The following is a 57386-nucleotide window of genomic DNA, read 5'->3' as shown; positions in this document are numbered from 1 at the left end:
GTACGTGTGTGTGAGTAGCCCAGTGCACGGGTGGCTTCAACATATTCCAGTTCACGGATGGCGAGCACCTGGCCTCTTACCAGCCTGGCCACATTTACCCACATGGTTAAGCCTACGGCAATAAATACCTGCCAGAAGCCTTTGCCAAGGGCCAGTGTAATAGCAAATACCAGCAAGAGGGTTGGAATACTCCAGATCACATTGATCAGCCACATGATCACATCATCTACCCAGCCGCGGAAATAACCTGCCAATGCACCCAGCAGGATGCCGATGGTGAGTGAGATCAGTACCGCTACCAGGCCTACACTTAAACTGACCCTTACCCCGATCAGTAAACGACTGAGGATATCTCTTCCAAATTTATCGGTGCCGAGGTGATAGGTGACCGATATGACGGCAGGATCGCCGGCCAGCAGGCGGAGAACAGAAGCCCGTTCAGTTACCCCTTCATCCACGAACTTCTGGTAAACAATACTGTCACCGGCGAACTGGTAAGCGGTTACAGGAATATATTGATACTTTTCTTCGGTACCATTCAGCAGGCGATTGAAAAATCCGGCCTGATTTATGTGTTTATCTCTTTTAATGCGGAGTAACAAAGCAGTGAATCCTGGTTTTTTACTGCCAATCTCCGGAATCATGCGATTGGCATTGGGAGAACTGTCGGGGGCGATAAAATAACAGAACAAGGCAAGCAGCAAACTGCCTGCAATCAGTATCAAACCAAAGGAAGCACCTTTGTTCCTGAATAAACGCCGGGTAAAAGCAGAAGAAAATAAATTGGATTGCACCGGCGAAAATTAAGAAATAATGTGCTTCACCGAATTTTTGGCTTTTTCTACCGAAATAGTGGAATAGCCAGCAAACGTATGGTGAAAAAATGCGTCTATTGTTAAATCAATCTCTTTATGCGAAAACTATTTTCTTTTTTCTTATCCCTCGTTGCGTTGGTACCATTGATCGTATATGCATGGTGGCCCGAAAGCGAAGACTTAAAATAACCTTAAAACAGCTTACTTAACGTTTCTTCCCTTCCATTGATATGTACCGAATTTTCCCAGCCAACCTGCTACCACTGTGTAACAGATGTGAAAGGGTTGCATAATAAGGAACCAGTTTAATAAAGGCACGCGTTGATAAAACCTGGCTGCCGGAAGCATCAGACTTAATTCTACCAGCGTTTTGGTTATAACAAGCAGCAACCAGGCCAGCCATCCACCCTCTACCCAAAAACCCCAGAAAAACAGGACCAGCAGCAGTAGATTTAAAGCATACACCAGTGTTAAAGCACGAAAAATAGTTTTGTCCTGGTATTTATCTGCCTTGCTTGCCCAGCGGATCCGCTGGTTCAGAAAACTGCTCCAGTCGGGCATCGGCGCTGTAGTAACAATGGCTCCCCGATGAAAAAGATATCCCAAACGATGAGGGTACTGCTGTTTAATCTTATACATCAGCAGCATATCATCGCCACTGGCAATCTGGTCGATGCCACTGAACTGGCCCACTTCATAAAACACATCTTTCCGGTAAGCAATATTGGCGCCATTACACATGGTATGATAACCGGCCGATACGGCAGCGGCGGTAATACCCTGCAGACTGATAAAATCCAATAACTGAAAAGCAGACAGAAAAGAACCCGTATGCGTAAACATGACCGGTGCGGCAATAAATACCGGTTGCTGATTTTGTATATATTGATCGAACAAGGATAACCATTCCGGCTGTACCATACAGTCTGCATCTGTTGTAACGATCCAGTTACCTGAACTCTGCGCAATGGCCAGTTCGATCGCTTTTTTCTTGTAAGCGTTTACAGGTTTATCTTTTAAAACGTCTATGAGATTCAGTAGCTGCAGGTTGCTGTATTGTTGTTGTAAAGAACGAACAATGGCTTCTGTGTTATCAGTAGAATGATCATTGATCACAATTACTTCAAAAAGTTGAGCGGGGTATTGTTGCTGTAATACTGACTGCAAACAACCGGCAATATTGTTTTCTTCATTTCTGGCAGGGATAATGATAGAAAAGCGGGTGCTATACTCAGCTGATACAGGGGTAAACTCAGGCAACCGCAGAAACCATACACGGTATTGCCAGATCAGCAGGCTATAGCCCAGCAGCACAATTACAGTAAGAATCAGTAAAATCCAATACATCTGCAGCAAAGAACGCTAATATTATTTAACCAGGAACTTTGCGAGTGTAACCGCATATTTTTCCCGCAGTAACTGGTGGCCGGCCGGCAGTTCTGTTAAACGGATATGCCCTTCGCTGTTCTGGCTGAAAGCGGTTCCGTATCTCGTTAGTATTACCCTGTCGTAGCGGCCAAATACAAGGTTTACAGAAATTTTGTTTTGCCTGATCAGTTGTTTCAGCAGCTTTTTGTCGGGCCTGAATTTCCGCATAGTGGTCCAGCGCTGGTACAACATTTCTCTTGCTTCACTTTCATCGAGGTAATAATGCACAAATTTGAGAAGGTTAGGATTGTACAGCCCCAGCCGGGTAGCCAGGTCCAGCCCACCCAAGAGCCATCTGGGTTGATCCATCACCTGCCTGAACAATCGCTTCCCGATGAGTGAATGGGTAGCCAGTTTTTGCCAGATCTTTTTATGCAGTCCATCAGGAGCCACCAGTAACATCGATCGTACATCCTCCGGCACTAATTGCAATAACTGCAAAGCCACCCTGCCACCCATACTGTATCCCATCAGGTGAAAAGGCTGTCCGGGAGGCCTGAGCTGGTTTACCAGCGCTAACAGGTCGGCTGGTTCCAGCAACAAACCCTCGCGCCATTCCGTTTTTCCATGAAAGGGGAGGTCGATAGCGATCACTGTATAATCGGCCGCCACCTCCTTTTCGAGGCATGCAAAAGAGCGACTGTCTTCGCCGTAGCCATGAAAACAGAATAACCACTCCGGACCCTGTCCCCAGCGGAGATAATGCAGATCAGAGCTGCGAAAGGGGATATGGTGTGATTCTGCCGGCAAAAGGGAAAATTTAAGGGTTTATTCTTGGTGATGTCAAAGAAACGAACTTATTTTGAAATTAGTTGCATAACTAACTATATGTCAAACAACCAATTTAAGCGGGGCGAGTTGTACAGTGTGATTAATGGCATGGCTTCTACCGCTGTGGCAAGGAGATTGCAGAAGAATTTCAGGCAGGCCGGACTGGAGATCACGATTGAGCAATGGAGCGTTTTATATCATTTATGGAAGGAAGATTGTTTGAGTCAGCAGGAATTATGCAACCGCACTTTCCGCGATAAACCCAGTATCACCCGTTTGATCGATAACCTCGAAAAACAGAAACTGGTAAAAAGAATGCCTTCCAAAACAGACAGGCGTATTAACCTGGTTTGCCTTACGGAGGCAGCCAAACAACTCCAGAACCAGACCATCGACCTGGCTAACCTGACGATGAATGAGGCATTGGTGGGTGTGAGTAAGGAAGAGATCGAAACAGTGAAGCAGGTATTTCAGCGGGTGTACGATAATCTGACTTGATAATGAGTGAATGAGTGAATGGGAAAACCAATAAAACTAGTAAACGAATTAACTAATAAACCAATAAACTTTCCTATCATGGAAACTACTCAAAAAACCAATGCGCTGAAAGGCGGTGAATGGTTGATCAAAGAAAGTGCTGCTGCTGATACTTTTATCCCGGAGGATCTGAACGAGGAACAGAAGATGGTGATGGATATGTGTGTACAGTTTCTGGATACAGAGATCCTTCCTGTAATCGACAGGATCGATAAACTGGAGCCGGGGCTGATGCCTTCTTTGCTGGAGAAAGCCGGCGACCAGGGTTTGTTGTCAACCTCTTTTCCCGAACAGTATGGTGGCCTGGGAAAAGATTTTATCACATCAACCCTCGTAAATGAAGGGCTCGGTGGTGGGTATTCTTTCTCTGTTGCTGTTGCGGCACATACCGGTATCGGTTCTTTACCGATCCTGTATTTTGGAACAGAGGCGCAGAAAGAAAAATACATTCCCAAACTGGCTACCGGCGAGTGGAAGGGTGCTTATGGTTTAACAGAACCCAACAGCGGCAGCGATGCACTGGGCGCCAAAACCACCGCTAAGCTGAGTGAGGATGGAAAATATTATATCCTGAACGGACAGAAATGCTGGATCACCAACGGTGGTTTTGCGGACGTGTATACCGTGTTTGCCAAGATTGACGGGGATAAGTTCACCGGTTTTATTGTAGAGCGCGGTTTCGAAGGATTTACACAGGGGCCGGAAGAACATAAGATGGGGATCAAAGGATCTTCTACCGTTCAATTGTATTTCCAGGATTGTAAAGTACCGGTAGAGAACCTGCTGGGAGAGATCGGTAAGGGGCACCTGATTGCCTTTAATATCCTGAATATCGGTCGTTTGAAATTATGTGCCGCCGCTTTGGGTGGATCAAAAAGAGCGGCCACTACTTCAATCCAGTATGCGAAAACCCGCGAGCAGTTTAAACTGCCGATCGCCAAATTTGGTGCTATCAGTCATAAAATGGCAGAGATGGCCATCCGGATGTGGGTTTGCGAAACCGCATTGTATCGTACGGCTAAATGGATCGATAACCAGGAGCATGCATTGGCAGCCGAAGGAAAATCGTTTGCTGAAGCCTTGCTGGGTGGTGCCGAAGAATTTGCCATCGAATGTTCGATGCTGAAAGTGTATGGTAGTGAAGTGCTGGATTTTGTGGTGGATGAAGGCGTACAGATTCATGGTGGAAACGGGTTCAGTGATGAATACCTGATTTCCAAAGGCTATCGCGATAGCCGGATCAACCGGATCTATGAAGGTACTAACGAGATCAACCGTTTACTGACCGTGGATATGATGCTGAAACGTGCTATGAAGGGCAAACTGGACCTGATGACACCCGCCATGGCCGTACAGAAAGAACTGATGAGTATTCCTGATTTTGGTGCGGAAGAGGAAGGTGCATTTTCCAAAGAGCGTAAGTATATCGCTAATTTCAAAAAAGCCATCCTGATGGTAGCCGGAGCCGCTGTGCAGAAACTGATGATGCAGCTGGATAAGGAACAGGAGATCCTGATGAATATCGCCGATATGGCCATCGAAACCTATAACGCAGAAAGCGCTCTGTTACGGGTGATGAAACTGGCAGAAGCCAGGGGCGAAGCCGCTACCAGCCTGCAGGCAGACATGATGCGCACCTACCTGTACGATGCGGCCGACCGCATCAACAAAGCCGGTAAAGATGCCCTGAACAGTTTTGCAGACGGGGACGAACTGCGTATGATGCATATTGGCCTGAAGCGTTTTACCAAGGTAGAACCCTTCAATACCAAAGACGCCCGCAGGCGGATCTCAGATAGGCTGGTGGCCGACGATGGCTATCATTTATAAAAACAAAATAAATTATCATAATTCCCAAAGTTTTGTAATATTTGATTGTTGTTTTACGGTTGCTTGCTAAAACAAAGCCTCATTACCGTTACTGGTGGTGAGGTTTTTTTATGCCCTGCTCACATTAAAATCCGAACCGGTTTACCTGCCGGGACCATCTGTTTTCCTGAATTGACGTTATTGATCATCATCTGATTGTTAAGCCCGTTAACGTTTTGCCCGATTTGCCGATAGAAATGCCATGTTCGGGTGTTTTAACATTAAGTTAGTCTGCATGTTTCACAATTTGCGGTCTTACTAACGGCATAGGGGGAGTGAATGAGTACATCTTTATAACTGCTTAACATGAGGAAAATCGTCATTATTAATGACAATAACGAAGATGCGTTATTGTTACAGGAATTATTGCAAAATCATCCGGATGTATATGTTGCTGATATTTTTTCTTCTCTTGCAGAAGCGGCTCCATTACTCACTGCAGCGCATTACGATATCCTGATCTCCTCTATTTCTATTTTATCTATACTGATATCCACACAGAAAAATCTGCCCATATTGATTTGTATTGGTGTTGAGGAAGACGTCCCATCTGCTAGTGCCAAAAGAAGCATATTTGCCTGGCTGCATCTGCCATTTACATACGAAAGGGTACTGTCGCTGATTCAGAATGCTGAGCGGTATATGTTTCAATTATCAAGTAGCGTTGCAGAAAAAAGAGACTATGTATTTATTAAATCTGAGTATAAACTGATAAAGATCAATTTAGCAGATATTCTTTATCTCTCGGGGATGCGCGATTACACACAGGTTTTCCTTAAGGGGAAAACATCTCCTGTAACCACGCTTCAGAATCTTAAAGATTTCGAAATCAAACTTCCCGGTGCCAACTTTATCCGTGTTCACCGGTCTTATATTATTGCATTGAATCAGGTGGATTCGATTTGCCGGAATGAGATCCACATCGGTACCCATATCATTCCAATAGGCAATGCATACCGGTCTGTGCTGGATGAAATGATTGAAAAAAACTCCTGAGGCAAATCAGGAGTTTTTATTGTCAGCGGATATGGCAACTGTCCAGGTCTGATAAGAGAATCACAGGCAACCTGTTATCACTCATTTTACTTATTGCGAGTGTTCCTATCATCCTCGCTTCTTCCTCAGTAGAAAACCCTTTTCTGCCTGGCCTGGCAGGAATACAGGCCTGGTGGATATACACGGTATTGTTGATACAGATATCATATCCCCAGCCATCGGCTGTTTGAAAGGTCTTTACACTAACTTCCCTATCCGGCCCTTTACTTTTGGGTTTCCGTGTTAAGTAGGTAACTCCCCAACAAACTGCTGCAGAAACAAACAGGATGTAGGTCCAGTTTTTTTTAATCATTCGAATTATAGGTAATAGTGGGTTGAAATTCATCAATATCATCAAAATAATAGGTGCTGTTTCTTCCAGAAGCAACAAAGCCACGCCCTTTTAATGTAAATGCCACCGCCCCGGTTCTTTCGGCCCGTTCGTAGCTGGTTTTACGCGTCCATAGATCTGTAGTAAAACTATACTCCCATGTTTTTTTATTGTACGAGCCGCTCTCGCCAACTGTGATATATCCTTTGTCGCCAATCACAAAACCAACACCATTGGTTCGTATAATATCAGAATAATCATCATCGTAGGTTTCTGTACTGATATTGGCTATATCGCGTAATTGTGTCCAGCTGCCAGATCCAGATGGATCAAACATCCAGAAATCAGTAACATTGGTCCCGTTGTTGATGCCACAGGTTATATAAGCTTTACCATTGTAGATAAAAGCGATAGCACCGGATCTTTTGGCTCCGCCCAGGCTTACTTTCTGCGTCCAGCTTCCCATATTGTTACTTCCACCTGTTGGTGTAAACTCCCAGAGGTCTTTGGTATATCCTCCATCAAACCCTGTGGTGATATATCCCTTATCATTGATGCCAAAGCCAACAGCATCATACCGTGCTGTACCCCCAAAATTGCTTTTCTGTGCCCAACTGTTTGTAGCCGGATCATATTCCCAGGTATCATTCAAACGATTCAGGCCGTCAAATCCTGTAGTAATATATCCTTTATTACCCACAGTAAATCCTGTTGCAGAATTCCTGGCTACACCCGGAAACTGGGCGCGTTGTATCCAATAATTTTTTACAGGATCGTAAGCCCAGAAATCAGTGTAGCGGTTGGTTCCGTCATATCCGGTTCCCAAATAGGCAGTGTCGCCAATGGTAAAGCCTGCTGCTTCTGTTCGCGCATTACCTTCAAATTCAGAACGTTTTAACCAGTTTCCACTGGTATCTGATGAATCAGTGTCCCCGCTTTTTGAGCAGGAAAAGAAGATCATTAATAAACTTGCAGGCAGAAAGAAATAATACTGTAGTCGCTTCATGTATAAAATTTTGCCTGAAATTATCTGTCATCGCTTTCGCTAAATCGTTAAAATGGATTTTCGACAAGTATTCAAAGACGAATGCGCTGATTTTATCGGCAAATACTTTCTGCGTATTGATATTGCATGAAACTGTATCTTTTCGTATGAAGTCTGAACGAAGATTAATTTCCGGAGGCTATCATTATTCTCCCGCTATTCAAATTACTTGCAGATAAATATCACGCACTAATCGTCTGGATTCGGTAGTTAATCCATACTAACAATTCTCTAACAGGAGGGCTCTCTATTATTGTGCTCCTGTTATTTCTTTTCTCAGTAATACAATGATATCCCGATGTTGAAAATATGTTTTGCCGTTTTGTTTGTCTTGTTTTCTCTGGTCTGGATATCCTGCACAAAAGTTGATATTGCATTTGGCGAGCAATACCTCGATAATGGGTATACGCAGGTTGTGAAAGTTGATTCTTTTTCTGTGGAATTATCATCCATACTGGTGGATTCTTTTGTTACTTCCGGTAAAGGTGTTTCTATGATCGGTTCGCATACGGATCCGGTATTTGGAAAAATTGAGACGGAGAATTACCTCGAGTTGGCAGGACCGGTTTATACAGATGGCCTGGCAGATTCTTTCAGATCTGTCTTGTTTGATTCAATCGTATTGATCCTGAAACCTGATGGTTCTTATATCGGGGATACCTCGCAACCCTTAGAGATAAATGTTCACCGGCTATCAGAACCGATCCTTCCATATGCTAATGATATATTGTCAATTTATAATACCCGTAGATTCTCCGTTCAGCCGGATCTGCTCGGAAAAAAAACAATACTGTTTCGCCCGGGCGCTGGTAATGAAGTTACGGTGAGATTGCGTGATGATATGGGTAAAACCCTGTTAAGAAAATACCAGGATCCGAATGATCCTGATATTAAATCGAATGAAGCATTTCTGCAATATTTCAATGGATTGCGAATTAATGCTTCTGCCGGGAGTCAGTTGATATTTGGGGCTAAAGACAGTCTGGTGATGCGTTTATTCTACCAAAAACAGGGACTGCATCTGGAAAGTAAAACGATGGATTTTACGCTGTTGAATAAGAGTCATCATTTCAATCATATCCGCGTTGATAGATCGGCTACGGTGTTAAAGGACCTGGCTATCCGAAAGCAGATCAATAGTACGGAAACAGGCAATGCTGCTTATACCATGTATGCAGCCGGGGTAATGGCAAAACTTCGTTTCCCGACCGTCAGGGATGTGCTGAAACTGCCGAATTTTGCCGGAATTCTAAAAGCTACACTGGTGGTAAGGCCAGTACGCGGCAGCTATGGAACCAATTCCTATGTTTTGCCACCACAACTACGCCTGGCGCAAACCACCCAGTTGAATCTGATAGGAGATGATATCACGAGTTATGATGAGGCGGGGTATTCGCAGACACAAACGGGCGGACTGATAATTGATAATTTATATGGAGAGAATACCGACTATGCATATGACCTCACCCGGTACCTGAAATCCGCAGTTACAGCAGCAACCAATAACCAAAACGGGTTGTTGGTGATACCACCCGGCCCGGCATTGGAAACCCAGTTTGGCCGGCTGGTTGCTGGTAACAGGAATCATACGGCTGGGAAAATGGAATTATTAATCGTATATGCAGCAGTGCAATAACTCTACTTATGAAAAGGTATTTTGTAATAGGTTGTATGATTCATTGTTCAGTAACTCATTTGAATGCGCAAAACAATACATCGCCGTATTCTATGATCGGCATTGGTGATCTTGAGAAAAGTAGTTTCGACAGAACTTCGGGTATGGGGCATGCGGGACTGGCTTTGTCATCCAATCGTTTTTTCTACCAGGCTAATCCGGCTTCTTATGCCAGACTGGATGAACATTTTTTTTATTTAGAAGTGTCTTCCCGTTTTAAATCGGTAGGGTATTCCGGAACAGCTGTTACAGACCCTGTAAACAACTGGTCTGCAGATATGCAGTTTAAAAAACTGGCGTTGGCCATTAAACCTGCTTCCCGCTGGGCTGTTGGTGTTGGGTTGATGCCATACAGTACTTCCAACTACTCTTTTAACAGCAAAAAAGTATTACAGGGAAGTAACCTGGATATTGATGCTTATTATGAAGGCTCCGGCAGCACCAACCAGTTTTATATCACCAACAGTTTTACCATTGCGAAAAACCTGTTTGTGGGATTGCAGACTTCTTATTTATTTGGTCAGATGCAGGAAACGGAAACGCTTTCGCAGGATATTTCGGATAGCGTTTTGAGTACCACCCGGAACATGGTGATCGGTAATCCGTGTCTCAAACTGGGCCTGCAGTATTCCTTCAGACTTGGGAAAGCAATAGATCTGTCATTGGGAGCCACTCTCTCGAATCAAACAAGATTGAATGCCAGTTACGCGCTTCAGGTAAAAGAGGGTAATACAATTATTCTGAACGATGAATATTATAAATCCAAGTATTTCACCCTGCCGCTAACCTATGCGACCGGTGTGGCTGCTACCTATCAGAATGCGTATACAGTAGCTTTTGATTATACCTATCAGGGCTGGAGTAACCTGAATTATCAGGGGGTCAATTATTCGCTCGTAAACAGCCAGCGTTTTTCGACAGGTGTCGAATATGCAAAAAAGCTAAAGTATCTTAATCAGTCGTATGAAAAATATTTTTTTCAGGCAGGTTTCTTCTATAATAATTCCTACCTCCGGATAGCAGGGCAACAATTAAATGAGTATGGTGCCACATTTGGTGCCGGCATGCAACTGGCCAGAAGTGGGCTGGGTTTACAGGGTGCCATGGAAATAGGAAAACGCGGTACTACAGATGCGGGTCTGATCAAAGAAAAATACACGCAATTTACAATGACCATCAGTTATCGGGATTTTTGGCCGTCGCGTAAAATGAAAAGATATGATTGATGCTATTTTCAACTATAAAACTGCAGGCTCGCTTTTGTGAACCGGCAGTTTTAGATTAACTAAGGGAGCGGGGAAGTATTCTTACTTCCCCAATTTTTGTGTAGCGTGTGTATTCATCGGATTTATCTTTTTATCTTCAATGGATGAAGCTCCCTCTTACCCTCGTATTTTGTGTGCTACTAAGTCAGGTAACCGCGCAAAGCCCTGTACCTGCCTATTTGCTTACCCGTACTACCGGTAAATTACCCGCCTTGTCTTATGGCCAGGGCGAAGACAGGTTAGGCGGCGCCAAAATGGGATATATTGATACCAATGTACTGATGCGGGTAGTTGATTCTGCTCAAAATATGTACACGGTACAGCTCTCCAAATTTCATACGGCTTTTATAGAGAAAACTTACCTGAAACCCGATAGCGCGCAAACCGAATTGCCTTTTTACCTCACTAATTCCTTTAGTGTAAAAGGCGATTCGGCCTATGATTATGTAAATATCAGCATGACGGAGAAACTACCTTATAAATCCTGGATGGAGATCAATCCCTCCCGCATTGTAGTAGATATTTACGGGGTGCAGAGTAATACCAACTGGATCACACAACTGCAATCGCTGAAAGAGGTAAAAAACGTTTATTATAACCAGGTAGAAGATGATGTGATCAGGGTTTTTATTGAACTGCAGCATCGTCAGCACTGGGGATATAGTATCGGATACAAAGGCCGGTACCTCGTGGTAAAAATAAAACGGCAGCCCGCTAAATTAGACTTTCGTAATCTCACCATTGCCATCGATGCGGGCCATGGCGGAACCAATGCCGGAACAGGCGGCATGATAGCGAAGTATGAAGAAAAATACTACACCCTTTTATTTGCGAAAGCCCTGGAAAGACAGCTCAGGAAAAAAGGAGTGAAAAAGATCATCATGACCCGCACTACCGATACTACTTTCGATAACAAAGACCGGGTTCTTTTTCTGCAGGAGCAAGACCCTGATTTTTTAATCAGTCTGCACCTGAACTCAAGCAATAACAAAGAGATCAACGGGGTAAGCACGTATTATAAACATATCGGGTTCCGCCCACTCACACAAACGGTACTGAAACGCATGCTGGAGCTGAAACTGAATGAATTCGGTAATGTGGGCAATTTCAATTTTGCCATGAATGCACCCACTGATTTTCCGAATTGTTTACTCGAGATTGCCTTTCTGAGTAATGAGGCGGATGAGAAAAAAATTATCCGCAGTCAGTTTCAGGAAGACGTTGCCAAAAAAGTAGTGATGGGTGTAACCGACTGGTTAAATGGCATGAAGTGATGGATAAAAAATCCGGAACCTGTTTCAACAAAACAGGTTCCGGAAGAATTTTAGTAATTGTTTGAATGAATTGGTACCAATTGCTTATTCCTCTGCGAAAACTCCGCTTCTCTTCTTCTCTGCGGTTGGAGTAAGCGCTATCCAACCGCAGAGCCGCTGAGAACAGGGAGTTTTCGCAGAGAAAAGCCATGTGGCTATTGTAAATAATTAACGCAAACAGATTCTTAGTGTTTGATAAACCGCTCGAAAAATTCAATTGTACGCAGCATCTGGTCTATCCGCTGGCGGTTATTACCGCTTCTGGTTAATTCATGTGTACCACCGGGGTGACGTACATATTCTACCGTTCTGCCCAGCACTTTTAAACTCCTGTATAACATTTCGCCCTGGATCACACCCGTGCGCAGATCGTTCTCGCCATGGAAAATGATATAGGGGGTATGAATATTCTGTACATAAGTGATGGGCGATTCTCTTTCCAATAGTGGTTTAACGGTGGGCTCCCAGGGATAACCGCCAAAATAATTAGGTACCAGGCGCCAGGCATTGCCTTCTCCGAAAAAAGTACCCAGATCATATACACCGCGTTGCGAGCAGGCGGCCTTAAAACGCTGGTCGTGACTGATGATCCATGCCACCAGGTAACCTGCATAGGAACCACCGGTAACTGCCAGTCGGGCCGTATCAATGAATCCGGCTTCACCGGCTTTGTCTAAATACGTGAGTACATCATAGGTAGGTCCGGTACCCCAATCGTTGATATTGGCACGGAGAAATTCGGCACCATAACCGCCGGAACCCCTTGGGTTGCCATATACCACTGCATACCCTTTGGCAGCATAATACTGAAACTCGTGCCACATAGAACTTTCGCCGGGTCCCCACATAGCGGTAGGGCCACCGTGAATATTCAGAATAGTGGGATATTTTTTGCCGGGTTCGAAATTGGTGGGTTTCATTATCCAGTATTCAACCGTTAATCCCTTCTCGTTCACGAAACTTTTTTTCTCAGGAAAACTGAGTTTCTTGTTTTTGATCCAGTCGGCGTTAAAACTACTGAGGCGAACCAGATTCTTAAGGGAGGCATCGGCCGCATACAGTTCAAACGGATTGGCTACTTCTGTTTTTGCAAAAACCAGTTTGTTATTGAGCAGGTCAAAAGAGCTGATGCCTGCATTTACATCAGATAAGGCTTCCACTTTTCGGGTGGCCAGCTCTGCACGGTACAAAGGTGCGCCGCCATTACTTTGTGCGGAGAAATACAGGTATTTTTCATCCTTGCTCCAGGTGAGATTTCCTTTGTTGCGGTCGAAGGGGATATTGATAATGTCTTTGGCAGTTCCGTTAACGGGCATGATAGCGAGCATGGGTATATCTACAAAAGAAGTATTGCCATACTGGAAGGCCAGCCATTTGCCGGATGGAGAAAGCCGGGCGCTATTGTAATTTTTTCCTTCGGCACCCAATACCATTTTCAGGTTACGGCTGTTGAGGTCTAACAGGAAGATGGCGCTTTCGAGAGAGCGGTCGGGGTGCTGTGTATCATCTGCATCTCCGCTAATAATCAATTGTTTGCCATCCGGGGTAAAATCAGCACTGCCGAAGCGGTAGAAACCGTGGGTAACTGCCTGTGGTTTGGCGCCTGGTTCGGCATTCATGAGAAAGAAATGGCTGAAACTCATATCTGCACTGGTGGTACTCTCTTCCTGAAAATTGAGTTTGTTGATGACTTTTGCCTTTTTATCATTGGCGTTATTTTCCAGGTAGGCCCTGATCTCTTCCCAATTACCGTCGGGGTCGGGTTTGGCATTGTTCGGGAGTAACTGGGTGTTCTTGTCAAAGCCCGGTTTTTCATAGGGCCATTTCGGGATCTCTTTGTTGGGGTTGAGGTCGGTATCTTTCAGCAGGTCTTTGAGGGGAATACTGGCTGCAAACAGCAATTGTTTGCCATCCGGACTCCATTTTGGGGAGCTTGCGCCGTATTTATGTTTGGTGTACTGAACAGGTTCGCCACCCTCGAAGGATAAAACGAATACCTGGGGTTTGCCCTCTACGGCTCGTACAAAAGCCAGTTGGTTGCCATCGGGGCTCCAGGCGGGCTGAGAGGCAGATTCTCTGGCCGTTAGGGCTTTGGGGGCGGAAGAACCATCGGTAGGGGCCAGGTACAGCTGGTTCTGGTATTTGAATTCCCATTTGCTGTCGCCATCGGGTTCTATCTGGTTTACCACAAAAGCCACTTTGCTGCCATTGGGGCTAAGGGTTACGCTGTTGATCTGTTTGATCTTGAGCATATCGGTTACCTTGATCAGTTCTGTTCCGTTCTGGGCTGATACCAGCCGGGTGCCAAAGAGAACCAGTAAAAGGAGGATTTTCTTCATAACAGTTGGTTTGAACGGTTAAAATACAAAGAAATGACATGCTCTCCGGCCCTGCGCCTTATTTTTGCCCTCTAAACACACGGATATGAGCCCATTAGTACAAGAGTTCAACAGCTACCGCGAAAGGATGAATGAAGTGATCCTCAGCAAGAATAACCTGGTGATGAAACGCCTCTGGAACCTCGATACCAATACCTACGATGCGGGTGCCCTCGACAAAAAAACCAAGGAAATGCTGGGCCTCGTGGCCAGTATGGTTTTGCGTTGCGATGACTGCATTAAATACCACCTCGGGAAGAGCCACGAATTAGGGGTAAACACGGAAGAAATGTATGAGATCTTTGCCGTAGCCAATATTGTGGGTGGCACCATCGTGATCCCGCATACCCGCCGTGCGGCCGAGTATTGGGAAGAATTGCAGAATAATTCCTGATCAGGCGTCTATAATTGGCAATTATTCAGGATATTTATACCCCAATTTCAAATAGATGATTACTGTTTTGAGCAGTAATTGATAATTAACCAGAGCCATGTCAGAAACAGCTACAGCAGTTCCGCAGTTAACAGCCAAAGATTTTGCAACAGACCAGGAAGTACGCTGGTGCCCCGGTTGCGGCGATTATTCGATTCTTGCCCAGGTGCAGAAAGTAATGCCCACCATCGGCATCCCCAAAGAAAATATTGTGATCATCAGCGGTATCGGTTGCAGCAGCCGTTTTCCGTATTATATGAACACTTACGGGATGCACAGCATCCATGGTCGTGCCACTGCCATTGCGAGCGGATTAAAAGCCAGTCGCCCCGAACTGAGCGTATGGATCGTTACCGGCGACGGTGATGGTCTGAGTATCGGTGGTAACCACACCATTCACCTGCTGCGTCGTAACCTGGATGTGAATGTGTTGTTGTTCAACAACCAGATATATGGATTAACCAAGGGACAATATTCTCCTACTTCAGAAGAACATAAGATTACCAAGAGTACGCCGTTTGGCAGTATCGACCATCCGTTTAATCCACTGGCACTGGCCATGGGTGCGGATGCTACTTTTATCGCCAGAAGTATGGACCGTGATCCCAAACACCTGCAGAGCATGCTTACCCGCTCTTACCAGCACAAGGGTTCTTCGTTCTTAGAGATCTACCAGAACTGTAACATTTTTAACGATGGTGCTTTTGAAATATTTACTGAAAAAGGATCCAAGCCGGATGAAGCACTGTTCCTGGAGCAGGGCAAGCCATTGATCTTTGGCGCTAATCAAAACAAGGGTATCAAGCTGGATGGGCTGAAACCGGTAGTGGTGGAACTGGGCAATGGTGTTAGTGCCGATGACCTGTGGATCCATGACGACCGCGATTTCTACAAAGCACAGACCCTGGTGCGTATGTTTGATGATCCTGCTAAATCAGGTGGACATTTCCCCAGACCGTTTGGTGTGTTTTACGAAACAGACCGCCCCTGTTACGAAGATATGATGGCGATGCAGATTGAAGAGACCATCGCTGCCAAAGGCAAGGGTAATCTTGATAAACTGATCCGCGGAAAAGAAGTGTGGGAAATTATGTAAGCAACAATTCCTGAAAGAAATAACAAATCCCCGCAGTTGCGGGGATTTTGTATTGGGGGGATAGGGGAAGATTATTTATGCCTTGGTAATGCCGTTCCTGAAGGCAAACAGAACCAGGCCGATCCGGGATATGACATCAATTTTTTCGAACAGGATATCGCGGTAGCCATCGATTGTGCGGTGGCTTACACACATTTCGGCAGCTATTTCTTTGTAAGATTTTTCTGTGCAGAGCCAGCACAGAAATTCCTTTTCCCGCTCGCTCAATCCCATGGCAATTTCCCATTCTGTGGCCCGGGTTGTTTCCGGATCGGTATGAATGGTATCAACGATTTTCTTATACAGGATCTCGTTTACGTAAATCCCTTTTCTCGATACTTCATCCAAACCTCTTTTCATGTCTTCCAGTTCTATCTCTTTCAGCATATAACCCCGCGCACCGTTCCGTAACATGCGGATCACGGTCCATTCTTCTCTTTGCATACTAAGGGCAATTACACGGATCTCGGGATAATGCTGACTGATCCAGTAGGTGGTTTCGAACCCGTTCATCAGGGGCATACTCACATCCATCAATACAATGGAGGGTAGTTCATCGGGGTCCAGCAGTTGTATAAAATGGCGGCCATTATTTGCCTGGAACAATACTTTGTACCCCGGAAAAGTATTGATCACATTGGCAAGCGCATTGCGGAGTAAAGAATGATCATCAACCAGCACTACTTTATTCATATAATGGTTTTTAGCAGCGGATTTGGTATGGCAGTTGGAATTGGGGTAAACAAATTGCGGTTTTTTATTGAAGGAAACAACCGTTAAAACACCCAATTTTTTGCGTAGAAGCTACCTTGTAAGGAAAGAACCGGTACTGTAGTTTTAGAGCAGAGTAAAAAAGTGAAGACGACTTTTTCTCTATTCAGTTCACACGGGGTTACAGACAAACGGAAGGCGGCACAAGGCCGCCTTTTCGTTTATATTGGGATGAAGTTTAGCTGGCTTTTTCCGCATTCTCGAAAATGCGCTTCTTTTTCCAGTTGTACCAGGGTTTTGGTACGGTTTTTTTCAGAACGGTATCAATGGTACGCATACCAAACAGGTTCCATACACCGGTGAGTTTGCCTGTGAGCGAGGGTTGCATAGCCCGTAAACTCATGGCAAAACCGCTATCGAGGTATTCCATATGGTGCCAGTAACCGGCCGGCATAAATAAGGTTTCGCCGTGGTACAGGGTAAGGTCATAGCCCCTTGCTTTTTTTAAAGCGGGAAATTGTTCGTAATCCAGTTGGCTGTTTTCGGGGTCATAATACTGGCTGAAATCAGCCATACTCAATACCTCAAATGGTTTGCGGTACAATTTATACTGCTCTTCCTGCGGAAATAACAGGATCCTTTTTCTGCCGGCAAACTGTGTATGCAGGATATGGCTCAGATCAATATCAAAATGCATATGGGTGACGGAAGTTTGTCCGCCGGTAAACAGCATCGGATATTTCTTCACAAACCCGCTCATCAGGTGATCCGGCCAGCTGAAATCCTGGATCAGTTGCGGGGCATGGTCAAATATGTTGAATAAAAAGATCCGCCAGGCGGCAGGACCTTCTTTGATCATATCAATATATTCCCCAAAAGTTTTGTAATCATCGGCTGTATTGATGGGCGTGTAGGCATCGCTTTTTACATTGTTATATAACCCTACCTGCTGGTGGCCAACCAGTTCTTTAAAATAGTCCCAGTTCCATTTTTCATAAGCGGGCCAGCTTTTGGCAAGGTTCCTGATCACCAGAGGCCGCATAGCATCATAATAATTCCGCTTAAAATCATCGGGATGGATCTCGTCTACTATGTCAACGCCCTGTAATTGCATAGGTGCTATTGGTTTTTGCAAAAATAACTGGCTGAAACGATTATCCAAAGACAGAATGGTTAAAGTCTTTATAATGAAAACCATTACTTATAATGTAAATTTGCCGTATGCTGCTGCAGATCCACCCGGATAATCCTAATCCACGACATATTAAAACCGTGATCGAATGCCTGCTGGATGGGGGGGTGATCATTTATCCTACCGATACTATTTACGGATTGGGCTGTGATATTTTTCAGCACAAAGCCATTGAGCGGATTGCCCGCATCAAACAGATCGATCCGGCAAAAGCACAGTTGAGTTTTGTCTGTTACGACCTCAGCGATCTGAGTAAATACACCAAAAGTATTTCCACACCTTTGTATCGTTTGTTGAAAAACTATTTACCCGGTCCCTATACGTTCATTCTTCCTGCCAGTAAAGAAGTACCTAAAATACTGCACAGCAAAAAAAGTACCATTGGCCTGCGTGTGCCCGATAACAGGATTGCGCAAACCATTGTGAAAGAACTTAATCATCCTATTCTCTCGGCTTCCTTGCCCGGTGAGATGGTAGAAGAGTACACTGATCCGGAAATTATTTATGAAAACTTTCAGAACCTGGTTGATATTGTAGTTGACGGTGGTATCGGTGGCATGATTCCTTCTACGATCGTGGATTGCACCAGCGATGTGTATACAGTAACCAGGCAGGGTGCCGGTGTTTGGGAAGAATGATCTACTGTTTAATGTTTTGTTCCGTTGAATTATTTTAATTCAATTCCGGTAGAAAAATCAAATCTGATAATTAGAGGTAATCGGTGAAAAAAAACTAATCAGACCCTGTGTACGGGCCTCTTTTTGTTCGGTGCCGAGCGAAGGCGAAGGCAGACAAAATGATGCGTAGCATCCCGCTGCAAAGCGGGAGCAGAAGAAAAAACAGCCCGGGAATAGGGACGGGGCCCAGCGGCCGGGAGCGACTATAAATCTCGCATAGGAGGGTGATTTTTTAATAAGTAACTTTCTCTGTTCAGTTGCAATTATATCCTGTAACTCTTACGGTGATATTTACACAAACCATATTGTTCTATCGCTTTCCGGTGTACCGCTGTTCCGTAGCCTTTGTTTTTATCCCACCCGTACTGCGGAAATTCTTTGTGCAGTTCTAAGAGATATGCATCCCGGTAGGTTTTGGCCAGAATACTGGCCGCAGCAATAGAAGCCAGTTTGCCATCGCCTTTGATAATGCATTGATGGGGTGTTTGGGCGTAGGGTTTAAAACGGTTGCCATCAATCAGTAACAATCCCGGCGGTGGTGTTAACTGTTCAATGGCAAGGTGCATGGCTTTGAAAGAGGCCTGCAGAATATTGATCCGGTCTATCTCTTCATTATCTACACTGGCCACGGCCCAGCTGAGGGCCTGGGTTTCGATGACTTCTTTTAATAAGTCTCTTTGTTTGACCGATACCTGTTTGCTATCGTTAAGCAGAGGATGGTAAAATCCTTCCGGCAATATAACAGCCGCTGCAAATACAGGACCGGCATAACAACCGCGGCCGGCTTCGTCCACACCCGCTTCGGGCAGTTCCGTTTGGTAGAACAGCGATAACATGTTGGTAAAATTCAACAATCCACCCCATACTTTCCAAATTCGTTTTCACAAAATAAGCACTGGCTGGCCGATACCGTTACCTTTGCACACAGACAGAAAACAGCTTTATGGATACAACAGCGCGTTCTTCCAGACTGGTGGCTACCTGGTTACTGATCGGGGTAGGCATGACAGTGATACAGGTGGCCCTGGGCGGTATTACCCGTTTAACCGGCAGTGGGTTGTCTATTACCCAGTGGGATGTGATCACCGGCTCCTTACCCCCGCTGAACGAACAGCAGTGGATGGTTGAGTTTGATAAGTACCGCCAGACCCCGCAGTTTCAATTGCTCAATTTTGAATTTACCCTGTCTGATTTCAAATTCATTTTTTTCTGGGAATGGTTTCACCGTTTATGGGCCAGAACCATCGGACTGGTATTTGCCTTCGGCTTTGTCTGGTTCCTGGTGAAAAAGCATTTCAAAAAAGAAATGATCACGCCCTTGCTCGTGTTGTTTCTGCTAGGGGCTTTGCAGGGAGCCATCGGCTGGATCATGGTAGCGAGTGGATTAACCGGCGATGCCGTATATGTAAAACCCACCCGCCTGGCACTGCATTTTATTTTTGCATTAGGGCTGCTCTGTTACTGTTTCTGGTTTGCCCTGCAGTTACTCGTAAAAAAAGAATCCATTATTCAACAGCCGAAACTTCGGAAATGGAATATCACTATTCTCGCCATCCTGGTGGTTCAGTTGATATATGGCGCATTGATGGCGGGGCATAAAGCCGCAACCGTTGCCCCTACCTGGCCAAGTATTAATGGCGATATGGTGCCGGCTACCTTGTTTATCGACCAGCCCTTTCTGCTGAATTTTATCGACAATAAGATTCTCATCCATTTTATTCACCGCGGATTGGCGTATCTTTTATTGATTTTGATCCTGTACTGGTCTTTGCAACTCACTCGTACCAAAGGCTCGGTATTGTTTGAGAAAACAAAACGCTGGCCGCTCTATCTCGTACTGGCACAGGTGGCTTTGGGCATTGCTTCTTTATTAACCAGTACCGGTATTGTTCCGGGGCAGTGGGGCGCTTTTGAGTGGATGGCACAGTTGCACCAGTTGGTGGGTATGCTGTTGCTGTTATCGCTTGTTTGGACTTTATATATTGTGAGAAAGTAACTTTTTGATTGGCGAATTTTGTTTGAAGGAAAGTTGGGAACTTACCCTATGATCTGAAGCAGCTAAGTTGATAAATCATCAGTCTTACAGATATGAAAAAATACCTGACAGGTATCGCCTATTCCTTGCCGGTACAGTTGTTTCTGCTGCATTTCAGGCGGTACCAGGTATTCCTTGTTTTCTGGTATATTCTGTTCGCAACCGTGGCCGGAGGTTTCATGTTCACTTTCGGGGCCAATACACTTTACCTGGCGCCGGAATATTTCGGCGAAGTAACTGCATTGAGTACTGCTATACTGGGTTTTGCGTTGGGTATTTTTATCATGAGCTGGAATATCACTACGTTTATCCTGCACAGTAAGAACATCCGGTTTTTGGCCACTACAGCGCAACCCTTTCTGAAATACTGTTTGAATAATTCGTTGATCCCGTTATTTTTCCTGGTCTTTTACCTGGTAAAAGCGGTACGCTATGCTTCTTACCAGGAACTGTTTCCTGCCGGCGAGGTTTTCTGGCTGGTGGGTGGTTTTACGGGTGGATTGATTTTATCCGTCATCATTTCCTTTCTCTATTTTTTCGGGGTGGATAAGACCATTTTTTTTACGATGGGGGATGTGATCCGCTCTGCCAATGCACGGTATGAAAAGATCACTGCCAAAAAAAATCTGCCACAGGAGCGGATGGAGATGCGGGTAGACTGGTTTCTGAGTGGCAAATTCCACCTGCGTAAACCCAGGGATGTAAGGCACTATAGTCAGGGGTTTCTTGATACCGTATTTAAACGTCACCATGTAGCGGCTGTGATTGCCATTGTAATTGCCTTTGTGTTTTTGATATTGGTAGGATATATATCCGATGCCCGTTTATTCCAGTTGCCTGCGGCTGCCAGTATCACTATTTTCTTTGCGATATTGATTGCCCTGGCAGGTGCCGTTTCTCTTTTTCTGCATTCCTGGAGTATACCATTGGTGGTGCTGGTGTATCTGTTGTTAAACATATTGTACCAACGCGAAGTGATTGATCCGCGCAACAAAGCCTATGGACTGAATTACCTGAATACCACCGAACGACCTGCCTACGATCGGGAAACCATTGCGGCTCTCGCCAGCGAAGAAAATATCGCATCCGATAAAAAACATTTTATAGAAGTACTGAATAAGTGGAAAGCCAGGCAAAAAATGGACAAACCAGTGATGTACCTCATCAGTACCAGTGGTGGTGGCGCCCGCAGTGCCGCTTTTACGATGAATGCCCTGCAAAGGCTGGATAGTTTGCTTAATGGACAGCTGATGAACCAGACCATGCTCATTAACGGAGCATCAGGCGGTATGCTGGGCGCAGCGTATTTCAGGGAATTGTATTATGAGAAAATAAAAGGAGCCAGTATAGATCTGCAGAGTAAACAGTATGTAGAAAATATCACCAAAGACCTGCTGAATCCTTTGTTCTCTTCTTTTGTTACGAGGGATATCATGGGTCCGGTGCAGAAATTTACCAGCAACGGATATGAATATGCCAAAGACAGGGGCTATGCTTTTGAACGGAAACTGAATGAGAATACAGCAGGTGTGATGGATAAAACCCTTCGCGATTATGTACAGCCAGAAGCGGCTGCACAATTGCCTACCATGTTTTTTAATTCGGTGATTACCCGCGATGGCCGCAAAATGATCATCAGTACCCATCCTGCCCGTTTTCTGATGAAGCCGATCAGCGATACCAGCCGCCAACTGACCCCGGTAGATCCGGATGCCATTGACTTTCATTCTTTCTTCCGCAAACAGGATGCTATGAATATGAATGTACTTTCTGCCCTGCGGATGAATGCCACTTTCCCTTATGTATTACCCAACGTGTGGTTACCCACCCAACCCATAATTGATGTAATGGATGCCGGCCTGCGCGATAATTTCGGGCAGGAAGCCTGTCTGCGGTTTATCAATGTGTTCAAAGACTGGCTCAAAGCCAATACCAGCCAGGTGGTATTACTGCAACTGCGCGACCGGAGCCTGAGTGATTGGGACAAACCCTTTGAAGGCAATTCGCTGATGAGTTTTATGACCAAACCTTTCCTGATTTTACAGAACAACTGGTACAAAATGCAGGATTACCAGCAGTACGATCAGTTGCAATACCTCTCCAATATGTATGGCCCGGGTTTTCATAGTATCACGTTCCAATATGTGCCTACTAAAAATGACGCACCGGCCAGTCTGAGTTTTCATTTAACAGCTGCTGAAAAAAGAGATATTGCTTTGGCATTGGATAACCCGGTAAATAAAAGGGAGTTTGAAAGGGTGAAGCAGATAAGCGCATTAAGGAAGTAAAATCTTTTCTACGTGGTATAATAAATGATACCTGCAGAATTTGATAGCATACAACAATCGTTGCTGTGTTTTATGTAAATAGTTTTTTCAAACGTAGTTGTTAAATCAATGAATAGTTTTAACAGGAAGCAATGTATTGCTTATATAGTATTACTGCTTGCCGGCGTAATGGCGTGCAGAAATGTGCAACAGCAGGAATATCTTACCGCAGATAAGCTGGAAGTGGATATTATCAACGATATTCTATTGAAAGTGGTGGACACTACCAGTTATCAGTATGAAAAGTACGCAACTGTTTACGGCAAGGATTCAATGAATGATATACATCCTGCTAAAGAAAAAGTAATCGCTGTATATACAAAAATGGATAACATATACGAATGGGAAACAAATATCACAACAGCATTAGGAGATCAAAGCAGCGGTTTAAAAAGAATCTCATTCATAAAAATTCAGAAACTTTTATCCAATAATCATACTGATACACTACAGAAACAATTAGTGATCAATAGTCTCTCAGCTACTCCCGGTTATAAACTGGCGGAATATACCGATAAGAAAGTCCGGAGAATACCGGGAACGATCAGCCGGATAAAATTCTCAAGAATATTATATGATGATAAAGACGGAGTAGGAGTGCTGGCGGTAACCACTGCTGATAATATTAAATCAGGAAAGGTTACAATCGTATTTGTAGAACGGATAGCTGGTAAATGGGAAGTTGTTGCGGCACCTGTTGCAGAGATCTGGTAGCCGCTTCTATTTCAGTTATTAGAAAGTTGAGAAGGCTTACCTGAAAATTGCATGAGAATTTATGCCTGTATCAAATCAAAACAGTCTTTCAAAATCTGTATATTAAATTCTTCCATGCTTTCCCTCGGTTCGCCATCAATATGCAGGGGTGCATGTTTCATGTTGCGGATGGTGATGGAAGGGGTTTGGAAGTAAAGGATATTTTTCTCCGTCATATCTTCTACCAGCTGCTGTAGTTTGTTATTGCCGCGGATCTGCTGTAAAATGGCAAAGGGTAATTTGGCTTTGTTCATTTTCTGCACGATCACAATATCCAGTAAACCATCATTAAGACTAGCCTTGGGTGCAATGGTAAAATTGTTGCCGAACTGGTTACTGTTAGCAATACTGATGAAAAATGCCTCACAGAAAAAAGAGAAATTATCCAGCACGATCTCGAACTGGTAAGGATGGGCTTTGAAAAAATTGACAATACTTTGCTGTGTATAGGTAAGTAAACCACGGGAAGCTTTGGTAGCAAAATCATGGGCTACCTGTGCATCAAAACCAATACCGCTGAGCATACAGGAATACTGGTCGTTCACGAGAAAAGCATCCGTTTTACGGGCCGTGCCGCTGAAGATCAATGCCAGCGATTGCTGCGGTTTCATGGGTATATTGGCCGCTCTTGCCAGACCATTGCCTGAACCTACCGGGATAATACCAAAGCGCACAGGCAGTTCGCGTAGGGCATTGGTTACCTGGTTAACGGTGCCATCTCCGCCAATAATAACAACGTCTGTATAATTTTCCTGCAGGATCATGTCCTTCAGGTGGTCATACGCTCCCGCCGCATTGGTGGCTTCTATGATATAAGGAATCTCCTGTGCCGCTGTTTCCCGCTCAATCAGTTTTCGGATCCCTTCTTTTCTCGAAGTGCCGGATATAGGGTTCAGTAAATAAATAATCTTTCTATCACTCATTTCAATCGTTACTGTCTTTAAATAGATAAACAAAGCCGGTTTGTGGTACTGTTGTTTGAATAGATCGCCCGTAAAAAGGATCTACCATTTTATCAGCGCACTTGCCCAGGTAAAGCCGCTGCCGAATGCAGCCAGACAAACCAGATCACCTTCTTTGATCTTGCCCTTTTCCCAGGCTTCGCACAAAGCTATGGGAACAGAAGCAGCTGTGGTGTTTCCGTACTGTTGAATATTGTTATACACCTGCTCATCGCTCAGTTTTAACTTTTGCTGAACAAACTGACTGATACGGAGATTGGCCTGGTGAGGAATCAGCATAGTGATATCGGTTGACTGGTAACCATTGGCCGACAAAGCTTCCATGATCACTTCCGGAAACTTGACTATGGCTTTTTTAAACACTGCCTGTCCATCCATATAAGGGAAGTTCTGTGCCTTGTCTATCATGGCATGGCTCATGAACATATTGGCAACGGGTGCATCGTCAAAGTCTGCATAGTTTTTTGTGCCCCAGTGGTTGGCATGTGTGCCGGGATTATACATAGCAAGAATCTCAGCCGATTCACCATCGCTGTGCAGATGGGTGCTTAAAATACCCTGGTTCTCTTTTTCGGTAGGTTGTAATACCACCGCACCGGCACCATCGCCGAAAATGACAGAGATATTACGTCCGCGGGTGGTTAAATCAAGTCCGAAAGAATGTTTTTCACTGCCTACCACCAATATATTCTTATACATCCCGGTTTTGATAAACTGATCGGCCACACTGATGGCGTAGAGAAAACCGCTGCACTGGTTACGGATATCGAGGGCGCCGATCTCTTTCATCTTCATGGCACGCTGCAGTAATACGCCGCAACCGGGAAAATAGTAATCGGGACTGAGTGTGGCAAAAATGATAAAATCAATATCCTGTGCAGTAATGCCCGCTCTTTCTATGGCGATGGTAGCCGCTTCAACCCCCATGGTAGTGGTGGTCTCTTCTGTACGATGCGCGTAATGACGTTCTTTGATGCCGGTTCGTTCCTGGATCCACTCATCTGTGGTTTCCATGTATTGGAGAAGATCATTGTTGGTAACGACGGTTGAGGGTATATATTTACCAATACCGGCTATTTTACTGCGTGGCATAGACAATCGTTTTAGTTTGAGCAGAATGAAGATAAGGAAATCATTGTTCTCAGGTGAAAACCGCTGCCTTTCTCAGAGTAATAGGGGAACACGGGGATATCCAGTCTTTTGAATAGCTTAACCCTTACATAATCCGTAAGCTGTGAAACCAGGATTGATAAGCGTTTCGGATAAAACAGATTGATTTTACCAGTTAATGAGGGATAAGGAAATAAGTAGTTGATGATCCATCGGCTATGAACCATCAACTACTTCACTATAGTTCCTTCTTTTGATCGGGAACCGGGGTGAGATGCATGATCTCCTGCAGAAACAGGGCTGTTTCTTTTTCTACACTCAGGATATCTTTGGATTGAATAGGCGATGCCAGCACATGGTTGCCCGCATTGGGAATGGCTACCATTTTTTCTTTTTCTACCGGTGTGCCCAGTGATACCATCATTTTTTTGATGGCAGCTACTTTTACAACCGGGTCCTGGTTGTTCTCATCTTTGTAATAATAGAGGGCCAGTACCGGTTGTTTGATTTTCTCAAAATTGCTTTTGTTCATGGTGGTTTCCAGCAGCTCTTCTAACTGTACCAGCGCTTCCAGCCGGTATTCCTGGTTCCAGTATTGTTTATAGGTATCCGTTTTTTTAGGAATGATATTATAATTGGAGCCTTTCACTTTACGTGCGATCTGTAATCCCCATGGATTATTCAGTAACCAGGCATTGGGATCATTGATCTGGATATTGGGCGAGTACAGGATCAGTCCGGCTATCTCCGGATAATTGGCAGCCAGCTGCAGGGCAAGGGTGCCGCCGGTAGAAGTGCCCATCAGGATCACTTTTTTGCCGATTTTCTGGCCAATGGCATACGCTTCCTTGGCGCTTTCCCACAGTTTTTCAGCCGTCATATTCACCAGTGCATCGGTGGTATCAATACCATGTTCGGCCAGCCGGGCTAGGTAAAGGTTGCAGCCAAACTGCTGGGCAATTTTTCTGTGTACCGGGTTCCCTTCTTCCTGCGAAGCGCTGAAGCCATGCAGGTACACAATGGCATATTCGGTGGGCTGTTTCAGCGAATCGTTGGCCCATACAATGCGGGCTTCATTATCGGGTTTGATCCTGTGTTTCGACTCCTGCAGCAAGATATAATTTTCCAGCGCCGAATCATTGGAGGGAAGTTCGGGTAAAGTGGTACTGTATACAGGTGTGGTTGGGTTGGGGCCTGATAAATACACAGCTGCCAGCAATACCAGTATGCCTGAGAAGATTTTCAGAAAGCGCATAACGATCGTTTGCTTAAAGCTACTGATTTGTGGGCAGTCTGTCAACCTATCTATGCCAGCTTTACTTCCGGCACCACCAGGCCCAGGCTATCAGCAAAGGGTGTATAAGCAACAGTCTGAGCCAGCCCACCCATTGCGGCACACAGATCCCATCGGTGATGCAACTGCCTATCTGTATAAAATAGACATGCGCCGGAATAAACGCTATCAGCAACGCAATAATGGCATAAGCCCCCCATTTACGGGTGCTGCTGAAAAAGAGTAACCCGCCAGCCAGCACTTCAGCCACACCCGCTACCAGATTAATGGTTTCGTGCGCGGGCAGGTAAGGCGGGATCATTCCCAGGTAAAAACCGGGATTCCGGAAATGGTTCACACCGGCAAACAGGTAAAAGACAACCTGCAGGTAATAGAGAAACTTTTTCATGCTGTAAGAAGTTGTTTGAATTAATTGGCACAGATTGCTTACCCCCTCTGCGAAAGCTGCCCGTTCTCTGCGGCTCTGCGGTTGGTGTAAGCTCAATCCAACCGCAGAGCCGCAGAGAAGCAGCGTTTTCGCAGAGAAAAAACCATTGAGTTGAGTTATATAATTAACTCAAACAGCTTTCAAGATAAACCATATAGTAGACCGTTATGCCACGCCGTACTGAAAATCCGTATATTAGAAATTCCAAACTGCTGCCATGAACACTACCCAACAACGTTTTCCGGCCCTGGATGTATTTCGCGGGCTCACCATCTGTTTAATGATCATTGTAAATACGCCAGGTGATGGGTCCGTCACTTTTGCGCCCCTGCACCACGCCAACTGGCACGGATTTACCCCTACCGACCTCGTATTTCCTTCCTTTTTATTTGCCGTAGGGAATGCCATGAGTTTTGTGATGCGCAAATGGGAGCAGCAAACCACCGCCGCTGTGCTGTCGAAAATTTTAAAAAGAACCCTGCTGATTTTTTTACTCGGTTACCTCATGTACTGGTTCCCCTTTGTAAAACAGGAGGGAGGAAGCTGGGTCTTATCTCCCATCTCTCAAACCCGGATATTAGGGGTATTGCAGCGGATTGCGCTCTGTTATGGTTTTGCTTCGCTGATGGTCTACTTCTTAAAAACCCGTACCGTGGTGATACTGAGTGTAGGGTTTCTTTTATTATACTGGGCACTCTGCTTCTGGTTCGGCGATCCGGCAGATCCGCTGAGTTTGCAGGGTAATGCCGGACTGAAACTGGACCTCTGGCTGATGGGCGAAAATCATTTGTACCATGGCGAGGGTATCGCTTTTGATCCGGAAGGATTATTGAGTACCCTGCCGGCCATTGTAAATGTGGTGGCTGGTTACCTCGTTGGCTTACATGTACAGAAAAGCGGCAAAACCTATGAAGGACTCACCAAACTGATCCTGGCCGGTTTTGTACTGATCGTGATAGCCTATTTCTGGAACTATCTCTTCCCCATCAATAAAAAATTATGGACCAGCTCCTTTGTACTGCATACCGTAGGGCTTGACTGTATCATCCTCGGCACCGTCATTTACCTGATGGATATGCAGCAGAAAACCCGTTTTGCCTGGTTTTTCGAAGTGGTGGGTAAAAACCCACTGGCCATTTATCTCCTGTCTGAATTGCTGGTGATCCTCCTCTACACATTCCAGATAGGCGACGAATCGATGTTCCGGGTGATCTATCAAACCATATTCAGCCACGCCGGCGATTACTGGGGCTCACTCTTATTTGCCGTTTCCTTTATGTTGCTCTGCTGGTCTGTGGGGTATTGGATGGATAAGAAAAAGATATATGTGAGAGTGTAGGAGATTGGTTTGGGGTTTGGAGTTTGGGGTTGGGGCATTGCTTACCCGAGCTTCCTGGTTGTGGCTAATGTATATATCGCTATACTTTTTCCTATCCAAACCAGCACTCCAAACCCCCAAACTCCAAACTCCAAGCTATTGTCTCCCAGCACATTGTGTCATATTTGGGTTAACTCTTTGCCCTCCGGCCGTAAAGCCGTACCTTTGCAGCCTTAAAATTTTACATGGAAATAAGAAACATTGCCATTATTGCGCACGTAGATCATGGCAAAACAACATTGGTAGACAGGATTTTACAAACTACCAAGGTATTCCGGGACAACCAGGATACCGGAGAACTGATTATGGACAGCAACGATCTGGAAAGAGAGCGTGGTATCACGATCTTCAGTAAGAACGCGGCTGTTACCTATAATGGTGTTAAGATCAATGTAATCGATACACCCGGCCACAGTGATTTTGGTGGTGAGGTAGAGCGTGTACTGAAAATGGCCGACGGGGTAATCCTGCTCGTAGATGCTTTTGAAGGACCCATGCCACAAACCCGTTTTGTACTGCAGAAAGCCTTACAACTGAACCTGCACCCGATTGTGGTGATCAATAAAGTAGATAAGCCTAACTGCCGTCCGGACGAAGTGCATGATGCCGTTTTCGAATTATTCTTTAACCTGGATGCAACCGAAGAGCAGCTGAATTTCCCTACTTATTATGGTAGTGGTAAAAATGGCTGGTTCAATGATAGTCTTACACAAACAGAAGATATCCTTCCGTTAATGGATGGTATCATCAAACACGTACCGGCTCCTAAAGTAAACGAAGGATACCTGCAGATGCAGATCACTTCTTTGGATTACTCTTCTTTCCTGGGTCGTATCGCCATCGGTAAAGTAACCCGCGGTACCATCAAAGAAAACCAGCCGATTGCATTGGTGCAGGCAGATGGTTCAGTAAAGAAAAGCCGTGTAAAAGAATTGTATGTATTTGAAGGAATGGGTAAGCGTAAAGTAACCGAAGTAATTGCCGGTGACCTTTGTGCGGTGGTAGGACTGGAAGACTTCACCATTGGCGATACCATTGCCGATATCGATAATCCGGAAGGTTTACCGGTGATCAGTGTGGATGAACCCACCATGAGTATGACTTTCAGCATCAACAATTCACCCTTCTTTGGTAAGGATGGTAAGTTTGTAACCTCACGCCACCTGCGTGACCGTTTGATGAAAGAAACAGAAAAAAACCTGGCGCTGCGTGTAGAAGATACCGACAGTGCGGATAGCTTTAATGTATTTGGCCGTGGTATTCTTCACCTGGGTATCCTGGTAGAAACCATGCGTAGGGAAGGATATGAGTTAACCGTGGGTAACCCACAGGTTCTCGTAAAAACCATCGACGGTAAAAAGCACGAACCTTATGAGAACCTGGTAGTAGACGTGCCTGCTGAATTCAGCGGTAAAGTGATCGACCTGGTTACCCAGAAAAAAGGTGAAATGCAGATCATGGAAAGCAAGGGCGAAATGCAGCACCTGGAATTTGAAATTCCTTCAAGGGGACTGATCGGTTTGCGTTCACAGATGCTGACCAATACGGCTGGTGAAGCAGTTATGGCTCACCGTTTCCTGGAATACAAACCCTGGAAAGGACCTATCCCCGGCAGAAACAATGGTGTTTTGATTGCGAAATTCGGCGGAACCACTACGGCTTATTCTATTGATAAGCTGCAGGACAGAGGAAGTTTCTTTGTTGATCCGGGAGAAGAAGTATATGTGGGCCAGGTGATTGCCGAGCATATCAAACCAGGCGATCTGAATGTGAATGCGGTGGAGATGAAAAAACTGACCAACCACCGTGCAAGCGGTAGTGATGATGCAGTTCGGATCACCCCTAAATTGCAGTTTACACTGGAAGAGTGTATGGAGTATATACAGCAGGACGAATGTATTGAGGTAACCCCTAAAAACATCCGTATGCGTAAAACCATACTGAACGAAGACGACCGTAAGAAGAGCAGTAAGAGTATGCAAAGTGAAGCGGTAGGATAGAACCTCCGTTCTACATAATATCAGAGCCATCCTGTGTAATAACAGGGTGGCTTTTTTGTTGTGTAAGGTCGTTATGCAGCAAATGATTGGTGCTGCAATTGTCTCCGTCGCAGCAGGGTAAAGCATTGGTAAAACATACAGGGCACTGGTAATGTCCATGCACATGCACCAATTGCACCAGGTGTCCGCAGAAGAGGCATTGTTGGGGTAACATGGGTTGAAAATAAGAATATTTATTTCAATAAGAGAGGAACGAAGAAAAAGAGAAAGAAAAGTGAAGGGCATCCCCTTCTTTTCTTCTGTGCTTCTCTTATTGAAACCACCAGCGGTCAATACAGGCATAAAAAAACCACAGCCATTGATCACTCAATAGCTGTGGCGGAATAAAACTGTTGGTGTAATTAGCTTTTGCTTACTACCACGTCTTCGATCACCTGGGTTTTGATGTTCACTTCAAACCTTTGTTTGAAAGACTCTTTACCATCTTCGATCAGGAAGGTAAGTTTGCTTACTTCAGATTTTGGCAATTTGAAAGTTTTGTCAAATTGTTTGTCGCCATAAAATCCTTTGAAGATACTTTCTCCGTTCTCGTCCAGTACGGTCAGGTTAAACGTGTTACCGGTAGGGTTGCTGTATTTTACGTTGAAAGATAACTGGTTGTATTTATCAACACCGGTGTACTTTACTTCTACTTTGTCTGAAGTTACGTTAGCAGTGCTAACGGTTGCAGCATTGGCAGAAAGAAAAAGCGCAGCGGCTAACAGGTTGCCTAAGAAAAATCTTTTTGCGATGGTTTGAATGGATGTTTGTTTCATAGTGTTTTCAATTTTTAAATTAAATGAATGTTTGTGTAAAGGGCATAACATAGCCCAATGGCGCACAAAAGAAATTTACATGGGATCAAAGCAATCAGAAGAATACAGGGGCTACCGTAACGGTGGAGTGAATTGGCAAATTCAACAATAGATGTACATCAAAACCCGTATGTATACAGGTTAATACCGGAAAGTAAAAAAGGTAACCCTTTGCGTATTGTTAACACAATGTTACCGATTTGATAAACTAACGTTTGTTTTTTATTCATCTCTGTGTTGAAACAAATATTATTTTTTCAACACAGAGATACAGAGAACACGGAGCTGCACAGAGAGTTAAATCAGGCAACGGGTTTGTTCAGTGTTTGCCAGAGAAGATCTTTCAGTTCTGTTAATCCTTTATTGGTAAGAGAAGAAATAAAGAGATGTGGTATGTTGGCAGGTAATTCTTTGCTGATGGCTTCTTTTAATTCGTCATCCAGCATATCGCTTTTACTCACAGCAATGATAAAATCTTTCTGCAGCATTTCCGGATTATATTCTTCGAGTTCTTTGCGAAGAATCTCGAATTCTTTTCCATGATCGGCACTATCGGCAGGAATTAAAAAAAGTAAAACTGAGTTCCGTTCAATATGGCGCAGGAACCGATGTCCCAAACCTTTTCCTTCTGCAGCGCCTTCAATGATGCCTGGTAAATCGGCAATACAGAATGATTTATTATCGCGGTATTCTACCATACCCAGTTGCGGGATGAGGGTAGTAAATGCATAGTTGGCAATTTTTGGTTTGGCAGCCGTGATCACGGATAACAAAGTAGATTTACCGGCATTGGGAAATCCTACCAGGCCTACATCGGCCAGTACTTTCAGTTCCAGGTTTTTCCAGCCTTCCACACCGGGTTCGCCGGGTTGCGAATGTTCGGGCACCTGGTTGGTGGGTGTGGCAAAATGGCTGTTGCCCTGTCCGCCGCGGCCACCCTTCATCCAGATCACTTCCTGACCGTCTTCGAGTATCTCCACTTCCTTTTCACCTGTTTCTTCATCACGGGCCACTGTTCCCAGGGGAACATCTATATAAATATCTTTTCCATCTCTGCCGGTACAGTTGTTCTTGCTGCCATTCTCACCGTTCTCGGCCAGTACATTTTTAAAATAACGTAGGTGCAATAAGGTCCAGAGATTACTGTTGCCGCGCAGGATAATATGGCCCCCCCGGCCGCCATCGCCTCCATCGGGTCCGCCCATAGCGGTTAATTTGTTACGCATAAAATGGGTAACACCCTGTCCGCCGTGACCACTGCGGGCAAAAATGCGGATATAATCTATGAAGTTGTTTCTTTCTGACACTGTTAACTGATTAGCTGCAAATGTACGCCAATGTTATTTGTCGGGCGTTTCTCTTAATTCATTCCAGGTGGGGTAATTGTTGGGCTGGCCGGGCAGGTGTTGGGGTATTTCTCTGAGGGGCTCCACTGCCTGCCAGTGTTCCTGCATGTCTTTGGGCAGGGCCTGGTACAATTGGGTGCCGGTTGTTTTCCAGCGGATCATCTCGTCGCTCACTTCCTTGATCTTTTTGGCAGGGTTGCCCACAATCAGGCTGCGGCGTTCAAATTTCTCATCGGCTTTGATAAAACTCAAAGCACCTACAATACATTCCTCTTCCAATACCACCCGATCCATGATTACGCTGTTCATACCCACCAGGCAATTTCTGCCGATAGTAGCCCCATGTATCACAGCACCATGACCAATATGCGATCCTTCTTGCAGCAAAACGGTTACCCCGGGAAACATGTGTATGGTACAATTCTCCTGCACATTGCAACCATCTTCGATAATGATCCCGCCCCAATCGCCGCGGATAGCGGCACCGGGTCCGATGTATACATTTTTGCCGATGATTACGTTGCCAGTTACAGCAGCCTGCGGATGGACGAAGGCTGTTTCGTGTATGACGGGGATGTATTGTTTGTATTGGTAAATCATGGGAGGGAGAGGTAAATAAAGTAAATAAAGTAAATAAAGTAAATAAAGTAAATAGAGTAAATAGAGTAAATAGAGTAAATAGAGTAAATAGAGTAAATAGAGTAAATAGAGTAAGGCGGGTAACTAATATACTCTATTTACTTTATATACTTTATATACTCATAAGGTATTTTCTTTTTGTTTGCGGAGATGATGAATGTAGCCGTTGAGCATGCGTTCTATTTCTTTTAGCTGTGTTCTCAATTGATGTAATAATTCTTCTGGTATATAGCCGTTGTCGTGGGCATCAACGAGGTGATTGAATGATTCGGCCAATGAACCTCTTGCCTGGATGCAGAAATGTATCTGATCGGCATACGTGTACCTGCCATGGCCTTCCGCTATCAGACTGTTTGTTGAGCGTGAACTCCGCAACAGTTGATCTGATAACCGATATCTTTCATCGGCCGGAAAACCCTTCACCAATTCAGCTACCTGCTGTTTGAAAATTCTGGACTTTTTCCAGATCTCCAACTCCTCAAATCCAAACAATTGCTCATTTTTCATACACAGTAACTAATATACTCTATATACTCTATATACTTTATGTACTTTATGTACTTTATATACGCTATCTACTCAATCAACTTCTTCCCCATTCTGAAACAGTTGCCTTTAAAATGCGCCACAGCCTCGTTCCGCTGATTGGTGATGGTAATATGATACAAACCAGTACTTTTCCCGTTATGGATTTCATTTGCCTCTGCCATAAGTGTATCACCTACGTGAACCGCTTTGGTAAAATTGATAGAAGTATCCAGCGCCACCGATAAATTGTTGCGGTTATTACAGGCAAAAGCAAAAGCACTATCGGCCAGTGAAAAAGCAATGCCACCGTGTACAATACCGAATCCATTCAGCATTTCTTCTCTTACGGTCATCTGTATTTTGCTGTAGCCTTCTTTTATGTCAAGTACGGTAATGCCCAGCCATTGAGAGAACTTGTCATGCTCCATCATGTGGGCCACTACTTTCTGTGCAAATAGATCTTTGTCTGTCATGATTATTCTCCTTTAAAATTGGGTACACGTTTGTCGAGAAATGCCTGCACACCTTCTGCAAAATCTGCCGTTGCCGCTGCTTTCTGCTGGTAGCGGTCTTCGAGTAATAACTGCTCTTCGAGGTTGTAGGATAAGGAATGGTTTAAGGCATGTTTGATATAGGCGAGGGCTTTGGTAGGCATCAGCGCCAGTGTAGCGGCTATTTTCCGGCTTTCTTCTGCAAAACTATCATCGCTGAATACTTTGTAGAGCATGCCCATTTGTAAGGCATCGTTTGCCGACACTTTATCGCCCAGCATCATCAATGCACTGGCACGCTGAAAACCGATGAGCCGGGGTAAATGAAAAGTACCACCGCTATCCGGGATCAAACCGATCTTGGAAAAAGCCTGGATAAAAGAAGCAGATTGGGTAGCCACCACAATATCACAGGCCAATGCAATATTGGCACCGGCACCGGCAGCAACACCGTTAACAGCCGCGATCACGGGTTTGGGCATATTGCGTAAACGGGTGATGATGGGATTGTAATGCTCGCTCAGGATCTTCTGCATACCCGGACCATTGGGATCTACTACTTCGGCCAGGTCCTGTCCGGCGCAGAAGCCTTTACCGGCGCCGGTCAGGTACACACAGCGGATCTCCGGTAAACTGGCGCATTCATCGAGTTTGTTCTGCAATAGCAACGCCATTTCCCGGTTAAAGGAATTGAGTTTATCGGGTCGGTTAAGGGTGATGGTGGCGATGTTGTTTTCTATGGTAAACAGGATCGAAGACATGGCTCTATGGTTTTAACGAAGATACAAATTAGCGGATTGAGAGCATTTCTCTGCGAAACCTCTGCCTCTCTTGTTCTCTGCGGTTGGAGCGGGCTCAATCCAACCGCAGAGAACAAGAGGAAATGGAGTTTCCGCAGAGTAAAATCCGCTAATCCGTAATTCAGTGACACTTAAAATAATCAAACGGCTCCTTGCAATCATTACACTGGTATAAAGCCTTACAGGCGGTGCTGCCGAATTGCGATACCAGTCTTGTGTGATAGGAATTGCAACGCGGACAGGGGATAGCTTCTTCCTGCTGAAATGAATCCGGGGTGCAGACAGACTGTTTGTACTGGGGCGGTGTTATGCCGTAGGCTTTCAGTTTTTCTTTACCGGAGTCACTCATCCAGTCGGTGGTCCATGCCGGGGAGAGAACCTGTATGAATTGAACCGCCGTAAAACCGGCTTCCTGTAAAGCCATCTGCATGGTCATTTTCATCACATCCATGGCCGGGCAACCGGTGTAAGTGGGTGTATAGGAAATCAACAGTTCTCCTTTAGTAGTATTGGTAGCAGGACTAACAACCACTTTACGTACCACACCCAGATCAACCACAGACAATACGGGTACTTCCGGATCGGGAACGGTTTCGAGAATGGCCCATACGGCTTTCTCTAACTCTTCAGTTGTTTTATGCGCCGTAGTATCGTTGTTTTTTATTTCCATATCAATTTCTCTTTGGCAGAGATCCGGATTACCATTCTGCACCCGGGTAAGACCTTTGTAAAAACTGCATATCAGCCAGTATGAAACCCAGGTGTTCTGTGTGTACCCCGGTTTTGCCACCGGCCTGCATCCATACGTTTTCTTTGGGCATAGGCAGGGTAGCTTCTTCGAATACAGCGGCTACTTTTTTGTTCCAGTTTTCGCGGATCTGCGACAGGTCAACACCGTATCCATCTGCAGCAGCTTCTTGTTCATAACTCGATGGAATAAATAATTCACCTGTAAAACTCCATAATTCTTCTATTGCCTGCAGCATGCGTTGTTTACTTTCTTCCGTTCCATCGCCTAAGCGTATCACCCATTCGCTGCTCCAGCGGAGATGGTAAGTTACCTCTTTCAATGCTTTTTCTGCAATGGCAGCCAACTGCTGGTTGCTGCTGTTTTGCAATTGCTGGTATAAAAAATACTGGTAGGCACTGAAGAAAAACTGACGTAAAGTGGTTTGTGCCCAGTCGCCATTGGGCAGTTCTGTTAACAGGCAGTTCTTAAAATCAATGGCATCGCGCAGGTAGGCCAGTGAATCTTCGGTGGCACCATTACCGGTTAGTTCTGCCGCATACTGGTAAAAATTTCTTGCCTGGCCAATATAGTCCAATGCAATATTCGAGATGGCGATATCCTGTTCCAGTATGGGTCCATGTCCGCACCATTCGCTGTTGCGATGACCGATGATGAGTGCGTTGTCGGCGAGGTGGAGGGTGTAGTGTAGGAGGGATGGGGTCATGGGTTGATGAGTAAATAAGTATATAAAGTAAATAAGTATATAAAGTAAATAAGTAAATAAAGTATATAAGTAAATAGGTAATTATGGTAATTGGGTAATTAGGTAAATGGGTAATTGGTATTAGGCGTTTGATTTCTTTTCACGTAAAAAGGAGATATAGACGTTTAGTAGTTTTAAATTTTTTTGATAATCTTTTTCCAATATAATCAGTTGTTCCTTTGAGATATATGATTCGTCTGCTGCGCAGATCAGGTGGTCGAGGCATTCCATGAGGCTTCCTCTTGCCTGTCTGCAAAACTGGATATTTTCCTGATAATACTATCTGCCATAACCTTATGCGATATTAGCGATAATACTTCCTGAGGCTTTTTGTAACTGATCACCAAACGAAATTGTTCTTCTTCAGGAAAAGTTTTACAGATGGCTGCAATAGCTTCCCTAAAAAACCTTGCCTCTTTCCACACATGTAAATCCTGAAAACCTCCCAAATACCCCCAATCGCTCATTCATACCTTATTTACCTATATACTTTATTTACTTATATACTTATTTACCCACTTACATATGCTTCACCTCATCCGGTAAATTGTAAAAAGTAGGATGCCTGTAAGCTTTGTCATTTGCCGGATCGTACAAGGCACCGGCTTCAGCCGGGTTGCTGGCATGTACATATTGGCTCTCTACTACCCAGATGCTTACGCCTTCCATGCGGCGGGTATATACATCGCGTGCGTTCTCTATGGCCATTTGGGCATCTGCTGCGTGCAAGCTGCCTACATGTTTATGATCGAGCCCCTGTTTGCTGCGGATGAATACTTCCCAGAGAGGCCATTCGGTATTTGACATGGTTGATTGGTTTACTGGTTTATTGGTCTGTTGGTCTGTTCGTTTATTGGGCTATTAGTTTATTGGTTGCCTGGTTTACTGGTCTGTTAGTTTTTGGTTTATTAGTTTATTGGTAGTTCTGAGTTACTGATAAACGAATAAACCAGTAAACCAAGCAACAAGTAAACCAATAAACCAAGCAACCAATCAACAAAAACTACGCTGCTGTAACTACCTGTTTTTGTTTTCTTTTTTCTGCATAGGCACTGGCTGCTTCTCTTACCCAAGCACCTTCTTCCCAGGCTTTTTTGCGGGTTTCTAGTCTTTGTTTGTTGCAGGGGCCATTGCCCTGTACCACCTGCCAGAACTCTTCCCAGTTAATCTTGCCAAAATCATAGTGGCCGGTGGTTTCGTTCCATTTCAGGTCTTTGTCCGGTATGGTGAGCCCGAGTATTTTGATCTGTTCCGCACATACATCCACAAATTTCTGGCGAAGCTCATCGTTGGTAAAACGTTTGATCTTCCATTTCATGCTCTGGATGGTGTTGGGGCTTTCATCGTCTGTTGGGCCAAACATCATGATGCTGGGCCACCACCAGCGGTTAATGGCATCCTGTGCCATTCTGTGTTGTGCTTCGGTTCCTTTGCTAAGGGTAAGTAAGATTTCAAAGCCCTGGCGCTGGTGAAAACTTTCTTCTTTACATACCCGCACCATGGCCCTTGCATACGGACCAAAACTGCTTCTGCACAGAGGCACCTGGTTCATAATGGCGGCACCATCTACCAACCAGCCAATGGCACCGATATCGGCCCAGGATAAAGTGGGGTAATTAAAGATGGAAGAATATTTGGCCTTACCGCTATGCAGTTGTGCATACATTTCATCGCGGGTAATACCCAGGGTTTCGGCGGCAGAATAGAGATATAATCCGTGGCCGGCTTCATCCTGCACTTTGGCCAGTAAAATAGCTTTGCGGCGCAGGTTAGGGGCACGGGTAATCCAGTTGCCCTCGGGCAGCATACCCACAATTTCGCTATGCGCGTGCTGGCTGATCTGGCGGATCAGTGTTTGCCGGTATTTCTCCGGCATCCAGTCTTTGGGTTCGATCTTGATCTCCTGGTTTATCTTATCCTGGAAGATCTCTTCAAAATCTCTTTCCATGGGGTAGTTATTTGAGCATCAAAAATAGGGAAACTAAAACAATGCTAACGCATGTTAGCTTCAATTATATGTAAAAATCTTCTTCTCGTTAGCTTGTTGAACCGGAGGGGCTGAAACTGATGTTAGTACCCAGCAAATGGCTGTTTCTTTTCTTTCTTTGGGTAAAGATTATTTAGTATTACCGCTAAGCACTGTAAAGCCCTGGTAGTAATTTGACCCTCAACTGTAAAGTGTTTTCAGTACAAGACAAAGGGTGGTTTTGGGGCTCAAGTGCCCTTCAAGTGCCCATCAAATGCCCTTCAAGTGCCCTTCCGGTCCGATGCTGGTTCTATTCTGATCCTATTCTGATCCCATGCTGATCCTATTCCGGTTCACTCTTTCAGCGGCGGCGTAGAGAAGAAATGGTAAAGCAGGAGCGAACAAAACAAGAAGGAAAGAAGAAGAAGTATTTTCAATGTATAGTGTGTCTTGTACTCAAAAGAACTTTCATTTTTATATTGTCTTGATTATCAGTGGTAAAAAATTAAGTTCTACTGTAATAGGGCAGTTGTACCCATTTATCTGGACGGCAGTATAAGTTGCTGATTCCCTATCTGCGTGTTTAACAGGTGCGAATTAATAAGAGCCGCTAATTGTGTTAACGGCTCTTATTTTGTCATTTCGCTGTTCTGATAATGAGCAGTTCTGGCATTGACGTAATTGTGACCCTTTCGCCCATTTCAAAGCCAAGACTTTGTAACCAGTTGCCACAGAGTTTGATTTCCGGAACATCTTTGTTACTGTACCTGTTGAATCTTGTTTTCGGTTGGATTTTTAAACTACGCACATCCGGACGTTTGCTGTTTTGTCTCTTGCTGGTTCGCATTGTTTGGAGATTTAAAGAGGCCCGGTGGTGCTGCGAACCAACAAGAGAACTTGCGTAGTACGGGACTTACACCCGCTCTCCACCGAGCTTTAACTTTGATTAATAAATTTAATGAAATGAACATGAATTTTCTCTTTTTGATTCGCAATTCAAAAATAAAAAGCTATTCTGTCAATAAAGCAATTCTGGAATATTGTCAGCTATTTTGAATAATAGAAAATTTGCGATGTGATTATTGGAGGGAGTGTGGTAGTCTTGTGCACAATGTGAGAGCATTTACGAAGGCTGGGCTCGGCGTTACTGTCGCCTGGGGGGAGAAAAGCGTATATGGTGGTCTGCCTGGGCCTGCTTCGATAAGAGAAAAATACTGAAGGTTGGTAGAATTACAAAAGTTGAGGAAATATATACTGTTGCCCAGCTTTTGTAGATGCAATGTTACTATGGGCAGGCTTGTCAGATTGTTTCACAAAATTCATCGGGTGCAAGAACTGTCACCTCGCTAGCTTTAAAGTCTTTTATGTTTCTTGTTACAATACAGCTAATATTTTCAATAGTCATCGCGCAATGGATTTGTATTGAGTCTTCAAAGTCTTTATGCCTCGATCTTAACCCTTTAGTTAAGATTGATGTATCAACTGGAACAACAACCAGATAATCAAATAGCCCCAGCACTATTGTCCTTAGGGTTTTATCGTCCTTATATTTCTTCAACAGGTAGTACGTCGTCGCTATCGAATGTGAGGATGTGAATAACTTAACCTTTTTAGTTTCGGCGGCATCAAAAATTTCAATTGCATATTTGCTAAAAGGTTTTCGATCAGCGATGAGATCCACTAATATATTTGTGTCCAGAAAAACCTTTCTCATAAATGTTTTTTTTCGAAATAAGATCGAAGCTCCTTTTTCTCGTCAAAGTCGTGTGGCAATTTTACTGACCCAATCAACTTTTTCAATTTCGGAGAAACCCTTTGCTCTGTCCGTTCCTGGGTTATTTTGTCCAGATAATGTTCAATAAGTTCAGAAAGGCTACGGCCAGTGTCTTTAGCATATGACTTGGCTCTGTCAATCACCTCTTTTTCTACCGTAAGTGTAAGCTTAGTTGTCATAATACGTGTATTTTTTACAAAAGTACGTATTTGCTGGAATTTTACAAATTACCTTTATAAGGGTTGCCCATAACGTCCGTGCTTGGCGAAGGTTGGCGGAAGAGATCCCGCTGTCGGCTTGGCCACTACAGACTCGATTAGCTAAAGCCAATTTACAGAAGCTTGGTCAGAAATCCAACAGCCGATGGGCTAAGTACAAAAGCCAACTTCTGCCAAGCAACATGTTAGCTGCAGGGCTAATCATCACTGATATGTAGATAAAGAATTTTTGGAAGAATTATTTCTTTTGGATTTGCGATCATAGCAATTGTGCCGTCCATATATTGAACTTTTATCGACAAAATTTTTGCTGTTTGTATCAAGTCAGTAAACCAAACATATTGATATTTATATGAACCATTATCACCTGGCTTAATTGGACCTATTCCTTGCATGGTGATATTTCCACCTCTTTTTCGGTCAATTATTTTATCACCAACAGCATTGTACCCTCCAAAAGTAAACCAGATATATTTAATTGTTTTTTGTGTAGGATTATAGACATTGATTTTGACACTAGTTCCATCGGTGTATTCACTTTCATCGTAAAATTGCCAGTTCAAAATAGTAAGGCCCTTTGATTTTGTTGAATTTAGGAATTTGGTTAGCTGTCTGCTATCATTTTCATATAAAGACTCTGAAATTTTAATTGCATTAGCTCTAAATGCTTCGGATAATGTTGGCGACATTTCTTTAATTTTTGAGAATGCAAAATCATTCGTTGTCAAACTTGCTCGTTCAATAAAATATTTCTGTTTGTTAAAGTAAATTTCAAAAAAATCACGCGGTGCACTATATTGACTATATGCACATGATGCTATACCTCCAATAATAATTGGTGTCCCTTTTTTAATATATTTTTCCATTCCTACAAAACAACTACTACTTGAAATTTCTTTTCCTATAAAACAGTCCTCATTGACAACACCTACGAGCATTGTAGTATCTGAAATGTCGACAGCCTTTATTTCTTGACCATAAAGGCTAAGAGATAAGAGTGAATAAAAGAGAATAAATATAGTTTTCATGTGTATCTATATATCTGGCTTGCAGCTAACGGTTTCGGGCTTTGCGTTGGTGGGCTTTTGAAACCGAAAACTGTCTGCCAGCACCAACGTTTATTAATTGCTTAAATGTTTCTGTTCGCAATGTCCGCCCACTAACGCAAAACCCGTGTTAGTGGCTGCCCTTCTATCATTGCACGTCTGAATATTCTAAGTTTCCTTTTGCGAGATTATGCGTCTCACAAAGCACTTGAAGATTTTCTAAAACTGTCTCGCCACCTTTTGACCAAGGTTTTATATGATCAAAGTGAATGTTGTCACCCGTTACAGTTATTCCACAAAGTCTGCACTTGTTACCGTCACGCATTAAAACTTGAACTTTCAATCTTTCACTTGGCATTCGCTTGGTCGTATGTTTATACTCAATTTTCTTTTCTGGTGTCTCAATAATAGTTTCTTGAAAAGCATCTTCCTCTTTTTCGTCAGCAGTTGAGTTAATGAATTTAACAAATTGTTCAAGTGCTTTTTTCCATGTTCCAAACTTAGTGGTGTAAGCTGTTTCGGAAAACTGTGAGAGTGGTCTTTTTAAGTCACGTTTCCCTGGTTGTCTTCCTAAACCAATCCAAACCTTTTCGAGGTTTTCAAACAAGTCTCTTTCTGTGAAATTGGCAGTAACAGTAATTTCTAAGCCTGCTGTTTTCAAAGCATTATTCCATCCGTTGAATCGTCTTTTTATTGTCTCCCAAGAAAATTTTCCATGCTCACTGTACATTCGTGATGTTAATTTTTTGGTGCCAATTTTTTCCGAAACAGCTTTCATGTCGTCCAATAATTCTTGGTCGGTGCCGTAATTGTTTCTAAAATTTAATTCGTACTTCATTGTCGTCTTAGGGTTGCCACTAACTTAGTTATACGCGCTACACTATAGCGCCAATACAGCCATTCTGGTTGGCTTTGCGTGTATAACTAGCGCATAATAAATATAGGGAAAATATATTATAAGTTATCGAAGGGTGTGGTAATATTTTGAATATTCCTCGTACTTACATGGGTGTAAATTTTACTTCTCCGATGATTCTCCCCGCAGAGTTACCGTGTGCCCACACCTTTGCTCTTTACCTTTAAAACATCTAACTCTTAATTGAAGAACATAACCTAAACTGTGTTATGATGATTAAAAGAACTTTCATTTTTGTATCGGGCTGGTTATCAACGATACAATTCAATTCTTGGTAGAACAAGAAAAGAAAAAAGAATAGAAAGAAGCTCTATTTGATATCAAAATCAATCACCACTTTTTCTGTTCTCGGATGCGATTGGCAGGTGAGGATAAAACCCTGTTCAATTTCTTCCGGCTCCAGTCCATAGTTTACATCCATATCCACTTCGCCCTCAACCAGTTTGGCACGGCAGGTACAGCAAACACCGCCTTTGCAGGCATAGGGCAGGTCGGCTCCGTGTTGCAGGGCTGCATCTAAAATGGGTTTGCCCTCAAAGCCCAGATCAAAATCAAAAGAAACGCCATCCAGTTTAATGGTCACTTTACTTTTAGCTTCCTGTTTATGGCTGTTCTGGGTTTTTTGTTCTGTGTTCTTTTTAGCGCCGGGGGTGGTAAAGAGTTCGAAATGGATCTTCTTTTTATCAACGCCTGCTTTTTCCAGTTGTTCCTTTACGGAAAAGATCATGTCTTCCGGTCCACATAAAAAGAAAGCATCTGCTTTATTGGTATCAATGGTTTTATCGCAAAGTGCAGCGCATTTTTCGCCATCAATTCTGCCGAAGTGTATGGCAGCATCTGTTTTTTCTCTGGACAGTATATAAATTACCCGGAAGCGGTTCATGTATACATTCTTCAATGCTTCCAGTTCTTCTTTAAAGATGATGGAGTGCCGATTACGGTTTCCATACACCAGGGTAAAACTACTCTTAGGCTCGGTGCGTAAAGTGGTTTTGATGATGGATAACAAAGGGGTAATACCGCTGCCCGCTGCAAAACCCACATACTGATTTGTTTGCGCCGGATCCAGTTCTGTAAAGAATTTGCCCATGGGCGGCATTACATCCAGTGTATCCCCTTTTTTCAGTGCTGTGTTGGCATAGGTAGAGAACAAACCATTACTTACCTGCTTTACAGCTACCCGTAATTCATGGTCTAGCGGAGAGCTGCAAACCGAATAGGAACGACGTACTTCTTCTCCATTAATATGGGTGCGCAGCGTGATATACTGCCCCTGTTTATATTGAAATATTTCTTTGAGTGATTCGGGAATGCTGAATGCAACCGACACACAATCGCTGGTTTCTCTTCTTACTTCGGTTACGGTCAGGGGGTGGAAGTGTATTGACATAGGTGGTGAGTGGTGAGTTGTCAGTAGGGAGTTGTGAATGGTCAATTGTCAATGGGCAATGGGCAATGGTGAATTTTTGTTGCGGTTCGTTACTGCCTACTGACTACTCACCACTCACAATTGACCATTGACAATTGCCCATTCACCAACATCATTTGTTCACCAATCCGCCTACCAGGATGGTGATCATGTTTTCTTCCAGTTCTTCGGCACTGATTTTCTGGGTAGAGCGGTGCCAGCTTTCGATACCGCTGATGGCATGCAGCATGATCAGCACGGCGGTGGGGGCGTCTATTTTTTTGATCTCTTTGTTGCGGATACCTGTTTCGATGATGGCGGCAAAACGTTTGCGGTAAATGCGGCGCTGGTTCTGGAAATTGGAGAGGTAAGGATCGGCCAGGTGTTTCCATTCGCGGTCGCTCACATATACTTCTTCGTAGTGGCTGATCATTTCTTCGATGTGGAAACGGAGCAGTTTCTCCACTTTCTCGATAGAACTGATGGGTTCTGCCTCGATCTCGTCTATTTTATGCATAAAACGGTTGGCTACACTGAAGCAGAGTTCGTGCAGCAGTTCCGTTTTGGATTTGATATGGTTATACAAACTGGCAGCTTCTACGCCTACGGCTTCTGCCAGGTCGCGCATGCTGGCGGCTTTAAAGCCTTTTTCGCGGAACAATGCCGCCGCTTTGGTTACGATCACATCTTTGCGCGAGATGTTTTTATCGGTTTTTATTCTGGCCATGCGGCGAAGATAAAACAACTAACGAATGTTAGCAACACTTTAGTCCACAAAATCTCAATATGTTAGTTTTGGGAAGGATCGGCGGATGACGGATTAGCGGATTTTGAGGGAAGAGGGTAGAATTGCGGTCGGAATGTTTACGAGCATGTACAATCCGCTAATCGATTCCCGCCCCGAACGCTGAAGTGCTTGCGACGCAACCGGCGATGCCAGAGGTACTGCTGCCGGTATCAAAATAAACGAGTGGATTACTGGCTTTTAGCGGGTTATGACCTAATTTCGCCCCCCGATAACAAAACCTATTTTATGTCTTTAGTTGTTGTAGGATCCATGGCTTTTGATGCCATTGAAACCCCGTTCGGAAAGAGCGATAAGATTGTTGGTGGTGCAGGTACCTATATTGCGTGGTGCGCTTCCAATTTTACCCCTGTTAAGCAGATCTCTGTAGTTGGGGGCGATTTTCCGCAGTCTGAGCTGGATGCATTGACCAGCCGGAATGTAAACCTGGAAGGGGTGCAGATTAAAAAAGACGAAAAGACTTTTTTCTGGAGCGGCCGTTACCACATGGATATGAATACCCGCGATACACTGGATACCCAACTGAACGTACTGGCCAATTTTGAGCCCGTAGTTCCGGATAGCTACCAGGATTGCGAATTTCTGATGCTCGGTAACCTGGTACCTGCGGTGCAGGCCAGTGTGATTACACAATTGAAGAAAAGACCAAAACTGATTGTAATGGACACCATGAATTTCTGGATGGAAATTGCCATGGATGACCTGAAAAAAACCATTTCGATGGTAGATGTGCTGATGGTGAATGATAGCGAAGCCCGCCAACTGAGCGGCGATTTTTCGCTGGTGAGGGCTGCCGCTACTATTATGAAGATGGGGCCTAAGTACCTGATCATTAAAAAAGGCGAACACGGTGCTCTGCTGTTTCATGATAACCAGGTGTTTTTTGCACCGGCTTTACCACTGGAAGAAGTGTTTGACCCAACAGGAGCCGGTGATACTTTTGCCGGAGGTTTTATGGGCCACCTCGCCAAAACCGGTGATATTTCTTTCGAGAACATGAAAACTGCCATCATTGTAGGAAGTGCCATGGCCTCTTTCTGCGTAGAGCGTTTTGGAACCGAGCGTTTACGCGAAATTACCAAGGCAGATATTGATAGCCGTTTGGCAGAATTTGTACAGCTGGTGAACTTTGATATTGACCTGGTAGGATAAGTTTATTCGCTGAAACACTAACTGTTGTTAGCGTTTCGGAGAAAATAGTTTTGGTAAAACTGTGTGTACATAATATTTTCGCAAAGCAATGATAACAATGAAACATACAAAACGTATTAAGAAACCTCTCTAACGGGAAGTGCTTTACGTTTGTGTATACTCATATACTTGAAGCCTTCCCAAACCGGGGAGGCTTTTTTCTTTCCTGGTTTTGAGAAGGATGCGGGAAGAAGATAGTAGATGACCAATAAACCAATAAACAAGTAAACCAATAAACAAATAAACCATTCACAATGAAAGTAGCCGTAGTAGGTGCCACCGGACTGGTAGGTACCAAAATGTTGCAGGTATTAGCAGAACGTAATTTTCCCGTAACGGAACTGGTTCCCGTAGCCTCAGAAAGATCTGTAGGCAAGGAAGTGGAATTTAAAGGGAAAAAATACAAAGTGGTGAGCATGAGCGATGGGATTGCTGCCAAACCTGCCGTGGCTATCTTTTCTGCAGGGGGTGGTACTTCGCTGGAATGGGCACCCAAATTTGCCGAAGCCGGTATCCGCGTAATCGATAATTCATCGGCCTGGCGCATGGACCCTACCAAAAAATTAGTAGTGCCCGAAGTAAATGCTGCTGTACTGACCAAAGATGACATGATCATTGCCAACCCGAACTGTTCTACTATTCAGATGGTGGTGGCTTTGCAACCCCTGCACCAGAAATACCAGATCAAACGCGTGGTGGTTAGCACTTACCAGAGTGTAACCGGTACCGGCAAAAAAGCAGTTGACCAGTTATTCAACGAAAGAAAAGGGGTAGAAGGAGAGATGGCGTATAAATACCAGATTGATCTGAACGTAATTCCGCAGATCGATGTATTCCTGGATAATGGATACACCAAGGAAGAAATGAAAATGGTGAAAGAAACCAACAAGATCATGGGCGATGATTCGATCCGTGTTACGGCCACCACTGTTCGTATTCCTGTTGTAGGCGGACATAGCGAAAGTGTGAATGTAGAATTTGCCAATGATTTTGACCTGGCCGAAGTAAAAGACATCTTAAGCAAGGCCCCCGGTGTAATTGTACAGGACGATCCGGCACAGGCTTTATACCCCATGCCATTATGGGCGCACGAAAAAGATGAAGTATTCGTAGGCCGCTTACGCCGCGATGAAACACAGGCCAATACCCTGAACATGTGGATCGTAAGCGATAACCTCCGCAAAGGTGCTGCTACCAATGCGGTGCAGATTGCAGAGTATTTGATGGGGAAGGGGTTGTTGTAGTGAGTGGTGAATGGTCAATTGTCAATTGTCAATGGTCAATGGTCAATGGTGAGTAGTGAGTAGTGAGTAGTGAGTAGTGAGTGGTGAGTAGTGAGTGGTGAGTAGTGAGTGGTGAGTAGTGAGTGGTGAGTAGTGAGTGGTGAGTAGTGAGTAGGGTTTACTCCCTACTGACTACTCACCACTCACTTACCCTATCATCGTTTGAAAAAGTGGATATGCAGTAAATCACCCATTCACCATTGACAATTGCCCATTGCCCATTGCCCATTGCCCATTCACAACGTCATTCGCCCAGCGCCTGGTTCAGAAACACGATCAGCGGTTGCAGGGTTTCGAAGGCGGTGGTGATTTTTTTGACCAGCCCTTTTTCTGTTAAATCCGCATCGGTTAATGGTGTGGTGGCCACCCAGCTTTTGAGTTTGAGGTATTCGATGGCGGGATTGTCTTTTTCGTATCCTTTGGGCTCGCGGCTCAGTGCCATGCCTTCGCCCCGCTCCAGTTCGCCATAACAGGCTTTGAATTTTTTGTGGTGGATGATGGATCGAAACTCTTCCCAGTTATAATCGATCTCCTGCCGGATCTTCTTCAGTTGATCGGCTTCTACCATGTAGCGTCCGCCACCAATAAAACTTTCTCCCCCGGGCTGGATATGTATATAGTATCCGCCAAGATCAGATTTTTTACCACCACTGATCAGGCTGGCAGCCATATTGTTTTTATACGGTGCTTTGTTTTTGCTGAAGCGAACATCGCGGTTGATGCGGTACACACAATCTTTGGCCACCAGGTGGGCAATGGTCGTATCCTTTTTACCCAGTTGAGTAATGACTGCGTTTACGAGTGCCGCCATATCTTCTTTGGCAGCTTCGTATCGTTTCCGGTTTTTCTCAAACCATTCGCGGTTATTGTTCTTCTGGAGATCTTTTAAAAATTTGAGTGTTGATGCCTGTAACATGTCTTTGATGGTTTTCTAACCTCGCCTCAGCGCCTTTGCGTGAAAATTTGCTCGCAAAGGCGCAAAGGCGCGGGGTTATGATTTGTTGATGAGTGAAAGAAAGTCATCTTCCGAAATGATCTTGATAGTGTTGATCTTTTTGGCTTTCTCCAGTTTGCTGCCGGCATCTTCGCCCACTACCAGATAATTCAGTTTGGCACTTACGCCGCTAACGATCACACCTCCTTCTGCTTCGGCCAGTGCTTCTGCTTCGCTGCGTTTCAGTTTGGCCAGTGTGCCGGTGAAAAGAAAAGTTTGTCCGGTTAAAGCACCTGCTTCAACAACTGCCTTCTTTTCGTTTTTCATCTGCAGGCCCAGTTGCTCCAACTGGTGCAGCATGTCAATATTCTGTTCGTTGCTGAAAAACTGGTGAATACTTTTGGCCACTTTTACGCCCACATCTTCCAACTGCAACAGTTCTTCTTCTGATTGGGTGGTAAAGTCAAACACATTTTCTACTGCATTGGCCAGGGTTTTGGCGGTAGTCTCACCTACAAAACGGATACCCAGTGCATAAATCAACCGGTGCAGTGGCTGTTGTTTGGAGGCTTCGATGGCTGCTTTCAGGTTGTCTAAACTCTTTTTACCAAAACCTTCCAGTTCGCCGATCCTGCCATAATCCAGTTGATATATACCCGGAATATCTTTCAGCAATCCCAGCTCATAGAACTTGCGCACATTGGCTTCGCCGAAACTTTTGATATCCATGGCGTCTTTGCTCACAAAATGGATCATTTTCTCTACTACCTGCGCTTCACATTCTATATTGATACAGCGCCATACGGCTTCGGTTTCTTCTTTGTATAATTCACTTTTGCAAACAGGGCATTGTTTGGGAAACTGAATGGCTTCTTCAGTTCCATCTCTCAATTCTGGCAATGATTTTACGATCTGGGGAATCACGTCTCCGGCTCTTTCTATCAATACACTATCGCCGATCTTAAGGTCTTTTTCCCGGATATATTCTTCGTTATGCACGGAAATGCTCGACACCGTAACGCCCCCGAGATACACAGGATCCAGTTTGGCCACTGGTGTTACTGCGCCGGTTCTCCCCACCTGAAATTCCACGCCCCTTAATCTGGTGGTGGCCTGCCTTGCTTTGAATTTAAAAGCAATGGCCCAGCGGGGATGGTGAGAGGTCATGCCCAGTTTATCCTGCAAAACCGTATCATCTACTTTTACCACCATACCGTCAATTTCATAGGGCAGGTTATCGCGGCCGGCTTCAAAATCGAGGCAGTAATCAATCACCGGCTGTATGCCTGTTACCACCCTTTTCTCTTTTTCGGGCGAGCGGAAACCCAGGTCCCACAAAAGTTTCAACGAACCTGCATGGCTGGCCAGCGGATCATAACCGGTAGGGATTCCATCTCTGACAAAATAGCTGATATGGTATAAAAAAGCGTCAAGGTTTCTTTCGGCCACTTCTTTCGGGTCTTTCATCCGCAAACTGCCCGAAGCGGCATTTCGTGGATTGGCCAAAGGGGCCAGGTTCTGGGATACCAGTAATTCGTTGTATTTCGCAAACGACTGTTTACTCATGATAATTTCGCCCCTGATCTCTACCTGGCGGATGCCGTATTTGGAAAAAGAGGCTGATAAAGGAATGGAGCGGATCTGTTTGATATTGGTGGTGATATCTTCTCCCTCCACACCATCACCCCTGGTGGCGGCACGTACCAGCTGGTCGTTCTCGTAGATCAGTGAAATGCTGGCCCCGTCAAATTTGGGTTCTATGCAGTAGGTAATGGCGTCCAGTCCGCTCAGCTCCCGGGCTTTCCGGTCAAAATCGGTCAGGTCTTCCGCATTGTAACTGTTATCCAGGCTCAGCATGGGCACCAGGTGTTGTACCGTTACAAACTGCTGGTTCAGGCTGCTGCCCACACGCTGGGTGGGGGAGTCGGGGGTAATTAATTCAGGATGTTTTTTTTCGGTACGCTGGAGCAACTGGTAAAGCTTGTCATACTCATAATCCGATAAAAGCGGCTCATTCTGTACATAATAGCGGTATTCATGAAAGCGGAGAATCTCTCTCAGAGGGGCTATTCCGGCCACTGAAACGGTATCTGCATTGCTGGTAAGGAAATCCTGCGACTGCTTTTGTAATGCCTGTATCTGTTCTTTGTTATACATAAACCCTGATTGGTGAATAAAGGTAAGCCGCCGGTGGGAGTAAAGAGAAACCGCCCTTAAAATTGTGTGCCCAATTCCTAAACTTTGTATCTTGTCGGCATTGAAAACAGGGAACCCTCTCTGTTATTTTTTGAAAGAGTAGCCATGATGAAAAAGAATGCCGGAACGGTTGTACAGGAGGAAATGCAGGTGAAAGATGCCGCCGTATTGGTACAATCCTACCCCAAAGTGCCTGTAACAGTAGACTGTGTGATCTTTGGATTTGAAGAAAACAAGCTGAAAGTACTGCTGATCAAGAGTGACCTGGAAATGTTTAACGGTCGTTTATCGCTGCTGGGGGATTTTGTGAAAGACAATGAGGAACTGGATGATGCGGCCTACCGCGTACTGAAAGAGAGAACAGGGATGAATGATGTATTTCTGGACCAGGTGCGTACTTTCGGTTCGCCTGGCCGCCATCCCGGTGGCAGGGTGATTACGGTGGCATATTGTTCGCTGCTGAATATCAACCACCATGAATTAAAGATCCACGATAACGACCTGCACTGGCATTCTGTGTCTACCTTAAAAGAAATGGCTTTCGACCACAAAGAGATTGTAGACGCCTGTTATGCCTGGTTACAGAAAAGGATCCAGGAACATCCCCTGGGCTTTAATCTTCTCCCGGATAAATTTTCTTTACGCGAATTGCAGAACCTGTATGAAGCCATCCTGGGTGTTTCGCTCGACAGGCGGAATTTCAGGAAGAAATTTGCTTCTATGGACCTGCTGATCGATATCGATGAAATGGAGCAGGATGTACCGCACAGGCCGGGTAAACTATACAAGTTCAACTTTGAAAAATACGAAAAGAGTAAACGCAAATGGGTAGGGATCGATTTCTAAAACAGTGATCATCAGCGCTTGTTGCCGTCTGTATCCGCAGCAGATTATCTCCTACATCTTTTTAGCTATTCTCCCTCGCTTGGGTTACTTTTACCAAATAACGAAGCAGCTATGTTACACTCAATGACAGGTTACGGAAGAGCAGAACAAACACTGGCAGATAAAACCTATCTGGTAGAAGTGCGTTCACTGAATGGAAAACAGTTTGACCTGCGTTTGAATATTCCCGCCCTGCTCAAACCCTTTGAATTTGAAGTGAGGAGTATGCTGAATGAAGGATTGCAGCGCGGTAGTGTGGAGTGTAATATCAGTATCAAACAGAATGGTGCCAGCAAACCGGTGTCTATCAATACCGATCTGGCCAAAGCCTATTTCGAACCCGTTGCACAGCTGGCAAACGAGCTGCATCTGCAAACAGGCGATATACTGAGCACCATCCTGAAACTACCGGATGTGATCACACCTTCAACAGAAATGCTGACGGATGAGGAGTGGAAATTTTTTGCCGGCATCCTCAAAGAAGCGATCCAGCACCTGAATGATCACAGGATGGACGAGGGAAAATCTATCGAAACAGACCTGTTGTTACGCATTACCAATATTGAGGCCCAGCAAAAAGAGATCGAAAAACTGGAACCGCTCCGCAGAACCAAGATCAAAGAGGGCCTGGTAAAAGTGCTGGAAGAAAATGTGGGCAAAGAAAACTACGATGCCAACCGCCTGGAGCAGGAACTGATCTATTATATTGAGAAGATCGATATCAGCGAAGAGCAGGTACGCTTGAATAACCATTGCGATTACTTCCGATCCATCCTGGCCGAAAAAGAGCCGAGTAAGGGTAAAAAACTTTCTTTTATCCTGCAGGAATTTGGTCGCGAGATCAATACCACCGGTTCCAAAGCCTACGATTCTGCCATTCAGAAATGCGTGATCCTGATGAAGGATGAACTGGAAAAGGCCAAGGAACAGATCCTGAATGTATTGTAAGCAATCCGCCTGTTTCATGTGTAACTGATCTGTGAAATCTGTGGCAAAAAAGACAGCTTCGACCTTACAGCTAACCGCTTTCTCTATCTTTGTAAAAATCGCCCTCGTGAAAAAGATTCCCGGATTTTTATTGGTAGCCATGATTTTCAGCTCCTGCCAAACCCTTGATGTATTCGAGAAAAATGTTTTCTTCCCCGATCACCAGTGGTCGGCCAGTAACAAACCCAGCTTCACTTTTGCCATAGAAGATACAACAGTGGCCTATCATATTTCTGTGATCTTCCGCCATGAAGATGCCTATCATTTCAATAATCTCTGGCTCAATATTACCACGCAGGCCCCTGGCGATACGGCCCGGACCCAACTGGTCAATATCACCCTTGCCGATAACAAAAAAGGCTGGCTGGGAACCGGTATGGATGATGTATTTGATCACCGCTCGCGGGTAACCCGTTTACCTGTAAAACTCAAAAAAGGGAATTACACCTTCCTCCTGCAACAGCATATGCGCGAAGAACCGCTTCAGTATGTATTGAATGCCGGTATCCGGGTAGAAAAAGTGAAACCATGAAAAAAGCGGGGATACCACAGCGACTGGTGATTGTGTCCCTGGTATACTGGGTATTACTGACCTATATGGTGGCAGCCCTCGTATGGTGGTTCATTGCTTTGGAAAAACAAAACAGGGATATTACCCAGATCCGTTTGAGTGAACTCATCAAAGACGATCCCTCTTACATAGAAAAATATACCCGGATCACAGAAGCACAGCAAAGAAAAACAGCACAGTATGCAGGCGAGGGGGTTACCTTCCTTGCATTGATCCTGTTGGGAGCCGTATTTGTCTATCGTGCCACACGTAAACAGTTGAAACTATCGCAGCAGCAACAGAATTTTATGATGGCCATCACACATGAACTCAAAACACCCATCGCCGTTACACAGCTGAACCTGGAAACCCTGCAGAAGCGAAAACTGGATGAAGACAAACAGCAGAAACTCATCAGCAATACCCTGCAGGAAGCCAACCGGCTGAATAGTCTCTGCAATAATATTTTACTCGCTTCCCAGCTGGATGCCGGTCAATACCTGAAGGGTGAGGAAGAAATTAATCTCTCTGACCTGGCTGGCGGCTGTGTAGATGATTGCAAAACACGTTTTCCGCAGCGGCAGGTGAACGAGGCCATTGCAGCCGGCATTTATGTTACCGGGGAGCCGCTTTTACTACAGATGCTCGTGAATAACCTGCTGGAGAATGCATTGAAATATTCACCCAAAGATAAACCCGTAACCATTTCATTAGCAGCGTCGGGGAATGAAGTCAGGCTGACGGTCAGTGATGAAGGCATGGGTATTGCCGATCAGGAAAAAAAGAAAATATTCGAGAAGTTCTATCGGGCAGGTAATGAAAATACCCGCAAAACAAAGGGTACGGGTCTGGGACTCTATCTTTGCCGTAAGATCGCCGAAAGCCATAAAGGCTACATTTCTGTGACAGATAATACCCCTGTGGGCAGTAGCTTTACAGTCATATTTCCATTAGCATGAAAGAGTCTAAAGCAACCATATTATTGGTAGAAGATGAAGAGAACCTTCACGAGGCATTGAAGCTGAACCTGGAAATGGAAGGCTATGAAGTGGTTTCGGCTTTTACCGGTAATGAAGCGCTGGCAAAGATCGGTAGTGAGTATTTTGACCTGATCATCATGGATATCATGATTCCGGAAATAGACGGGATCAGTGTAACCGAATCGGTTCGGGTAAACAATAACGAAGTGCCTATTCTGATGCTGAGTGCGAAGAATTCGGGTGCCGACCGGGTACTCGGACTAAAAAAAGGGGCCGATGATTATCTTACCAAACCTTTTAACCTGGAAGAGCTGTTATTGCGGGTGGATAAGCTGATAGACAAGAGCAAGAAGATGCAGGTGAAGGAAACGGTAGGTGATGTATATGAGTTTGGAGATAACCGCATTGATTTTAAAGCCCAGGACGCCATTACCTGGAACGGCCAGCAGGTAGAACTCAGTAAAAAAGAAGCCATGCTGCTCAAACTCCTGATCGAGAACAAGGGCGATGTAGTGACTCGCGAAAAGATACTGCAGGTGGTATGGGGTTATAATGTATATCCCACTACCCGTACCATCGATAATTTTATCCTCAGCTTCCGGAAATATTTTGAACAGGACAGCAGAAACCCCCGTTATTTCCATTCTGTTAGGGGGGTGGGTTATAAGTATACAGATTAGGAAGTAGGTTGACGGAATTGCTGCTCATTCCCTCTGCGCAAACTCCGCTTCTCCCGTTCTCTGCGGTTAGATAGAGCTTACACCAACCGCAGAGCCGCAGAGGACAGAGAGTTTTCGCAGAGAAAAGAAATAGGGAGATATTTCACATACCCAACGCAAACAGCTTCAACGCCTCTCAGCAACCAGATTCATAACCTAAAATAGGGTTGACGAAACAATAATCAGCGCGTATCTGCGTTAGATGTTTGCAAACAATGCTGACATGTTGCTACAAACTTTAATAGATTTTCTGGAGCCTGTGAATCTGGCACAGCTTTCCAACGACGAAGGGTTCAAAGACACACAACTCGGTAAACATATTGCAGTATATGATGAGGAATTTCCCGATATCTCCGGGGCCGATATGGTACTGGTAGGTTGCGGCGAAATGCGGGGCGCAGGTCTCCAGTTTACCAACACCGGTTCTCCGGATGCAATCCGTTCAGAATTCTACAAACTCTTTCACTGGCATACAGAAGTAAATGTAGCTGATCTGGGTAATGTAAAATGCGGTGCTACGCTGCAAGACAGCTACGCAGCCCTGCGTACTGTGGTGCAGGAATTAATAGAACAGGGGAAAAAAGTGGTGATCATCGGCGGCTCGCACGATAATACATTTGGTCAGTACCAGGCTTACGGAGCCATGAACAAGATCATTGACGCCGTTTGTGTTGACTCGCGTATTGACCTGGATATGGACAGTGTACTCCCTGCCGATAATTTCCTGGTTGAATTATTTACCGGTGTGCCCAATCACCTTAAACATTATACGCATATCGGTTTCCAGAGTTATTTCATGCATCCGCAGATGCTGGAAACCATTGATAAACTCGGGTTCGATTGTTACCGCGTGGGTAAAGTGAAAGAAGCCATTGAAGAAATGGAACCTCCTATCCGCAACAGCGAGTTATTCAGCTTTGATATTGCCGCCATACAAAATGCCCATGCGCCGGCCAATCATGTTACACCCAACGGTTTTAACGGCGAAGAAGCCTGCACCTTACTGCAGTACGCCGGTATGAGCAATACCTGTACCAGTATCGGCATCTATGGGTATATTCCGGAGCAGGACCAGCACCAGCTCACCGCCAAACAGATATCCCATATGTTATGGTATGTAATGGATGGTGTCAACAAAGGAAAACAGGAAGCTTCGCTCGATAACCGGAATGAGTTTGATGAGTTCACCATTGCCTTCGGTGAGGTAGAAACGGCTTTTCTCCGCAGCAAAAGAACCGGTCGCTGGTGGATGCAGCTGCACGATGGAAAATATGCTGCCTGCAGTTACCATGATTACCTGACAGCCAGCAGAAATGATATCCCCGAAAGATGGATGCGCGCAGTAGAGAGAAGTTAAACCGGTTTAGCAGAAATAAGATTGGATAAAAGAGAAGCGGTTCATATAATGAGCCGCTTTTTTTTGGGATGTCCGGTAAGTCCGGCTTCCCGGGTAACTGTATCGTTTAATAAGTTAAATTACAGTCGCCTAATTGAATGCCCATGAAAAAGCAGTTTCCCCTTTTCCTTTCTGTGATCGCCGTTGGTTTTTTGGTTTCTTCCTGCAGCCTGCCCAAACAGATTGCCAGAGAAGCGAAAAAAGATATCTTTTCTAATCCAGATTTTGTACCGGCTCATGTGGGTATCAGTTTGTACGATCCGGCTACACAGCAATACCTCTATAATTACCAGGCCGATAAATTTTTTGTACCCGCCAGCAACACCAAATTGTTCTCCTGCTATGCAGGGATGAAATACCTGGGTGATAGTTTGGTGGGCATTCGTTATGTTGACAAAGGCAATGGCACCATTGAAGTAGAAGCCAATGGGGATGCGAGTTTCCTGCATCCTGATTTTAAGAACCAGCCAGTATACGAATTTCTGAAAAAGCAGAAAAGGATTTTACTGACGGATGAAAACTGGAAAGACAACGCCCTTGGAGCCGGTTGGGCCTGGGATGATTATAACAGCGATTATATGGCGGAAAGAAGTTGGATGCCTGTTTATGGAAACGTAGTACACTTTACCAACATCGGTTCCTTCAAGGCCACGCCCGCTTATTTTCAAAAACAGTTTGAAGAAACCGCAGTGACCGCGAAAGGTAATTTTTCGGTGAGAAGAATGGTGGCGGCCAATCAATTCTCTATAAGGGTAACGGCTAATAAATTCAACGGGGCAGATATTCCTTTTTATACCGGCGATAGACAATTACTGGCACAGTTGCTTGCTGATACATTGAAAACAATCATTGAGCCCGTACATTTCAAAATTGACCGCTTGCCGGATGTGGTAAAAGTGTATTCACAACCCACCGATTCCCTGCTCAAGATCATGATGCACCGCAGCGATAATTTCTTTGCCGAACAAACCCTATTAATGGTAGGTAATGAAAAGCTGGCCATGATGAATACGGCAAAGATTATTGATACGCTGCTGAAAACAGACCTCAAAGACCTACCCCAAAAACCAAAATGGGTGGATGGC

Annotated in this window: 58 protein-coding genes (2 of these 58 running past the window's edge); 23 read left to right on the top strand and 35 right to left on the bottom strand. The window is 44.6% G+C overall.

The window, feature by feature from the left end:
- From AC1RNB_RS05910 to AC1RNB_RS05900, 3 genes are all read right to left on the bottom strand, one after another.
- Nucleotides 1-794 carry the 5' portion of an ABC transporter permease gene (locus AC1RNB_RS05910; protein ID WP_493081545.1) on the bottom strand. 289 nt of this gene lie to the left of the window's left edge, so only the first 794 of its 1083 coding nucleotides appear in the window; the start codon lies at nucleotides 792-794; its stop codon lies beyond the left edge, outside the window.
- Between the two features lie 222 nt (nucleotides 795-1016).
- On the bottom strand, nucleotides 1017-2162 hold the full coding sequence (locus AC1RNB_RS05905; RefSeq protein WP_493081543.1) for a glycosyltransferase family 2 protein: 1146 nt from the start codon (nucleotides 2160-2162) through the stop codon (nucleotides 1017-1019).
- A gap of 21 nt (nucleotides 2163-2183) precedes the next feature.
- The gene (locus AC1RNB_RS05900; RefSeq protein WP_493081541.1) at nucleotides 2184-2993 is read right to left on the bottom strand and encodes an alpha/beta fold hydrolase; all 810 of its coding nucleotides are present in this window, start codon (nucleotides 2991-2993) and stop codon (nucleotides 2184-2186) included.
- A 78-nt stretch (nucleotides 2994-3071) separates the two neighbouring features.
- On the opposite strand from AC1RNB_RS05900, the gene AC1RNB_RS05895 reads away from it, so the two are divergent.
- The 3 genes from AC1RNB_RS05895 (at nucleotide 3072) to AC1RNB_RS05885 (ending at nucleotide 6416) form a co-directional block, all read left to right on the top strand.
- Nucleotides 3072-3512 carry a MarR family winged helix-turn-helix transcriptional regulator gene (locus AC1RNB_RS05895; RefSeq protein ID WP_493081539.1) on the top strand — a complete coding sequence of 147 codons (441 nt, stop codon included), beginning with the start codon at nucleotides 3072-3074 and terminating at the stop codon, nucleotides 3510-3512.
- Between the two features lie 78 nt (nucleotides 3513-3590).
- The gene (locus AC1RNB_RS05890) at nucleotides 3591-5381 is read left to right on the top strand and encodes an acyl-CoA dehydrogenase FadE (RefSeq protein WP_493081538.1); all 1791 of its coding nucleotides are present in this window, start codon (nucleotides 3591-3593) and stop codon (nucleotides 5379-5381) included.
- A 345-nt stretch (nucleotides 5382-5726) separates the two neighbouring features.
- Nucleotides 5727-6416 (top strand): LytR/AlgR family response regulator transcription factor, encoded by a 690-nt coding sequence (locus AC1RNB_RS05885; protein WP_493081536.1) that lies wholly within the window; start codon nucleotides 5727-5729, stop codon nucleotides 6414-6416.
- A 22-nt stretch (nucleotides 6417-6438) separates the two neighbouring features.
- Here AC1RNB_RS05885 and AC1RNB_RS05880 read toward each other — a convergent pair whose 3' ends face one another.
- Both AC1RNB_RS05880 and AC1RNB_RS05875 read right to left on the bottom strand, forming a co-directional pair.
- Entirely contained in the window at nucleotides 6439-6768 is a 330-nt protein-coding gene (locus AC1RNB_RS05880) for a DUF4907 domain-containing protein (RefSeq protein WP_493081534.1), read from the bottom strand.
- A complete protein-coding gene (locus tag AC1RNB_RS05875; protein ID WP_493081532.1) occupies nucleotides 6761-7792 on the bottom strand; it encodes a Kelch repeat-containing protein in 1032 nt (343 codons plus the stop codon). The genes AC1RNB_RS05880 and AC1RNB_RS05875 overlap by 8 nt, the downstream gene beginning before the upstream one ends.
- Before the next feature lie 337 nt (nucleotides 7793-8129).
- Here AC1RNB_RS05875 and AC1RNB_RS05870 point away from each other — a divergent pair, with 337 nt between their 5' ends.
- From AC1RNB_RS05870 to AC1RNB_RS05860, 3 genes are all read left to right on the top strand, one after another.
- On the top strand, nucleotides 8130-9467 hold the full coding sequence (locus AC1RNB_RS05870; protein WP_493081530.1) for a DUF4270 family protein: 1338 nt from the start codon (nucleotides 8130-8132) through the stop codon (nucleotides 9465-9467).
- Nucleotides 9468-9475: 8 nt separating this feature from the next.
- Entirely contained in the window at nucleotides 9476-10732 is a 1257-nt protein-coding gene (gene bamG, locus AC1RNB_RS05865) for a BamG family beta-barrel-assembly machinery protein (RefSeq protein ID WP_493081528.1), read from the top strand.
- A gap of 143 nt (nucleotides 10733-10875) precedes the next feature.
- Nucleotides 10876-12045, top strand: coding sequence for an N-acetylmuramoyl-L-alanine amidase (locus AC1RNB_RS05860; RefSeq protein ID WP_493081526.1), 1170 nt, complete (start codon nucleotides 10876-10878; stop codon nucleotides 12043-12045).
- 224 nt (nucleotides 12046-12269) lie between these two features.
- On the opposite strand, the gene AC1RNB_RS05855 is transcribed toward AC1RNB_RS05860, so the two are convergent.
- Nucleotides 12270-14423 carry a S9 family peptidase gene (locus AC1RNB_RS05855; protein ID WP_493081525.1) on the bottom strand — a complete coding sequence of 718 codons (2154 nt, stop codon included), beginning with the start codon at nucleotides 14421-14423 and terminating at the stop codon, nucleotides 12270-12272.
- Nucleotides 14424-14508: 85 nt separating this feature from the next.
- Here AC1RNB_RS05855 and AC1RNB_RS05850 point away from each other — a divergent pair, with 85 nt between their 5' ends.
- Together AC1RNB_RS05850 and AC1RNB_RS05845 are read left to right on the top strand one after the other, a co-directional pair.
- On the top strand, nucleotides 14509-14856 hold the full coding sequence (locus AC1RNB_RS05850; RefSeq protein ID WP_493081523.1) for a carboxymuconolactone decarboxylase family protein: 348 nt from the start codon (nucleotides 14509-14511) through the stop codon (nucleotides 14854-14856).
- A 97-nt stretch (nucleotides 14857-14953) separates the two neighbouring features.
- Nucleotides 14954-15991 carry a 2-oxoacid:ferredoxin oxidoreductase subunit beta gene (locus tag AC1RNB_RS05845; RefSeq protein ID WP_493081521.1) on the top strand — a complete coding sequence of 346 codons (1038 nt, stop codon included), beginning with the start codon at nucleotides 14954-14956 and terminating at the stop codon, nucleotides 15989-15991.
- Nucleotides 15992-16066: 75 nt separating this feature from the next.
- Here the strand turns inward: AC1RNB_RS05845 and AC1RNB_RS05840 are convergent, their stop codons facing one another.
- Both AC1RNB_RS05840 and AC1RNB_RS05835 read right to left on the bottom strand, forming a co-directional pair.
- Complete coding sequence (locus tag AC1RNB_RS05840; RefSeq protein ID WP_493081520.1) at nucleotides 16067-16723, bottom strand: response regulator transcription factor; 657 nt, start codon at nucleotides 16721-16723, stop codon at nucleotides 16067-16069.
- 256 nt (nucleotides 16724-16979) lie between these two features.
- Nucleotides 16980-17855 carry a cupin-like domain-containing protein gene (locus tag AC1RNB_RS05835; protein ID WP_493081518.1) on the bottom strand — a complete coding sequence of 292 codons (876 nt, stop codon included), beginning with the start codon at nucleotides 17853-17855 and terminating at the stop codon, nucleotides 16980-16982.
- A 107-nt stretch (nucleotides 17856-17962) separates the two neighbouring features.
- On the opposite strand from AC1RNB_RS05835, the gene AC1RNB_RS05830 reads away from it, so the two are divergent.
- Nucleotides 17963-18571 (top strand): L-threonylcarbamoyladenylate synthase, encoded by a 609-nt coding sequence (locus AC1RNB_RS05830; RefSeq protein ID WP_493081517.1) that lies wholly within the window; start codon nucleotides 17963-17965, stop codon nucleotides 18569-18571.
- 302 nt (nucleotides 18572-18873) lie between these two features.
- Here the strand turns inward: AC1RNB_RS05830 and rnhB are convergent, their stop codons facing one another.
- Complete coding sequence (gene rnhB / locus AC1RNB_RS05825) at nucleotides 18874-19446, bottom strand: ribonuclease HII (protein WP_493081515.1); 573 nt, start codon at nucleotides 19444-19446, stop codon at nucleotides 18874-18876.
- Between the two features lie 107 nt (nucleotides 19447-19553).
- Here rnhB and AC1RNB_RS05820 point away from each other — a divergent pair, with 107 nt between their 5' ends.
- The 3 genes from AC1RNB_RS05820 (at nucleotide 19554) to AC1RNB_RS05810 (ending at nucleotide 23686) form a co-directional block, all read left to right on the top strand.
- The gene (locus AC1RNB_RS05820; protein WP_493081513.1) at nucleotides 19554-20606 is read left to right on the top strand and encodes a COX15/CtaA family protein; all 1053 of its coding nucleotides are present in this window, start codon (nucleotides 19554-19556) and stop codon (nucleotides 20604-20606) included.
- Nucleotides 20607-20698: 92 nt separating this feature from the next.
- Complete coding sequence (locus AC1RNB_RS05815) at nucleotides 20699-22933, top strand: patatin-like phospholipase family protein (RefSeq protein ID WP_493081511.1); 2235 nt, start codon at nucleotides 20699-20701, stop codon at nucleotides 22931-22933.
- A 108-nt stretch (nucleotides 22934-23041) separates the two neighbouring features.
- The gene (locus AC1RNB_RS05810; protein WP_493081509.1) at nucleotides 23042-23686 is read left to right on the top strand and encodes a hypothetical protein; all 645 of its coding nucleotides are present in this window, start codon (nucleotides 23042-23044) and stop codon (nucleotides 23684-23686) included.
- A gap of 59 nt (nucleotides 23687-23745) precedes the next feature.
- Here the strand turns inward: AC1RNB_RS05810 and AC1RNB_RS05805 are convergent, their stop codons facing one another.
- The 4 genes from AC1RNB_RS05805 to AC1RNB_RS05790 all read right to left on the bottom strand — a co-directional run bounded on the left by AC1RNB_RS05805 (nucleotide 23746) and on the right by AC1RNB_RS05790 (nucleotide 27479).
- Nucleotides 23746-24648 (bottom strand): diacylglycerol/lipid kinase family protein, encoded by a 903-nt coding sequence (locus AC1RNB_RS05805; RefSeq protein ID WP_493081507.1) that lies wholly within the window; start codon nucleotides 24646-24648, stop codon nucleotides 23746-23748.
- A gap of 81 nt (nucleotides 24649-24729) precedes the next feature.
- Nucleotides 24730-25779 carry a 3-oxoacyl-ACP synthase III family protein gene (locus AC1RNB_RS05800; protein ID WP_493081505.1) on the bottom strand — a complete coding sequence of 350 codons (1050 nt, stop codon included), beginning with the start codon at nucleotides 25777-25779 and terminating at the stop codon, nucleotides 24730-24732.
- Between the two features lie 256 nt (nucleotides 25780-26035).
- Nucleotides 26036-27052: an alpha/beta hydrolase gene (locus AC1RNB_RS05795; protein WP_493081503.1), complete on the bottom strand. Its 1017-nt coding sequence runs from the start codon at nucleotides 27050-27052 to the stop codon at nucleotides 26036-26038.
- Between the two features lie 61 nt (nucleotides 27053-27113).
- Entirely contained in the window at nucleotides 27114-27479 is a 366-nt protein-coding gene (locus tag AC1RNB_RS05790; RefSeq protein ID WP_493081501.1) for a DoxX family protein, read from the bottom strand.
- 256 nt (nucleotides 27480-27735) lie between these two features.
- Here AC1RNB_RS05790 and AC1RNB_RS05785 point away from each other — a divergent pair, with 256 nt between their 5' ends.
- Together AC1RNB_RS05785 and typA are read left to right on the top strand one after the other, a co-directional pair.
- Nucleotides 27736-28857 carry an acyltransferase family protein gene (locus AC1RNB_RS05785; protein WP_493081500.1) on the top strand — a complete coding sequence of 374 codons (1122 nt, stop codon included), beginning with the start codon at nucleotides 27736-27738 and terminating at the stop codon, nucleotides 28855-28857.
- Between the two features lie 224 nt (nucleotides 28858-29081).
- Entirely contained in the window at nucleotides 29082-30896 is a 1815-nt protein-coding gene (typA, locus tag AC1RNB_RS05780) for a translational GTPase TypA (RefSeq protein WP_493081499.1), read from the top strand.
- 10 nt (nucleotides 30897-30906) lie between these two features.
- Here typA and AC1RNB_RS05775 read toward each other — a convergent pair whose 3' ends face one another.
- From AC1RNB_RS05775 to AC1RNB_RS05680, 20 genes are all read right to left on the bottom strand, one after another.
- Entirely contained in the window at nucleotides 30907-31110 is a 204-nt protein-coding gene (locus AC1RNB_RS05775) for a hypothetical protein (protein ID WP_493081497.1), read from the bottom strand.
- A 187-nt stretch (nucleotides 31111-31297) separates the two neighbouring features.
- The gene (locus tag AC1RNB_RS05770; protein WP_493081496.1) at nucleotides 31298-31711 is read right to left on the bottom strand and encodes a hypothetical protein; all 414 of its coding nucleotides are present in this window, start codon (nucleotides 31709-31711) and stop codon (nucleotides 31298-31300) included.
- Between the two features lie 341 nt (nucleotides 31712-32052).
- Nucleotides 32053-33057, bottom strand: coding sequence for a GTPase ObgE (obgE, locus tag AC1RNB_RS05765; RefSeq protein ID WP_493081495.1), 1005 nt, complete (start codon nucleotides 33055-33057; stop codon nucleotides 32053-32055).
- Between the two features lie 33 nt (nucleotides 33058-33090).
- Entirely contained in the window at nucleotides 33091-33696 is a 606-nt protein-coding gene (locus AC1RNB_RS05760; protein ID WP_493081493.1) for an acyltransferase, read from the bottom strand.
- A gap of 159 nt (nucleotides 33697-33855) precedes the next feature.
- Nucleotides 33856-34242, bottom strand: a complete 387-nt coding sequence (locus AC1RNB_RS05755; protein WP_493081491.1) for a four helix bundle protein — start codon at nucleotides 34240-34242, stop codon at nucleotides 33856-33858.
- A gap of 68 nt (nucleotides 34243-34310) precedes the next feature.
- The gene (gene paaI, locus AC1RNB_RS05750) at nucleotides 34311-34736 is read right to left on the bottom strand and encodes a hydroxyphenylacetyl-CoA thioesterase PaaI (protein WP_493081490.1); all 426 of its coding nucleotides are present in this window, start codon (nucleotides 34734-34736) and stop codon (nucleotides 34311-34313) included.
- A 2-nt stretch (nucleotides 34737-34738) separates the two neighbouring features.
- A complete protein-coding gene (locus AC1RNB_RS05745) occupies nucleotides 34739-35515 on the bottom strand; it encodes an enoyl-CoA hydratase-related protein (protein WP_493081488.1) in 777 nt (258 codons plus the stop codon).
- A 160-nt stretch (nucleotides 35516-35675) separates the two neighbouring features.
- Nucleotides 35676-36224: a 1,2-phenylacetyl-CoA epoxidase subunit PaaD gene (gene paaD, locus AC1RNB_RS05740; RefSeq protein WP_493081487.1), complete on the bottom strand. Its 549-nt coding sequence runs from the start codon at nucleotides 36222-36224 to the stop codon at nucleotides 35676-35678.
- A gap of 28 nt (nucleotides 36225-36252) precedes the next feature.
- A complete protein-coding gene (gene paaC / locus AC1RNB_RS05735) occupies nucleotides 36253-37008 on the bottom strand; it encodes a 1,2-phenylacetyl-CoA epoxidase subunit PaaC (RefSeq protein WP_493081485.1) in 756 nt (251 codons plus the stop codon).
- Nucleotides 37009-37128: 120 nt separating this feature from the next.
- Nucleotides 37129-37278: a four helix bundle protein gene (locus tag AC1RNB_RS05730; protein ID WP_493081483.1), complete on the bottom strand. Its 150-nt coding sequence runs from the start codon at nucleotides 37276-37278 to the stop codon at nucleotides 37129-37131.
- Nucleotides 37257-37514, bottom strand: coding sequence for a four helix bundle protein (locus AC1RNB_RS05725; protein WP_493082071.1), 258 nt, complete (start codon nucleotides 37512-37514; stop codon nucleotides 37257-37259). The genes AC1RNB_RS05730 and AC1RNB_RS05725 overlap by 22 nt, the downstream gene beginning before the upstream one ends.
- A gap of 52 nt (nucleotides 37515-37566) precedes the next feature.
- Nucleotides 37567-37854, bottom strand: coding sequence for a 1,2-phenylacetyl-CoA epoxidase subunit PaaB (paaB, locus tag AC1RNB_RS05720; protein ID WP_493081481.1), 288 nt, complete (start codon nucleotides 37852-37854; stop codon nucleotides 37567-37569).
- 196 nt (nucleotides 37855-38050) lie between these two features.
- Nucleotides 38051-38995, bottom strand: a complete 945-nt coding sequence (paaA, locus tag AC1RNB_RS05715; RefSeq protein ID WP_493081479.1) for a 1,2-phenylacetyl-CoA epoxidase subunit PaaA — start codon at nucleotides 38993-38995, stop codon at nucleotides 38051-38053.
- Between the two features lie 655 nt (nucleotides 38996-39650).
- Nucleotides 39651-39860, bottom strand: a complete 210-nt coding sequence (locus tag AC1RNB_RS05710; RefSeq protein ID WP_493081477.1) for a SymE family type I addiction module toxin — start codon at nucleotides 39858-39860, stop codon at nucleotides 39651-39653.
- Between the two features lie 453 nt (nucleotides 39861-40313).
- Nucleotides 40314-40727: a type II toxin-antitoxin system VapC family toxin gene (locus AC1RNB_RS05705; RefSeq protein ID WP_493081476.1), complete on the bottom strand. Its 414-nt coding sequence runs from the start codon at nucleotides 40725-40727 to the stop codon at nucleotides 40314-40316.
- Nucleotides 40724-40966: a DUF6364 family protein gene (locus AC1RNB_RS05700; RefSeq protein ID WP_493081475.1), complete on the bottom strand. Its 243-nt coding sequence runs from the start codon at nucleotides 40964-40966 to the stop codon at nucleotides 40724-40726. The genes AC1RNB_RS05705 and AC1RNB_RS05700 overlap by 4 nt, the downstream gene beginning before the upstream one ends.
- Nucleotides 40967-41202: 236 nt before the next feature.
- Nucleotides 41203-42033: a hypothetical protein gene (locus AC1RNB_RS05695; RefSeq protein WP_493081473.1), complete on the bottom strand. Its 831-nt coding sequence runs from the start codon at nucleotides 42031-42033 to the stop codon at nucleotides 41203-41205.
- 166 nt (nucleotides 42034-42199) lie between these two features.
- Entirely contained in the window at nucleotides 42200-42889 is a 690-nt protein-coding gene (locus tag AC1RNB_RS05690; protein ID WP_493081472.1) for a homing endonuclease associated repeat-containing protein, read from the bottom strand.
- A 388-nt stretch (nucleotides 42890-43277) separates the two neighbouring features.
- Nucleotides 43278-44357 carry a 1,2-phenylacetyl-CoA epoxidase subunit PaaE gene (paaE, locus tag AC1RNB_RS05685; protein WP_493081470.1) on the bottom strand — a complete coding sequence of 360 codons (1080 nt, stop codon included), beginning with the start codon at nucleotides 44355-44357 and terminating at the stop codon, nucleotides 43278-43280.
- 151 nt (nucleotides 44358-44508) lie between these two features.
- On the bottom strand, nucleotides 44509-45102 hold the full coding sequence (locus AC1RNB_RS05680) for a TetR/AcrR family transcriptional regulator (protein WP_493081469.1): 594 nt from the start codon (nucleotides 45100-45102) through the stop codon (nucleotides 44509-44511).
- Between the two features lie 306 nt (nucleotides 45103-45408).
- Here AC1RNB_RS05680 and AC1RNB_RS05675 point away from each other — a divergent pair, with 306 nt between their 5' ends.
- Together AC1RNB_RS05675 and AC1RNB_RS05670 are read left to right on the top strand one after the other, a co-directional pair.
- On the top strand, nucleotides 45409-46332 hold the full coding sequence (locus AC1RNB_RS05675) for a PfkB family carbohydrate kinase (RefSeq protein ID WP_493081467.1): 924 nt from the start codon (nucleotides 45409-45411) through the stop codon (nucleotides 46330-46332).
- Between the two features lie 293 nt (nucleotides 46333-46625).
- Nucleotides 46626-47615 (top strand): aspartate-semialdehyde dehydrogenase, encoded by a 990-nt coding sequence (locus tag AC1RNB_RS05670; RefSeq protein WP_493081465.1) that lies wholly within the window; start codon nucleotides 46626-46628, stop codon nucleotides 47613-47615.
- 283 nt (nucleotides 47616-47898) lie between these two features.
- On the opposite strand, the gene AC1RNB_RS05665 is transcribed toward AC1RNB_RS05670, so the two are convergent.
- Both AC1RNB_RS05665 and ligA read right to left on the bottom strand, forming a co-directional pair.
- Nucleotides 47899-48570 (bottom strand): DUF2461 domain-containing protein, encoded by a 672-nt coding sequence (locus AC1RNB_RS05665; RefSeq protein WP_493081464.1) that lies wholly within the window; start codon nucleotides 48568-48570, stop codon nucleotides 47899-47901.
- Nucleotides 48571-48645: 75 nt separating this feature from the next.
- Nucleotides 48646-50745 carry an NAD-dependent DNA ligase LigA gene (ligA, locus tag AC1RNB_RS05660; protein WP_493081463.1) on the bottom strand — a complete coding sequence of 700 codons (2100 nt, stop codon included), beginning with the start codon at nucleotides 50743-50745 and terminating at the stop codon, nucleotides 48646-48648.
- Between the two features lie 144 nt (nucleotides 50746-50889).
- On the opposite strand from ligA, the gene AC1RNB_RS05655 reads away from it, so the two are divergent.
- From AC1RNB_RS05655 to AC1RNB_RS05625, 7 genes are all read left to right on the top strand, one after another.
- Complete coding sequence (locus tag AC1RNB_RS05655) at nucleotides 50890-51630, top strand: NUDIX hydrolase (RefSeq protein WP_493081461.1); 741 nt, start codon at nucleotides 50890-50892, stop codon at nucleotides 51628-51630.
- Nucleotides 51631-51741: 111 nt separating this feature from the next.
- Nucleotides 51742-52617: a YicC/YloC family endoribonuclease gene (locus tag AC1RNB_RS05650; RefSeq protein ID WP_493081459.1), complete on the top strand. Its 876-nt coding sequence runs from the start codon at nucleotides 51742-51744 to the stop codon at nucleotides 52615-52617.
- Between the two features lie 40 nt (nucleotides 52618-52657).
- Nucleotides 52658-53188, top strand: a complete 531-nt coding sequence (locus tag AC1RNB_RS05645; protein ID WP_493081457.1) for a gliding motility lipoprotein GldH — start codon at nucleotides 52658-52660, stop codon at nucleotides 53186-53188.
- Complete coding sequence (locus AC1RNB_RS05640) at nucleotides 53185-54165, top strand: sensor histidine kinase (RefSeq protein ID WP_493081455.1); 981 nt, start codon at nucleotides 53185-53187, stop codon at nucleotides 54163-54165. The genes AC1RNB_RS05645 and AC1RNB_RS05640 overlap by 4 nt, the downstream gene beginning before the upstream one ends.
- A complete protein-coding gene (locus AC1RNB_RS05635) occupies nucleotides 54162-54866 on the top strand; it encodes a response regulator transcription factor (RefSeq protein ID WP_493081453.1) in 705 nt (234 codons plus the stop codon). Before AC1RNB_RS05640 ends, AC1RNB_RS05635 begins: the two co-directional genes overlap by 4 nt.
- A gap of 262 nt (nucleotides 54867-55128) precedes the next feature.
- Entirely contained in the window at nucleotides 55129-56262 is a 1134-nt protein-coding gene (locus AC1RNB_RS05630) for a formimidoylglutamase (protein ID WP_493081451.1), read from the top strand.
- A gap of 143 nt (nucleotides 56263-56405) precedes the next feature.
- A protein-coding gene (locus tag AC1RNB_RS05625) for a D-alanyl-D-alanine carboxypeptidase (protein WP_493081450.1) crosses the window boundary here: on the top strand, nucleotides 56406-57386 show its 5' portion. Its footprint extends 330 nt past the window's final position; 981 of the gene's 1311 nt are visible here — the first part of the coding sequence; its start codon is at nucleotides 56406-56408; its stop codon lies off the right edge, out of view.

The sequence above is a fragment of the Sediminibacterium sp. GW821-FHT12F12 genome, from assembly GCF_058806635.1.
This window is presented reverse-complemented; position numbering and strand designations above follow the sequence as displayed.

Coding starts and splice junctions, on each gene's coding strand:
- AC1RNB_RS05905 (WP_493081543.1), bottom strand. CDS start 2,162: ATGTATTGGATTTTACTGATTCTTACTGTAATTGTGCTGCTGGGCTAT.
- AC1RNB_RS05895 (WP_493081539.1), top strand. CDS start 3,072: ATGTCAAACAACCAATTTAAGCGGGGCGAGTTGTACAGTGTGATTAAT.
- AC1RNB_RS05890 (WP_493081538.1), top strand. CDS start 3,591: ATGGAAACTACTCAAAAAACCAATGCGCTGAAAGGCGGTGAATGGTTG.
- AC1RNB_RS05885 (WP_493081536.1), top strand. CDS start 5,727: ATGAGGAAAATCGTCATTATTAATGACAATAACGAAGATGCGTTATTG.
- AC1RNB_RS05880 (WP_493081534.1), bottom strand. CDS start 6,768: ATGATTAAAAAAAACTGGACCTACATCCTGTTTGTTTCTGCAGCAGTT.
- AC1RNB_RS05875 (WP_493081532.1), bottom strand. CDS start 7,792: ATGAAGCGACTACAGTATTATTTCTTTCTGCCTGCAAGTTTATTAATG.
- AC1RNB_RS05870 (WP_493081530.1), top strand. CDS start 8,130: ATGTTGAAAATATGTTTTGCCGTTTTGTTTGTCTTGTTTTCTCTGGTC.
- bamG (WP_493081528.1), top strand. CDS start 9,476: ATGAAAAGGTATTTTGTAATAGGTTGTATGATTCATTGTTCAGTAACT.
- AC1RNB_RS05860 (WP_493081526.1), top strand. CDS start 10,876: ATGAAGCTCCCTCTTACCCTCGTATTTTGTGTGCTACTAAGTCAGGTA.
- AC1RNB_RS05855 (WP_493081525.1), bottom strand. CDS start 14,423: ATGAAGAAAATCCTCCTTTTACTGGTTCTCTTTGGCACCCGGCTGGTA.
- AC1RNB_RS05850 (WP_493081523.1), top strand. CDS start 14,509: ATGAGCCCATTAGTACAAGAGTTCAACAGCTACCGCGAAAGGATGAAT.
- AC1RNB_RS05845 (WP_493081521.1), top strand. CDS start 14,954: ATGTCAGAAACAGCTACAGCAGTTCCGCAGTTAACAGCCAAAGATTTT.
- AC1RNB_RS05840 (WP_493081520.1), bottom strand. CDS start 16,723: ATGAATAAAGTAGTGCTGGTTGATGATCATTCTTTACTCCGCAATGCG.
- AC1RNB_RS05835 (WP_493081518.1), bottom strand. CDS start 17,855: ATGCAATTACAGGGCGTTGACATAGTAGACGAGATCCATCCCGATGAT.
- AC1RNB_RS05830 (WP_493081517.1), top strand. CDS start 17,963: ATGCTGCTGCAGATCCACCCGGATAATCCTAATCCACGACATATTAAA.
- rnhB (WP_493081515.1), bottom strand. CDS start 19,446: ATGTTATCGCTGTTCTACCAAACGGAACTGCCCGAAGCGGGTGTGGAC.
- AC1RNB_RS05820 (WP_493081513.1), top strand. CDS start 19,554: ATGGATACAACAGCGCGTTCTTCCAGACTGGTGGCTACCTGGTTACTG.
- AC1RNB_RS05815 (WP_493081511.1), top strand. CDS start 20,699: ATGAAAAAATACCTGACAGGTATCGCCTATTCCTTGCCGGTACAGTTG.
- AC1RNB_RS05810 (WP_493081509.1), top strand. CDS start 23,042: ATGAATAGTTTTAACAGGAAGCAATGTATTGCTTATATAGTATTACTG.
- AC1RNB_RS05805 (WP_493081507.1), bottom strand. CDS start 24,648: ATGAGTGATAGAAAGATTATTTATTTACTGAACCCTATATCCGGCACT.
- AC1RNB_RS05800 (WP_493081505.1), bottom strand. CDS start 25,779: ATGCCACGCAGTAAAATAGCCGGTATTGGTAAATATATACCCTCAACC.
- AC1RNB_RS05795 (WP_493081503.1), bottom strand. CDS start 27,052: ATGCGCTTTCTGAAAATCTTCTCAGGCATACTGGTATTGCTGGCAGCT.
- AC1RNB_RS05790 (WP_493081501.1), bottom strand. CDS start 27,479: ATGAAAAAGTTTCTCTATTACCTGCAGGTTGTCTTTTACCTGTTTGCC.
- AC1RNB_RS05785 (WP_493081500.1), top strand. CDS start 27,736: ATGAACACTACCCAACAACGTTTTCCGGCCCTGGATGTATTTCGCGGG.
- typA (WP_493081499.1), top strand. CDS start 29,082: ATGGAAATAAGAAACATTGCCATTATTGCGCACGTAGATCATGGCAAA.
- AC1RNB_RS05775 (WP_493081497.1), bottom strand. CDS start 31,110: ATGTTACCCCAACAATGCCTCTTCTGCGGACACCTGGTGCAATTGGTG.
- AC1RNB_RS05770 (WP_493081496.1), bottom strand. CDS start 31,711: ATGAAACAAACATCCATTCAAACCATCGCAAAAAGATTTTTCTTAGGC.
- AC1RNB_RS05760 (WP_493081493.1), bottom strand. CDS start 33,696: ATGATTTACCAATACAAACAATACATCCCCGTCATACACGAAACAGCC.
- AC1RNB_RS05755 (WP_493081491.1), bottom strand. CDS start 34,242: ATGAAAAATGAGCAATTGTTTGGATTTGAGGAGTTGGAGATCTGGAAA.
- paaI (WP_493081490.1), bottom strand. CDS start 34,736: ATGACAGACAAAGATCTATTTGCACAGAAAGTAGTGGCCCACATGATG.
- AC1RNB_RS05745 (WP_493081488.1), bottom strand. CDS start 35,515: ATGTCTTCGATCCTGTTTACCATAGAAAACAACATCGCCACCATCACC.
- paaD (WP_493081487.1), bottom strand. CDS start 36,224: ATGGAAATAAAAAACAACGATACTACGGCGCATAAAACAACTGAAGAG.
- paaC (WP_493081485.1), bottom strand. CDS start 37,008: ATGACCCCATCCCTCCTACACTACACCCTCCACCTCGCCGACAACGCA.
- AC1RNB_RS05730 (WP_493081483.1), bottom strand. CDS start 37,278: ATGGAATGCCTCGACCACCTGATCTGCGCAGCAGACGAATCATATATC.
- AC1RNB_RS05725 (WP_493082071.1), bottom strand. CDS start 37,514: ATGAGCGATTGGGGGTATTTGGGAGGTTTTCAGGATTTACATGTGTGG.
- paaB (WP_493081481.1), bottom strand. CDS start 37,854: ATGTCAAATACCGAATGGCCTCTCTGGGAAGTATTCATCCGCAGCAAA.
- paaA (WP_493081479.1), bottom strand. CDS start 38,995: ATGGAAAGAGATTTTGAAGAGATCTTCCAGGATAAGATAAACCAGGAG.
- AC1RNB_RS05710 (WP_493081477.1), bottom strand. CDS start 39,860: ATGCGAACCAGCAAGAGACAAAACAGCAAACGTCCGGATGTGCGTAGT.
- AC1RNB_RS05705 (WP_493081476.1), bottom strand. CDS start 40,727: ATGAGAAAGGTTTTTCTGGACACAAATATATTAGTGGATCTCATCGCT.
- AC1RNB_RS05700 (WP_493081475.1), bottom strand. CDS start 40,966: ATGACAACTAAGCTTACACTTACGGTAGAAAAAGAGGTGATTGACAGA.
- AC1RNB_RS05695 (WP_493081473.1), bottom strand. CDS start 42,033: ATGAAAACTATATTTATTCTCTTTTATTCACTCTTATCTCTTAGCCTT.
- AC1RNB_RS05690 (WP_493081472.1), bottom strand. CDS start 42,889: ATGAAGTACGAATTAAATTTTAGAAACAATTACGGCACCGACCAAGAA.
- paaE (WP_493081470.1), bottom strand. CDS start 44,357: ATGTCAATACACTTCCACCCCCTGACCGTAACCGAAGTAAGAAGAGAA.
- AC1RNB_RS05680 (WP_493081469.1), bottom strand. CDS start 45,102: ATGGCCAGAATAAAAACCGATAAAAACATCTCGCGCAAAGATGTGATC.
- AC1RNB_RS05675 (WP_493081467.1), top strand. CDS start 45,409: ATGTCTTTAGTTGTTGTAGGATCCATGGCTTTTGATGCCATTGAAACC.
- AC1RNB_RS05670 (WP_493081465.1), top strand. CDS start 46,626: ATGAAAGTAGCCGTAGTAGGTGCCACCGGACTGGTAGGTACCAAAATG.
- AC1RNB_RS05665 (WP_493081464.1), bottom strand. CDS start 48,570: ATGTTACAGGCATCAACACTCAAATTTTTAAAAGATCTCCAGAAGAAC.
- ligA (WP_493081463.1), bottom strand. CDS start 50,745: ATGTATAACAAAGAACAGATACAGGCATTACAAAAGCAGTCGCAGGAT.
- AC1RNB_RS05655 (WP_493081461.1), top strand. CDS start 50,890: ATGATGAAAAAGAATGCCGGAACGGTTGTACAGGAGGAAATGCAGGTG.
- AC1RNB_RS05650 (WP_493081459.1), top strand. CDS start 51,742: ATGTTACACTCAATGACAGGTTACGGAAGAGCAGAACAAACACTGGCA.
- AC1RNB_RS05640 (WP_493081455.1), top strand. CDS start 53,185: ATGAAAAAAGCGGGGATACCACAGCGACTGGTGATTGTGTCCCTGGTA.
- AC1RNB_RS05635 (WP_493081453.1), top strand. CDS start 54,162: ATGAAAGAGTCTAAAGCAACCATATTATTGGTAGAAGATGAAGAGAAC.
- AC1RNB_RS05630 (WP_493081451.1), top strand. CDS start 55,129: ATGTTGCTACAAACTTTAATAGATTTTCTGGAGCCTGTGAATCTGGCA.